At 65.4% G+C, this 56,710-nt stretch carries 50 protein-coding genes (2 of these 50 running past the window's edge); 27 read left to right on the plus strand and 23 right to left on the minus strand.

Going from position 1 to position 56,710, the window contains the following annotated elements; translation table 11 throughout:
* Nucleotides 1-2,024, plus strand: the 3' portion of a protein-coding gene (locus ACODS4_RS10560) for a vitamin B12-dependent ribonucleotide reductase (protein WP_488863349.1). 1,708 nt of this gene lie to the left of the window's left edge; the window shows 2,024 of its 3,732 coding nt (coding positions 1,709-3,732); its start codon lies off the left edge, out of view; the stop codon is at nt 2,022-2,024.
* A 196-nt stretch (nt 2,025-2,220) separates the two neighbouring features.
* On the plus strand, nt 2,221-4,521 hold the full coding sequence (locus ACODS4_RS10565; protein WP_488863350.1) for a putative bifunctional diguanylate cyclase/phosphodiesterase: 2,301 nt from the start codon (nt 2,221-2,223) through the stop codon (nt 4,519-4,521).
* A gap of 15 nt (nt 4,522-4,536) precedes the next feature.
* Here ACODS4_RS10565 and ACODS4_RS10570 read toward each other — a convergent pair whose 3' ends face one another.
* From ACODS4_RS10570 to ACODS4_RS10580, 3 genes are all read right to left on the minus strand, one after another.
* Nucleotides 4,537-4,716 (minus strand): hypothetical protein, encoded by a 180-nt coding sequence (locus ACODS4_RS10570; RefSeq protein WP_488863351.1) that lies wholly within the window; start codon nt 4,714-4,716, stop codon nt 4,537-4,539.
* Nucleotides 4,717-4,728: 12 nt separating this feature from the next.
* On the minus strand, nt 4,729-5,667 hold the full coding sequence (locus tag ACODS4_RS10575) for a bifunctional riboflavin kinase/FAD synthetase (protein ID WP_488863352.1): 939 nt from the start codon (nt 5,665-5,667) through the stop codon (nt 4,729-4,731).
* 215 nt (nt 5,668-5,882) lie between these two features.
* Nucleotides 5,883-6,332, minus strand: a complete 450-nt coding sequence (locus ACODS4_RS10580; protein WP_119832207.1) for a MaoC family dehydratase — start codon at nt 6,330-6,332, stop codon at nt 5,883-5,885.
* Between the two features lie 651 nt (nt 6,333-6,983).
* Here ACODS4_RS10580 and ACODS4_RS10585 point away from each other — a divergent pair.
* From ACODS4_RS10585 to ACODS4_RS10595, 3 genes are all read left to right on the plus strand, one after another.
* Entirely contained in the window at nt 6,984-7,937 is a 954-nt protein-coding gene (locus tag ACODS4_RS10585; protein WP_488863354.1) for an alpha/beta fold hydrolase, read from the plus strand.
* 33 nt (nt 7,938-7,970) lie between these two features.
* Nucleotides 7,971-8,984 carry a DUF6352 family protein gene (locus ACODS4_RS10590; RefSeq protein WP_488863356.1) on the plus strand — a complete coding sequence of 338 codons (1,014 nt, stop codon included), beginning with the start codon at nt 7,971-7,973 and terminating at the stop codon, nt 8,982-8,984.
* A 98-nt stretch (nt 8,985-9,082) separates the two neighbouring features.
* A complete protein-coding gene (locus ACODS4_RS10595) occupies nt 9,083-9,586 on the plus strand; it encodes a CreA family protein (RefSeq protein ID WP_119832211.1) in 504 nt (167 codons plus the stop codon).
* Nucleotides 9,587-9,726: 140 nt separating this feature from the next.
* On the opposite strand, the gene ACODS4_RS10600 is transcribed toward ACODS4_RS10595, so the two are convergent.
* On the minus strand, nt 9,727-10,680 hold the full coding sequence (locus ACODS4_RS10600) for a M14 family metallopeptidase (protein WP_488863358.1): 954 nt from the start codon (nt 10,678-10,680) through the stop codon (nt 9,727-9,729).
* A 236-nt stretch (nt 10,681-10,916) separates the two neighbouring features.
* Here ACODS4_RS10600 and ACODS4_RS10605 point away from each other — a divergent pair, with 236 nt between their 5' ends.
* Nucleotides 10,917-11,807, plus strand: coding sequence for an N-formylglutamate amidohydrolase (locus ACODS4_RS10605; RefSeq protein ID WP_488863360.1), 891 nt, complete (start codon nt 10,917-10,919; stop codon nt 11,805-11,807).
* Nucleotides 11,808-11,843: 36 nt separating this feature from the next.
* On the opposite strand, the gene ACODS4_RS10610 is transcribed toward ACODS4_RS10605, so the two are convergent.
* From ACODS4_RS10610 to ACODS4_RS10635, 6 genes are all read right to left on the minus strand, one after another.
* Nucleotides 11,844-12,668, minus strand: a complete 825-nt coding sequence (locus tag ACODS4_RS10610) for an NAD kinase (RefSeq protein WP_488863362.1) — start codon at nt 12,666-12,668, stop codon at nt 11,844-11,846.
* A 144-nt stretch (nt 12,669-12,812) separates the two neighbouring features.
* Nucleotides 12,813-15,131, minus strand: coding sequence for an ATP-dependent Clp protease ATP-binding subunit ClpA (gene clpA / locus ACODS4_RS10615; RefSeq protein ID WP_488863364.1), 2,319 nt, complete (start codon nt 15,129-15,131; stop codon nt 12,813-12,815).
* An 8-nt stretch (nt 15,132-15,139) separates the two neighbouring features.
* A complete protein-coding gene (gene clpS / locus ACODS4_RS10620) occupies nt 15,140-15,466 on the minus strand; it encodes an ATP-dependent Clp protease adapter ClpS (protein ID WP_488863366.1) in 327 nt (108 codons plus the stop codon).
* 290 nt (nt 15,467-15,756) lie between these two features.
* The gene (locus ACODS4_RS10625; protein WP_488863368.1) at nt 15,757-15,969 is read right to left on the minus strand and encodes a hypothetical protein; all 213 of its coding nucleotides are present in this window, start codon (nt 15,967-15,969) and stop codon (nt 15,757-15,759) included.
* Nucleotides 15,970-16,168: 199 nt separating this feature from the next.
* Nucleotides 16,169-16,786, minus strand: a complete 618-nt coding sequence (phaR, locus tag ACODS4_RS10630) for a polyhydroxyalkanoate synthesis repressor PhaR (protein ID WP_488863370.1) — start codon at nt 16,784-16,786, stop codon at nt 16,169-16,171.
* Between the two features lie 310 nt (nt 16,787-17,096).
* Nucleotides 17,097-17,276, minus strand: coding sequence for a hypothetical protein (locus ACODS4_RS10635; protein WP_298366634.1), 180 nt, complete (start codon nt 17,274-17,276; stop codon nt 17,097-17,099).
* Between the two features lie 62 nt (nt 17,277-17,338).
* On the opposite strand from ACODS4_RS10635, the gene ACODS4_RS10640 reads away from it, so the two are divergent.
* The 4 genes from ACODS4_RS10640 to ACODS4_RS10655 all read left to right on the plus strand — a co-directional run bounded on the left by ACODS4_RS10640 (nt 17,339) and on the right by ACODS4_RS10655 (nt 23,582).
* On the plus strand, nt 17,339-18,583 hold the full coding sequence (locus ACODS4_RS10640) for an alpha/beta fold hydrolase (RefSeq protein WP_488863372.1): 1,245 nt from the start codon (nt 17,339-17,341) through the stop codon (nt 18,581-18,583).
* Nucleotides 18,584-18,695: 112 nt separating this feature from the next.
* On the plus strand, nt 18,696-19,871 hold the full coding sequence (locus ACODS4_RS10645) for an acetyl-CoA C-acetyltransferase (RefSeq protein WP_488863374.1): 1,176 nt from the start codon (nt 18,696-18,698) through the stop codon (nt 19,869-19,871).
* A gap of 147 nt (nt 19,872-20,018) precedes the next feature.
* Nucleotides 20,019-20,741: an acetoacetyl-CoA reductase gene (gene phbB, locus ACODS4_RS10650; RefSeq protein WP_488863376.1), complete on the plus strand. Its 723-nt coding sequence runs from the start codon at nt 20,019-20,021 to the stop codon at nt 20,739-20,741.
* 438 nt (nt 20,742-21,179) lie between these two features.
* Nucleotides 21,180-23,582 (plus strand): protein kinase domain-containing protein, encoded by a 2,403-nt coding sequence (locus ACODS4_RS10655; protein ID WP_488863378.1) that lies wholly within the window; start codon nt 21,180-21,182, stop codon nt 23,580-23,582.
* 18 nt (nt 23,583-23,600) lie between these two features.
* Here ACODS4_RS10655 and ACODS4_RS10660 read toward each other — a convergent pair whose 3' ends face one another.
* From ACODS4_RS10660 to ACODS4_RS10670, 3 genes are all read right to left on the minus strand, one after another.
* Nucleotides 23,601-24,008, minus strand: a complete 408-nt coding sequence (locus ACODS4_RS10660; RefSeq protein WP_488863380.1) for a hypothetical protein — start codon at nt 24,006-24,008, stop codon at nt 23,601-23,603.
* A 9-nt stretch (nt 24,009-24,017) separates the two neighbouring features.
* Nucleotides 24,018-25,274, minus strand: coding sequence for an MFS transporter (locus ACODS4_RS10665; RefSeq protein WP_488863382.1), 1,257 nt, complete (start codon nt 25,272-25,274; stop codon nt 24,018-24,020).
* A gap of 103 nt (nt 25,275-25,377) precedes the next feature.
* Entirely contained in the window at nt 25,378-26,325 is a 948-nt protein-coding gene (locus ACODS4_RS10670) for a LysR family transcriptional regulator (protein WP_488863383.1), read from the minus strand.
* Between the two features lie 173 nt (nt 26,326-26,498).
* Here ACODS4_RS10670 and ACODS4_RS10675 point away from each other — a divergent pair, with 173 nt between their 5' ends.
* The 3 genes from ACODS4_RS10675 to ychF all read left to right on the plus strand — a co-directional run bounded on the left by ACODS4_RS10675 (nt 26,499) and on the right by ychF (nt 28,964).
* Entirely contained in the window at nt 26,499-27,095 is a 597-nt protein-coding gene (locus tag ACODS4_RS10675; RefSeq protein WP_488863385.1) for a 50S ribosomal protein L25/general stress protein Ctc, read from the plus strand.
* 92 nt (nt 27,096-27,187) lie between these two features.
* Complete coding sequence (pth, locus tag ACODS4_RS10680; RefSeq protein WP_488863387.1) at nt 27,188-27,760, plus strand: aminoacyl-tRNA hydrolase; 573 nt, start codon at nt 27,188-27,190, stop codon at nt 27,758-27,760.
* A gap of 103 nt (nt 27,761-27,863) precedes the next feature.
* On the plus strand, nt 27,864-28,964 hold the full coding sequence (gene ychF, locus ACODS4_RS10685; protein ID WP_488863389.1) for a redox-regulated ATPase YchF: 1,101 nt from the start codon (nt 27,864-27,866) through the stop codon (nt 28,962-28,964).
* Between the two features lie 294 nt (nt 28,965-29,258).
* On the opposite strand, the gene ACODS4_RS10690 is transcribed toward ychF, so the two are convergent.
* The 6 genes from ACODS4_RS10690 to ACODS4_RS10715 all read right to left on the minus strand — a co-directional run bounded on the left by ACODS4_RS10690 (nt 29,259) and on the right by ACODS4_RS10715 (nt 35,190).
* Nucleotides 29,259-29,711: an NUDIX hydrolase gene (locus ACODS4_RS10690; RefSeq protein WP_488863391.1), complete on the minus strand. Its 453-nt coding sequence runs from the start codon at nt 29,709-29,711 to the stop codon at nt 29,259-29,261.
* 55 nt (nt 29,712-29,766) lie between these two features.
* Nucleotides 29,767-30,495 carry an N-acetylmuramoyl-L-alanine amidase gene (locus tag ACODS4_RS10695; protein WP_488863393.1) on the minus strand — a complete coding sequence of 243 codons (729 nt, stop codon included), beginning with the start codon at nt 30,493-30,495 and terminating at the stop codon, nt 29,767-29,769.
* On the minus strand, nt 30,492-31,370 hold the full coding sequence (locus ACODS4_RS10700) for a DMT family transporter (RefSeq protein ID WP_488863395.1): 879 nt from the start codon (nt 31,368-31,370) through the stop codon (nt 30,492-30,494). Before ACODS4_RS10700 ends, ACODS4_RS10695 begins: the two co-directional genes overlap by 4 nt.
* Nucleotides 31,367-33,193 carry an ATP-binding cassette domain-containing protein gene (locus tag ACODS4_RS10705; protein ID WP_488863397.1) on the minus strand — a complete coding sequence of 609 codons (1,827 nt, stop codon included), beginning with the start codon at nt 33,191-33,193 and terminating at the stop codon, nt 31,367-31,369. Before ACODS4_RS10705 ends, ACODS4_RS10700 begins: the two co-directional genes overlap by 4 nt.
* Before the next feature lie 99 nt (nt 33,194-33,292).
* Nucleotides 33,293-34,117, minus strand: coding sequence for a hypothetical protein (locus tag ACODS4_RS10710; RefSeq protein WP_488863399.1), 825 nt, complete (start codon nt 34,115-34,117; stop codon nt 33,293-33,295).
* 302 nt (nt 34,118-34,419) lie between these two features.
* Nucleotides 34,420-35,190 carry a TerB family tellurite resistance protein gene (locus ACODS4_RS10715; protein ID WP_488863612.1) on the minus strand — a complete coding sequence of 257 codons (771 nt, stop codon included), beginning with the start codon at nt 35,188-35,190 and terminating at the stop codon, nt 34,420-34,422.
* A 289-nt stretch (nt 35,191-35,479) separates the two neighbouring features.
* Between ACODS4_RS10715 and ACODS4_RS10720 the strand changes: the two genes are divergently transcribed.
* From ACODS4_RS10720 to ACODS4_RS10735, 4 genes are all read left to right on the plus strand, one after another.
* Nucleotides 35,480-36,043: a GNAT family N-acetyltransferase gene (locus ACODS4_RS10720; protein WP_488863401.1), complete on the plus strand. Its 564-nt coding sequence runs from the start codon at nt 35,480-35,482 to the stop codon at nt 36,041-36,043.
* 117 nt (nt 36,044-36,160) lie between these two features.
* A complete protein-coding gene (locus ACODS4_RS10725; protein ID WP_488863402.1) occupies nt 36,161-39,829 on the plus strand; it encodes a hydantoinase B/oxoprolinase family protein in 3,669 nt (1,222 codons plus the stop codon).
* A gap of 140 nt (nt 39,830-39,969) precedes the next feature.
* Nucleotides 39,970-41,373 (plus strand): FAD-binding oxidoreductase, encoded by a 1,404-nt coding sequence (locus ACODS4_RS10730; protein WP_488863404.1) that lies wholly within the window; start codon nt 39,970-39,972, stop codon nt 41,371-41,373.
* A 184-nt stretch (nt 41,374-41,557) separates the two neighbouring features.
* Nucleotides 41,558-41,818: a hypothetical protein gene (locus tag ACODS4_RS10735; protein ID WP_488863406.1), complete on the plus strand. Its 261-nt coding sequence runs from the start codon at nt 41,558-41,560 to the stop codon at nt 41,816-41,818.
* Nucleotides 41,819-41,902: 84 nt separating this feature from the next.
* Here the strand turns inward: ACODS4_RS10735 and ACODS4_RS10740 are convergent, their stop codons facing one another.
* Nucleotides 41,903-42,370, minus strand: coding sequence for a YaiI/YqxD family protein (locus ACODS4_RS10740; protein WP_488863408.1), 468 nt, complete (start codon nt 42,368-42,370; stop codon nt 41,903-41,905).
* Nucleotides 42,371-42,508: 138 nt separating this feature from the next.
* Between ACODS4_RS10740 and ettA the strand changes: the two genes are divergently transcribed.
* The 3 genes from ettA to ACODS4_RS10755 all read left to right on the plus strand — a co-directional run bounded on the left by ettA (nt 42,509) and on the right by ACODS4_RS10755 (nt 45,944).
* The gene (gene ettA, locus ACODS4_RS10745) at nt 42,509-44,185 is read left to right on the plus strand and encodes an energy-dependent translational throttle protein EttA (protein ID WP_488863410.1); all 1,677 of its coding nucleotides are present in this window, start codon (nt 42,509-42,511) and stop codon (nt 44,183-44,185) included.
* Nucleotides 44,186-44,266: 81 nt separating this feature from the next.
* On the plus strand, nt 44,267-45,097 hold the full coding sequence (locus ACODS4_RS10750) for an AraC family transcriptional regulator (RefSeq protein WP_488863412.1): 831 nt from the start codon (nt 44,267-44,269) through the stop codon (nt 45,095-45,097).
* Nucleotides 45,098-45,188: 91 nt separating this feature from the next.
* Nucleotides 45,189-45,944, plus strand: a complete 756-nt coding sequence (locus ACODS4_RS10755) for an SDR family NAD(P)-dependent oxidoreductase (RefSeq protein ID WP_488863414.1) — start codon at nt 45,189-45,191, stop codon at nt 45,942-45,944.
* A gap of 4 nt (nt 45,945-45,948) precedes the next feature.
* Here ACODS4_RS10755 and ACODS4_RS10760 read toward each other — a convergent pair whose 3' ends face one another.
* From ACODS4_RS10760 to ACODS4_RS10770, 3 genes are all read right to left on the minus strand, one after another.
* Nucleotides 45,949-47,430 (minus strand): pentapeptide repeat-containing protein, encoded by a 1,482-nt coding sequence (locus ACODS4_RS10760; RefSeq protein ID WP_488863416.1) that lies wholly within the window; start codon nt 47,428-47,430, stop codon nt 45,949-45,951.
* Between the two features lie 176 nt (nt 47,431-47,606).
* A complete protein-coding gene (locus ACODS4_RS10765) occupies nt 47,607-48,281 on the minus strand; it encodes an MlaC/ttg2D family ABC transporter substrate-binding protein (RefSeq protein WP_488863418.1) in 675 nt (224 codons plus the stop codon).
* 84 nt (nt 48,282-48,365) lie between these two features.
* On the minus strand, nt 48,366-49,148 hold the full coding sequence (locus ACODS4_RS10770; protein ID WP_488863420.1) for an MlaA family lipoprotein: 783 nt from the start codon (nt 49,146-49,148) through the stop codon (nt 48,366-48,368).
* A gap of 393 nt (nt 49,149-49,541) precedes the next feature.
* Here ACODS4_RS10770 and ACODS4_RS10775 point away from each other — a divergent pair, with 393 nt between their 5' ends.
* The 7 genes from ACODS4_RS10775 to ACODS4_RS10805 all read left to right on the plus strand — a co-directional run.
* A complete protein-coding gene (locus tag ACODS4_RS10775) occupies nt 49,542-50,528 on the plus strand; it encodes an ArsR/SmtB family transcription factor (RefSeq protein WP_488863422.1) in 987 nt (328 codons plus the stop codon).
* Nucleotides 50,525-51,424: a methylenetetrahydrofolate reductase [NAD(P)H] gene (gene metF, locus ACODS4_RS10780; protein ID WP_488863424.1), complete on the plus strand. Its 900-nt coding sequence runs from the start codon at nt 50,525-50,527 to the stop codon at nt 51,422-51,424. Before ACODS4_RS10775 ends, metF begins: the two co-directional genes overlap by 4 nt.
* Before the next feature lie 65 nt (nt 51,425-51,489).
* Nucleotides 51,490-51,963 (plus strand): DUF29 domain-containing protein, encoded by a 474-nt coding sequence (locus ACODS4_RS10785; RefSeq protein WP_488863426.1) that lies wholly within the window; start codon nt 51,490-51,492, stop codon nt 51,961-51,963.
* 38 nt (nt 51,964-52,001) lie between these two features.
* Nucleotides 52,002-55,493: a methionine synthase gene (gene metH / locus ACODS4_RS10790; protein ID WP_488863428.1), complete on the plus strand. Its 3,492-nt coding sequence runs from the start codon at nt 52,002-52,004 to the stop codon at nt 55,491-55,493.
* Between the two features lie 70 nt (nt 55,494-55,563).
* Entirely contained in the window at nt 55,564-55,905 is a 342-nt protein-coding gene (locus ACODS4_RS10795; protein WP_488863430.1) for a nucleotidyltransferase domain-containing protein, read from the plus strand.
* Nucleotides 55,906-55,944: 39 nt separating this feature from the next.
* Nucleotides 55,945-56,445 (plus strand): thioesterase family protein, encoded by a 501-nt coding sequence (locus tag ACODS4_RS10800; RefSeq protein ID WP_488863432.1) that lies wholly within the window; start codon nt 55,945-55,947, stop codon nt 56,443-56,445.
* 5 nt (nt 56,446-56,450) lie between these two features.
* Nucleotides 56,451-56,710 carry the 5' portion of a pentapeptide repeat-containing protein gene (locus ACODS4_RS10805; protein ID WP_488863434.1) on the plus strand. 247 nt of this gene lie beyond the right edge of the window, so the window shows 260 of its 507 coding nt (coding positions 1-260); its start codon is at nt 56,451-56,453; its stop codon lies off the right edge, out of view.

A 56,710-nucleotide genomic window follows, 5' to 3' on the forward strand; every position in this document is an offset into this window, starting at 1 on the left:
TGATGACCGGCGTCGCCTACGCCACCTCGGCGGAAATGGCGCAGGAGCTGGGGGCCTTCCCCGGTTTCGCGGCCAACCGCGACCACATGCTGCGGGTCATCCGCAACCACCGCCGCGCCGCGAATGGCGCGATGGACGGTTATGAAGGGCTGGCGGTCGCGCCGGTTCCTTTCGTCGCCGACCTCTGCCCGGATCAAGAGTTGGCCGCCGCCGCCTTGCGGGTGTGGGACGAGGCGCTGGAACTGGGCGAGGCCCACGGCTTCCGCAACGCCCAAGCCACGGTGGTCGCCCCGACCGGCACCATCGGCCTGGTGATGGATTGCGACACCACCGGCATCGAACCCGATTTCGCGCTGGTGAAGTTCAAGAAGCTGGCGGGCGGCGGCTATTTCAAGATCGTCAACCGTCTGGTGCCGGAAGCCTTGAAGACGCTGGGCTACACGCCCGAGCAGATCGGCGAGATGGAGCGTTACGCCGTCGGCCACGGCACGCTGAAGACTGCGCCCGGCATCGACCACGCCGCGTTGAAGGCCAAGGGCTTCACCGACGCGATGCTGGAGAAGCTGGAAGGCAACCTCGCCACCGCCTTCGACATCAAGTTCGTGTTCAACCGCTGGACCATCGGCGCCGAGTTCTGCGTCGAGACTCTGGGCGTGCCGTTCGAGGTTCTGGACGCGCCGGGCTTCGACCTGCTGACCCATCTGGGCTTCAGCAAGACCGAGATCGAGACGGCCAACACCTATTGCTGCGGCGCCATGACCCTGGAGGGCGCGCCCTTCCTGAAGGACGAGCATCTGTCGGTGTTCGATTGCGCCAACCCCTGCGGCCGCATCGGCAAGCGTTTCCTGTCTTGGCAATCGCACATCACGATGATGGCGGCGTCGCAGCCCTTCATCTCGGGCGCCATCTCCAAGACCATCAACATGCCCAATTCGGCGACGGTGGAGGAGTGCAAGGACGCCTATCTGCTGTCCTGGCGTCTGGGTCTGAAGGCCAACGCGCTGTACCGCGACGGCTCCAAGCTGAGCCAGCCGCTCCAGGCCGCCGTGCTGGACGACGAGGAGGATGGCGAGACCGTCGACGCGGTGGTGGAGGGCGCCAACGCCACCCGCACGCAGATCGTCTCCGAACGCATCGTCGAAAAGGTGATCGAGAAGATCGTCGAGCGGAAGATCTCCGCCCGCGAGCGCCTGCCGCACCGCCGCAAGGGCTACACCCAGAAGGCCAACGTCGGCGGCCACAAGATCTACCTGCGCACCGGCGAGTATGAAGACGGGCGCATCGGCGAGATCTTCATCGACATGCACAAGGAGGGCGCCGCCTTCCGGTCCTTGATGAACAACTTCGCCATCGCGGTGTCGATCGGCCTGCAATATGGCGTGCCGTTGGAGGAGTTCGTCGAGGCCTTCACCTTCACCCGCTTCGAGCCGTCGGGCATGGTGACGGGCAACGACACCATCAAGATGGCGACCTCGGTCATCGACTACATCTTCCGCGAGGTGGCGATCTCCTATCTGGGCCGCACCGATCTGGCCCACGCCACGCCGGAGGATCTGCTGCCCTTCACCGTCGGCAGCGGCGACAAGCAGGGCGACCTGCCGGAAAACCCGCAGCCGTCGGACTTCGTCCGCCGCGTCGCTTCGACCGGCTATGTCCGCAACAACCTGCGCGTTTTGCATGGCGGGCAGGGCGCTGGCCAAGCCCAGCGGACCAGCGCGGCGGCGGCCCTGGCGGCGGCGGGCGTGGACGCCGTGCAGGCGACCGCCACAGCGGCGCAAAGCGCGGTGGCGGGCAGCCCGGCGGTTGGATCCGTGGTGGCGGCGCAGGGGCATGTGGCGGCGGGCGCGGCGACGGGAACCGCCTATGGCGGCAGCGTCAGCGAGCAGCGTTTCGACCGCATCCGCGAGGCGCGCGCCCGTGGGTATGAGGGCGATCCCTGCGGCGAATGCGGCAACATGACCTTGGTCCGCAACGGCACCTGCCTGAAATGCGATAGCTGTGGTTCGACGACGGGGTGCAGCTAAACCATAGAGTTGTTGCAGCACAGCATAAAGAAGACCAAACAAAAGGGGGGAGCGGGCGACCGCTCTCCCCTTTCCCTTTGTCTCAGGATCGCTTTTCCACAGTCCGCGTGGGGCTTGACCAGCCAGCCTGTATCCATGGTAGCATTTTTGTTAAGAGTGAGGCCGGGCCACACAGGCGTCCGGGGAGAAGCGCGCCATGGAGTTAGTCGACGGAACGCTCGACGCGGCTGTGATGTCCGATCCACTGATCCGGGCGACCGTTGAGCAGTGCGGCACAGGGCTGGTGTGGGTTGGGGCGGATGGTGTGGTCGTCAGCGCCAACCCGTGCTTTGTCCGTTGGGCCGGGCGTCCGGCGCGTGGTTCGGCGGGGCATGGGGCCGGGTCTGGGATTGGGCCTGGGATTGGGCCTGGGATTGGGTTGATCGGTCGCCCGTTGCTTTCCGTGCTGGATCTGGGCGGCTGGGAATGGTCGGCGGTGTGGGACAGCCTGCATGATGAGGGCGCTTTGCCCGGCTCCGGGACCATCCGCGCGCCCCGAGCCGAGCCGGTGCCGGTGGATCTGCATTGGCAACTGCTGACCGGATTTCCTGAACCCATCGCCTTCTGCCAGATGCAGGGCTTTGAAGAGCGCGAGCGGGCCAACGCCATCGCCCGGCTGCAACAGGATGTTCTGGAACTGGTCGCCGCCGGGCGCTCGTTGAAGCTGGTGTTGGACTTTCTTTGCCGTCAGGTGGAAACCTGCGCGCCGGAGGTGATCTGTTCGGTCCTGTTGCTGGAGGACGGGCGCAGTTTGCGGCACGCGGCGGCGCCGTCGCTGCCCGCCGCTTTCAGCGCGGCCATCGATGGGGAAGAGATCGGCCCGGCGGTCGGCTCCTGCGGGACGGCGGCGTGGCGCGGCGCGCCGGTTGAGGTGTCGGACATCGCCACCGATCCGCTGTGGGCCAATTACCGCGATCTGGCGCTGTCCCATGGGCTGGCCGCTTGCTGGTCTCACCCGATCAAGGGGCGCGACGCCCGCGTTCTGGGCACCTTCGCGCTCTATTACCGGGAGGCGCACGGAGCGACGCCCTTCCACCGGCGCATGCTGGAAGCTTGCGTGCATTTGTGCGCGCTGGCGATCGAGCATGATCGGGCGCGGGCGGAGATCAACCGGCTGGCCTTCTACGACACCCTGACGGGTCTGCCAAACCGCCAGTTGCTGGGGGACCGCGCCACCGCCGCGCTGGCGTTGGCCGGGCGGACACGGCAGCCGGTGACGTTGATGTTTCTTGATCTTGACCGATTCAAGATCATCAATGATTCGCTGGGCCATGCGGCGGGCGACCGGCTGCTGGTGGAACTGGCGGCGCGGTTGACCTGTCTGTTCCCCGACGGCGACACGCTGGCGCGGCTGGGGGGGGACGAGTTTGTCGCCCTGCTTCCCGGCTGCGACGCCGCGCACGCTTCGCTGGTGGCCGAGCGGATTTTGGCGACCCTGTCGCAACCGATCACCATCGCCGATCTCACCGTGACCCCGACCGCCAGCGTCGGCATCGCCGTGCATCCCGATGACGGCCATGATTTCGACACGCTGCTGCGCCAAGCCGACGCGGCGATGTATCGGGCCAAGCAGGCCGGGCGCAACCGTTGCCATTTCTACCGCCGCGACATGAACGATCAGGCGGTGCGGCGGCTGGAGATGGAGGCCGCCCTGCGCGAGGCGCTGGATCGCGGCGAGTTCAACTTGAATTTCCAACCGCAAATTCGTCTGGAAACACGGCGGCTTTACCGGGTGGAGGCGTTGATTCGCTGGACTCACCCGCGTTGGGGCGCGGTGTCGCCGGTGGAGTTCATTCCGCTGGCCGAGGAATGCGGGATGATCGACCGCATCGACAGTTGGGTGTTGGAGAGCGGCGTCGCGCAACTGGCGCGCTGGCGGGCCGCTGGCGTCATGGTTCCGGGCATGGCCGTCAACATGTCGCCGGTTCGTTTCGCCCATGGCGATCTGGTCGAGCAGGTGCGGCAGGTTCTGGCGGCGGCGCAGGTGCCGCCCGGCGATCTGACGCTGGAAATCACCGAACGGCTGATGATGACCGAGGAGATCGGCGTCCACGACGCGCTCGACGCGCTGAACGAACTGGGCGTGATGCTGTCCATCGATGATTTCGGCACCGGCTATTCCAGCCTCAGCTACCTCAAGCGTTTCCCGGTCGGCGAGTTGAAGATCGACCGCAGCTTCGTCAAGGAACTGGACATCGACGCGGCCAACCGCCCGTTGGTGCGGGCGATGATCCAGATCGGCCAAAGCCTGGGCCTGACCGTGGTGGCCGAGGGGGTGGAGCGCGAAATGCAAAGCCGGATGCTGAAGGCCGACGGCTGTTGCATGGGGCAGGGCTATCACTACGCCCGACCGATGGACGCCAACGCCTTCGTGGACTGGCTGCGCGTGTGGGAGGCGCAGGTCGCCGAGGAGGAGAAGCAGAACTGCGGGTCGTCGGATTGCGGCTTCGGCCTCTGATCCGCCGGGCGCCGGTTATTTGGCGGACGGAAGAGTCATCCGCACGCAGCGGGCCAAGACGGTGTTGCCGGTCATTTCGCGGTAATTCTGGACGATGATCGGCTCGGCGACCTTGCATTGCTCCAGCGTCGCGAAATCCAGCGTCGTCGGTCCGCCTTGGTTGAGCATGAACAGCAGCATCAGCACGCGTTCCATCAAACGGTCTCCTCAATCGGCCAGCGCGGCGCGGGCGGCGGCGGCGTCGCGCTGGATTTGCTCCTTCAGCGCGTCAAAGCTGGCGAATTTTTGCTCCGGGCGCAGGAACTCAATCAACTGCACCCGCAGATGCTGGCCGTAAAGATCGGCGTTCATGTCGAACAGATGGGCTTCCAGCCGTTCGACCGCGCCGCCGACGGTCGGTCGGGCGCCCAGATTGGCCACGCCCTTATGCCACGCCGTGTTCAGACCGTGATCGACGCCCGCGCGGATGGCGTAGACGCCGAAGGCCGGTCGCAGATACTCGTCCAGCTCAATGTTGGCGGTGGGAAAGCCGATGGTCCGGCCCCGTTTGTCGCCGTGGGCCACCCGCCCCTCGATCTCCCACGGGCTGCCCAGCACATGGGCGGCCTCTTGCGGGCGACCGGCGACCAGCGCGTCGCGCACGCGGGTGGAGGAATAGACGCCGCCCTCGGGATCGGCCACCGGGCCGATTTCGGTCACGCCAAAGCCATGGGCCTGTCCGGCCCGTTGCAGAAAGGCCGGATCGCCGCCCCGCTTGTGGCCGAACAGAAAATCATAGCCGCACACGACGTGCCGCACGCCAAGATCGCCGATCAGAATCTCGTCGACGAAGGCCTGGGCGGTTTTGGTCAACAGACGCTCGTCGAAATGGCCGACGATCAGTTGATCGACGCCCAAGGCTTCGATGTGGCGGGATTTGACGCGGAAGGGTGTCAGGCGAAACGGCGGATCATCCGGGCGGAAGACCGAGCGCGGGTGCGGCTCGAAGGTCAGAACGGCGGACGGCGCGTCAAGGTCGCGGGCCAAGCGCTGGGCGGTTCCGATCACGGTCTGGTGGCCGCGATGCACGCCGTCGAAATTGCCGAGCGCCACCACGGCGCCGCGTTCCCTGGCGGGCAGGTCGGCGGTGTGTCTGTACAGTCGCATGCGCGCCCCGATCTGGAGAAACCTGTTAAGCAGGTTTTCCAAACTCCGCTCACACAGGAGCGGGCTTGGAAAACCTGCAAAACATAGAGTCCGCAGGTTTTTTCAGGCCGGGCCATGTCTGGCCCGATCTGGAAAACCTGCTAGGGCGTCTATATAGAACGCCGTCGGCGCGCGGTAAACGCGCCGACGGCGGGAAGCGGACCCTTTTGCGGCGATCAGCCGCGCGAGGGGACCATCAGCATCGCCTCGCCCTCGACCACCACCGTCTCGCCGACGGTGCAGACGGTGCGCATGACGACGCGGCGCTTTTCCGGGATCATCTCGGTCACGGTGGCGCGGGCGGTGACGGTGTCGCCGGCGCGGACCGGGGCCTTGAACTTCAGATTCTGCGACATGTAGATCGCCCCCGGGCCGGGCAGCTTGGTGCCCAGAACGGCGGAGATGAAGCCGACGGTCAGCATGCCATGGGCGATTCGGCCCTGGAACATGGTGCCAGCGGCGTATTCCTGGTTCAGGTGGACGGGGTTGGTGTCACCCGAAATGCCGGCAAACAGGACGATGTCCGCTTCCGTCACGGTCTTGGCGAATGACGCCGTCATGCCGACGGCGAGGTCTTCAATGCAGTAGCCCTCGATGTCCTTACGGACCTGACGCACATCGTCCATCACGCACTTTCCTTTTTTCGGCGCCGTTTTCCGGCGCGATGCACACTGTATCGCAACGCATCATGTGCAGTGCAATGACGCGAATGGCACCATGTGTCCGGCAAAAAAGCAAAAAAATCTCTAACGGTTTCGCCAAGGTTCCACCCGATTGACGGCCCCTGCGTCTTCGTCGCCACAAAGTTATGGACGTAAGGAAAGCGTCATCGTGGCGACTTGATTACTTCATAAGACCGAGGCGGTCATAGAACATCATATTGTCCAACCACTTAGCGTGAAACGCTCTGGTCGCGCCGTTGGGTGCGCCGCGCAAGGGGCGGATGGTCCGTTCCGCGCAATATCTGGTCCAACAATGACCGGTCTGTTGCAACAAAAAGGCTGTCTCGGGACTGTTTGTTCGTTGGCGCAACAAAATATGCGTTGCGCTGCCGCAAAGACAAGCGACTCGGAGGGTGATCTTCGTCTGAGCCGACGGTTACTTGAGAAGACGCGTGGCTGCGACACCATGCCGCTGCCGGAACTTGGCGGCAAGGCGGAAAACAGCGGCGCCGTTTGGCGGTGGACGGGCGGGCGGCGGGCTGTTTCAATTCCGCTCCGCAGCGATCACGGCAGAGATCGCGCCAGAGGGTGGATCCGGGCAAGGGGGGATTGAGAATGGGGGCGCCGACCTTTGACGCGCTGCGGCTGCGCGACGGAACGCGGCTGCGCTGGGCGCGCTGGCGGACGGCGGACGCGCCGCGCGCCACCATTCTGGTGCTGACCGGGCGGGCCGAGTTCATCGAGAAATACGCGGAAACCGCCGAGGGGTTGGTGGCGCGCGGCTTCCAGGTCGTCACCTTCGATTGGCGCAACCAGGGCCTGTCCGACCGCCCGCTGGCCAACCGGCAAATCCACCATCTGACCGACTTCACCACGCTGGTCGATGATCTGGACGAGATGGTGGAGCGGGTGGCGCGCCCCTGCGCCGGGGACGGGCCGTTGCTGTTGCTGGCCCATTCGATGGGCGGGCTGGTCGCCACCCTGGCGCTCGCCCGTCACGCGGAGGACGCGGAGGCCTATTGCGCCGCCGCCATTCTGTCGGCCCCGATGCACGCCATCCATTTCGGCCCGTTGCCGCGCCTTCTGGCGCGCGGGTTGGCGGCGTTGGGCGTCGCCTGCGGCTGGGGCGAACGCTACGCCCTTGGTCAGCGGGATTACCACCCGGCGGATGGCCGGTTCCGGCCCGACAATTCCATCACCTCCGACCCCCGGCGCTACGCCGCCTTTCATGGCCCCTACGCGGCGCAACCCGCCTTGCGGGTCGGCGGGGTCAGCTATGGCTGGATCGCGGCGGCCTTGGCGGCGGAGGACGCGGTGAAAACGACTCTGCCGTTGGAGCGGGTGCGGGTTCCGGTGCTGCTGCTGAGCGCCCTTCAGGATCGCGTGGTGCGCGCCGACGCCCATCGGTTGGTCGCCGCCCGGCTCGCCAACGCCACGCGCATCGACTATCCCGACGCCAAGCATGAATTGTTGATGGAGCGCGACGCGATCCGGGATCGGGTGTGGGCTGACATCGACGCCTTTCTCGACAAGACGCTTGCGTCCGCCGCCGCTCCTGTCGTCCGATAGCGCCGGATCGGGCGGCGAACGCGGGTGGGGCGGATGAATGATTTCTGGAGAGCGTCGGGCCATCATTTGCTGCGCCGCGACGCGGCGGGGCATTGGGCGGTGACGCCGGATTTCCTGCGCGCCTACCTGCTGCGGCCCGAAATGCGCCCGCCCGAGGACGCCTGCGACGCCGAACACACGCTGCACGCCGGGCTGCTCGACGACCCGGCGCGCCCGGTTCCGGCCCCTTTGCTCGACGCGCTGGCGGATGACGACGCGCGCGACAATTGGCGGGTCTGGCTGGGTTTCCGCGACCGGCTGCTGGCGGCGGGCACGCTGGAGGGCTGTTACCTCGGCCTGTTCCGCGAGGGCGCGCGCGGCGTGCCGGGGCTGTTCATCGACCAGCTCGTTCACGTCATCCTGCGCGGCGCGCTCGACGAAACCACCTCCGGCTTGCGGGCGCGGGCGGGGGAGCTGTTCTTCCGGGAGCAAATGGTTTCGGTCGCCGATGGCCGGGTTCGTCTGGCCGACGCCGAAACGGTGGAAAACCTGTCGGCCTCCGGCGGCTTCGGCAGCCTGGGGCGGCTGGCGGTGGAGGCGGGGACCGCTCTGCGCTCCGTCGATCTCGACATTCTCGACGAGACCAACCATTCCGCCTATTGGGGCCGCGACGAGCGGCACGACACCGTGATCGACGTCACCTTCGCGGCGGCGGGGCTGGACGCGCTGGCTCGCGTGCTGGAGATGTGGGTCGCGCGTTTCCTGGGCGTCACGGTGTCGGTGCAGCCGGTGCAATCCATCCAGGATGACCGCTGGGTCTGGCATGTCGGCCTGGACGGCGCGGCGACGGGGATTCTGAACGACCTCTACAACGGCGTTCCGGTGGCGCAGGATCGGCTGGCCCGCATCCTGGCCCTGTTCCGTTTGGAGTTCGCCGACCCGGCGGCGATGCGGCCCGATCTGGCCGGGCGTCCGGTCTATCTCGGCATGGCGATGAACGAACAGAACCGCCTGCGCCTGAAGCCGCAAAATCTCCTGGTCAACCTGCCGCTGGCCGTCGCGGGGTGAGGGCGGGTTTCGCGCGGGGCGCCGCTTGACGGCGGCGGCGGGTCTCCCGATCTACAGCGTGGTCTTTTCCCCTTTCGCCCGTTGGAGCGTTTCCCGTCATGCGCAGCCTGTCGTCCTTTGCCCTGCTGGCCGCGCTGGCGGTGGCGAGCCTCGCCCGTCCCGCCGCCGCCGATTCCGTGGTCGGGCGCTTTTCCAACGACTGGACCGGCAACGGGTTGGAAATCCAGGCCGTCGAGGATCCGAAGGTGAAGGGCGTCACCTGCCATCTGGTCGATTTCGACCGCAGCCTGATCGACCGGCTGTCCAAGGGCAATTGGTTCGAGGATCCGTCCAACGCCTCCATCGCCTGCCGCCAGACCGGGGCGGTGACGGTCGGCGACATCGAACTGTCGCCCAAGGGTGAAGAGGTGTTTTCCGAACGCAAAAGCCTGATCTTCAAATCGGTGGCGATCCGGCGCATCTACGACCGCGTCAACGACACGCTGGTTTACGTCGTCTACAGCCGTCAGGTGACGAACGCCTCGGCCAAAATGTCGATCTCCACCGTGCCGCTGTTCAGCGCCAACGCCCAATGGACCAAGGGCAAACCGGCGGCGAAGTGAGCGGCGCCCCTCTCAGCGTTTCGCCCCCTCCCTAACCCTCCCCCGCTGCGCGGGAGAGGGAACTCCGCCGCTGCTCGACAAGGCTCAAGCTTCCCTCCCCCGCAACGCGGGGGAGGGCTGGGGAGGGGGCATGCGGATTTTCAGAGCGTCACGATTCGCCCCAACCGCACGGCGGTCTGTCCGGCCTTGACCCGGCGCGCGGGCATGATGAGGACGCAATCGTCGTAGGGGGTGCGGATCGCCCGGTCGCCGTCCCAGCCGATGGTGGTTCCAGCCCGCCCGATCACCTCCAGCCCGACGAAGGGGGCGGTGAAGCGGAACAGGTCGCTGCCCGCCGTGACGACGTCGGTGACGTCGACCAGCCGTTGCGGATCGGCGCGCGGCAGCAGGCGCGGCCCCACCGACTCGTCGATCATCTCCAACCCGCGCAGCAGGCGCAGGCAGCTTTCCAACGCGACGGTGGCGGTGGATTCCCGCCAATGCTGGCCGCACTCCACCAAAATCGCCGTGCGCGCGCCCTCCGGTTCGGCGAAGGCGCCGAAATCGATCAACCGCCGCCCCCCGGCGTGGCCGTCGTCGGCGACCACCCAGGACGGATGAACCAACCCCAAGGCCAGATCGCGCCCGCGCGTGGTCCGCCCGCACAGGGTCAGCGGCGCGGTGTCGGCGGTCATCGAATGCAGGTCGAGCAGCAGGTCGGCGGATTGATAGACCGGGCGCAACTGCCGGGCGCGGCGCAGTTCGGCGCTGTCGCGCCGCCCATCGAGATGTTCGGGCGACCAGATCCGGTTGAAATCCTCGTCGATGAAGCGCGAGGCGTAGGGGTTTTGCCGGTCGAACAGCCGATAGGCGTCGGTGTTGGCGAACACGAAGGTGAGCCGTCCGCGCCGGGGCTTCAGCCGCAGGCGCAGCAGGGAATCGAGCGCGATGGCCCCGGAAATCTCGTTGCCATGAACCAGCGCGTTGAGCACGACATGCGGTCCCGGCTCGTCCGAGGTCAGGCTGGTGACGTGCTCGATCCCGGTGTTGCCACGCCGGTGGGGCGCGATGTCGGGCGGCGTCAGCTCGATGGGGGCGAACAGAGGGTCGGTCACGCGGTCGGCTCGGCGCGGTTGCCTGGAGTCGCCAGTATGGCGAAGCGAAGGCCGCCGCGCCAGTGGGGCGAGCCGGGCCGTCTTGGCGTCGCGATGGTTTCGACTCTGTTGCGGTTTGGCGGCGTCCGTGTGACGATTTCGCATCGACGACGGGTTGACGCTTGGGTTATAGGGGCGGTCGATGTGTTGCGGCGCAGCGCCGCAGGTCGGGCGGGGACGCGGACGGGAAGGCTGTCATGAGTTTGGTGATCGAGGACGTCCTGGTCCGCAACGATCCGCTGGGGCGGCGTTTGCCCATCCTGTTCGATTCGCCGCACAGCGGACGGGTTTACCCGCCCGACATCCGTTTCGCCTGTCCGCTGGGCCTGTTGCGCCACGCCGAGGACAGCCATGTCGAGGAGCTGTTCGCCAGCGCCCCCGATCATGGCGCGACGCTGTTGTGCGCGCTGTTTCCCCGCGTCTGCATCGACGTCAACCGGGCGGTGGACGACATCGACCCGGCGTTGCTCGACGACGCCTGGCCCGCTCCGCTGAACCCCACCGGGCGCAGCGCGGTGGGGGCCGGGCTGATCCGCAGCCTGTTGCGCCCCGGCTTGCCGCTTTACGACGGCAAGCTGTCGGTCGCCGATGTGGAGGAGCGAATCGGGCGCTATTACCGCCCCTACCACAGCCAGATGGGCCAGATTCTCGATGGGCTGGCTGGACGCTTCGGCGTGGTCTGGCACGTCAACTGCCACTCCATGCCGTCTGTTCTGGGGACGTCCAGCCCTGGGCTGGTCGGATCAAGCGCCGCCGAGCCGGCGCTGGCCGATTTCGTCATCGGCGACCGCGACGGCGCGACCAGCGAGCCGGGCTTTGTCCAGTTGGTGGCGGACACCTTGCGCGGCTACGGCTATCGGGTGGCGCTGAACAACCCCTACAAGGGGGTGGAACTGGTGGCGCGCTACGGCGATCCGTCGCGGGGCCGCCATTCGATCCAGTTGGAGATCAACCGGCGGCTCTACATGAACGAAGAGACGCTGGAGCGGCACGACGGTTTCCTTGCGCTGAAGGCGGCGATCGACGGACTGATCGGGCGCATCGCCGCTTACGCCGCCGACCGACGGCTGAGTCAGGCGGCGGAGTAGGGCGGGCGTCCGCGTCGGCGGGCCGCCGTTGGTCCATCAGGGGGCGAACTGTTCCTTGAGGATGCGCTCCTCGAAATTCAGCTCCTGGTCGAACAGCAGGGTCAGGGCGACGTCGCGGCATTCCTGCACCTCGACCCGCAAAACCTCGCGCACCTCGGTGAAGTCGGCCACGGCGCTGACCGGGCGTTTGCCTTCGTCCAGAATGTCGAAGGTGATTTTGGCGGTGTGCGGCAGCAGCGCGCCGCGCCAGCGTCGGGGGCGGAAGGCGCTGATCGGCGTCAGAGCGAGAACCCCGGCGCCCAACGGCACGATGGGGCCATGGGCCGACAGATTGTAGGCGGTGCTTCCAGCGGGGGTGGCGACCAACGCGCCGTCGCAGATCAGTTCGGGCAGCCGCACCACCTTGTCCACGGTGATGGTCAGCTTGGCGGCTTGGCGAGTCTCGCGCAGCAACGACACCTCGTTGATGCCCAACGCCTCGACCCGCTCGCCATTGACCCGCGTGGCGATCATGCGCAACGGGTTGAGTTGGACATGTTGGGAGGCGGAGACCCGCTCGGCGATCTCGTCCTCGCGATAGGCGTTCAGCAGGAAGCCGACCGAACCGCGATTCATTCCATAGACCGGCAAGGGGCGCTCTCGGTTCAGCGCCAGCGCCCGGTGCAGGGTTTCCAGCAGAAAGCCGTCGCCGCCCAGAGCGACGATGACGTCCGCTTCGGTCAAGGGGGCGTTGCCATAGCGATGAGCCAACCGCGTCCGCGCCGCGCGCGCCTCTTCGGTGTCCGCGCAGACGAAGGCCATGCGCAGGGCGTCCGGACTGGGCAGGGCGGGGAAGGCGATGTGCGGGGCGGGTTCGATCATGGCCCCGACCATAGCGCAGGTCCGGGCGGCGGGGAAACGCCGCTCATCGGTTGTGCGGCGCGAAAGGCGTGGTGAAACGCCGCTGACAAACAAAAAGGGGGCCGCAAGGCCCCCTTTCGTCGTATCTGCGGTATGGATGCCCGATCACTCGGCCATTTCGCTGACCAAACCCTCTTCATCATCGTCGCTGGAATTGCGCTTGGCGCGGTTGCCCTCGGCGTATTCAAAGAAGGGCTTGCCGTCCTTCACCGTCACCTTGACCAGCCCGCCCTTGGTCAGCTTGCCGAACAGCAGTTCCTCGGCCAGCGGCTTTTTGATGTATTCCTGAATCACCCGACCCAGCGGACGGGCGCCATAGAGCGGATCGTAGCCCTTCTTGCCTAGCCACTCGCGGGCTTCATCGTTCAACTCGATGGAGACGCCCCGGTCTTCCAACTGGGCTTCCATCTGCATGATGAACTTGTCCACCACGCGGCTGATGACCTCCTGGCTCAGCGGAGCGAAGGGGATGATCGAGTCCAGCCGGTTGCGGAATTCCGGCGTGAACAGCTTCTCCACCGCTTCCATATCCTCGCCAACCCGACGATCCCGCTCGAAGCCGATCACCGGCTTGGCCATGTCGGCGGCCCCGGCGTTCGACGTCATGACGAGGATGACGTTGCGGAAATCGACGATCTTGCCGTTGTGATCGGTCAGTTTGCCGTGATCCATGATCTGCAACAGGATGTTGAACAGATCGGGGTGGGCCTTTTCGATCTCGTCGAGCAGCAGGACGCAATGCGGGTGCTGGTCGATGGCGTCGGTCAGCATGCCGCCCTGGTCGAAGCCGACATAGCCCGGCGGGGCGCCGATCAGGCGCGACACGGTGTGCCGCTCCATATATTCGGACATGTCGAAGCGGGTCAGCTCGATGCCCAAGGTCAGGGCGAGCTGGCGAGCCACCTCGGTCTTGCCGACGCCGGTCGGGCCGATGAACAGGTAGTTGCCGATGGGCTTTTCCGGTTCGCGCAAACCGGCCCGCGCCAGCTTGATCGCCGACACCAGGGCGTCGATGGCCTTGGTCTGGCCGAACACCATGGTCTTCAGGTCGCGTTCCAGATTGAGGAGCGTTTCCTTGTCGTCGCGGCTGACCGATTTCGGCGGGATGCGGGCGATCTTGGCGACCACCGCCTCCACGTCCTTCACGCCGATCTTCTTCTTGCGCTTGTTCTCCGGCAGCAGCATCTGCGCCGCCCCGACCTCGTCGATGATGTCGATGGCCTTGTCGGGCAGCTTGCGGTCGCCGATGTATTTCGCCGACAGCTCCACGGCGGAGCGGATGGCGTCGGCGGTGTAGCTGACCTTGTGATGCTTCTCGTAATAGGGCTTCAGGCCCTGGAGAATCTTGATCGCGTCCTCGATCGACGGCTCGTTGACGTCGATCTTCTGGAAGCGGCGGACCAGCGCCCGGTCCTTCTCAAAATAGGTGCGGTATTCCTTGTAGGTGGTCGAGCCGATGCAGCGCAGCGCGCCCGACGCCAAGGCCGGTTTCAGCAGGTTGGAGGCGTCCATCGCCCCGCCGGAGGTCGCCCCGGCGCCGATCACCGTGTGGATCTCGTCAATGAACAGAACCGCGCCCTCGGTCGCCTCCAACTCCGAGACGACGGCCTTCAGCCGCTCCTCGAAATCGCCGCGATAGCGCGTGCCGGCCAGCAGCGCGCCCATGTCGAGCGCGAAGATGGTGGCGTTGCGCAGAACCTCCGGCACCTCGTTCTGAACGATGCGGCGGGCCAGCCCTTCGGCGATGGCGGTCTTGCCGACGCCGGGATCGCCGACATAGAGCGGGTTGTTTTTCGAGCGCCGACACAGGATCTGGATGGTCCGTTCGACCTCCTGCTCCCGTCCGATCAGCGGGTCGATCTTCCCACCGGCGGCCTTCTTGTTCAGATTGACGCAATAAGCGTCGAGCGCTTCGCTGCCTTTTTTCACGACCTTCTCCGCCGCCGCCTCGTCGTCGGCGCCCGAGACCCGCTTGGTTTCCGTGCGGCCTGGAGCCTTCGCGATTCCGTGAGAGATGTAGTTCACCGCGTCGAACCGGGTCATTTCCTGCTCTTGCAGGAAGTAAACCGCGTGGCTCTCGCGTTCCGAGAACAGAGCGACGAGCACGTTGGCGCCCGTCACCTCCTCACGCCCCGAGGACTGGACGTGGATGGCCGCACGTTGCAGCACCCGCTGGAAGCCAGCCGTCGGCTTGGCGTCGTCGGGCCTGCTCGTGATAAGGTTCGCAAGCTCGTTGTCGATGTATTCGGTCAGTTCGGCGCGCAGGCGGTCCAAATCGATTCCGCAAGCGCGCAAGACGGCGGTGGCATCGGTGTCTTCTGTCAACGCGAGAAGCAGATGTTCGAGCGTCGCGTATTCGTGCCTGCGCTCGTTCGCGTGGGCCAGTGCCCGATGCAGCGTCTGTTCCAGGTTACGCGACAGCATGGATGGGTCTAGTCCTTCTCTAACGTGCATTGCAGCGGATGCTGGTGCTGGCGCGCAAAGTCCATGACCTGCGTGACTTTCGTCTCCGCCACCTCATAGGTGAACACGCCGCACAACCCCACGCCCCGCCGGTGCACATGCAGCATGATCCGGGTCGCTTCCTCGCGCGACTTCGCGAAGAAACGTTCGAGAACAAGAACGACGAACTCCATCGGAGTGTAATCGTCGTTCAGCATCAACACCTTGTACATCGACGGCTTTTTCGTTTTCGGCTTGGCCTTGATGACCACGCCGCTGTTGGGGCCGTCGTTGTCGTGCTTGTCCTGATCGCCCATGGTCTCAATCAAATGTCGTCACGGCGCAGTCTGATAAATCGCTGCGCTCTCATATAGGGATGATATGGGCAATCCGGGCGCTGAGGGAAGGGGCCGCGTGGCGGAAGAGGTGATTTGCCTGCTCTCTTTGGTCGATCCTCTGATCTGCGTTCCATCAGGATACAGGAGGCGCCGATTCCGACGTCCGCGCAATTGATGGAATCCCTGTGCGGAGTTCCCCTGATTGAACGGATCGTTCCAAACGGTTTTGGGAATGGGTTGGTCGCCGCGCCGCTCGCCGCGCCCCAGCTTTACGGAGCGAAGGGATTGCACAGTCCGGTGCTGAGCGTGGTCTTTTGCGACGGATGCCAGACATGGCCGTCCTGGAGACCCGGTTCGGTCAGCGTCATCCCGGCGACGGTCGGCTGGCGCAGCAACCAGTCCTGAAGCGTCGCCTCGAACTGGGCGACGTCGGCGTGGTCGCTGGCGTTGAGCGTGATGGTGACGGTCAGTTCGGTGGTCATCGTCGATTCCTTCATGGTCGGCGCCGCTTTGGCGCTGTGGAAGAAAACGCTGCCCCTCAATGCTCCTTGATCCCCTGGAACGGTGCGCTTGCCGGGTCGGGCGCGCAACAAAAAAGGGCGGGGTGCTGGCCCCGCCCTTGTTCCTGCTTTTGCGCGCGTCTGGACCGTTCCGCCGTCCGCCGCCGTCGCTTGCCGCCCGTCACTTGCCGTCAGGTTTGCCCGGAATGGCGATGCTGGCGATCTGCTTTTGCAAGGCGTCGATTTGCTTTTGCAACTCGTCAAAGGTCGGCCCCGGCTGCGGCGGGGCGGCGGGGCGGGCGGTGGGGGCCGGAGGCTCGTCCCCCGCGCCGGTCGGGCCGAAGGGCGTGAACATGCGCATGGCGCGCTCGAACATCGCCAAATTCTGCTTGCTCACCTCGTCCAGGCGACCGAAGGGGAAGATGCCGCCGATGGTGTTCTGGAAATAATCGCGCACCTGATCCTGATTGCGCGAGAAGGACTGCATCGAATATTCCAGATAGCGCGGCACCACCCATTGCATGTTGTCGCCGTAGAAGCCGATCAACTGGCGCAGGAAGCTGATGGGCAGCAAATTCTGCCCCTTGCTTTCCTCCTCCACGATGATTTGCGTCAGGACGGAACGGGTGATGTCCTCGCCGGTCTTGGCGTCATAGACCACGAAATCCAACCCGTCCTTAACCATCTGACAGAGGTGATCGAGCGTCACATAGCTGCTGGTGGCCGTGTTGTAGAGCCGCCGGTTGGCGTACTTCTTGATCGTGATCGGAGCGGACTTCTGGTCTTCCTTGTCGGCCATCGCGTAATCTTTCAAGAAGGGACGTTCGGCGGAAATCGATCCGTCCCTAGGACTACTCGAAGGGATAGCAATTTGTCCAGCCTTGCGCCGCGTCATGCGGTCGCGGGGCCGGGTCGCGGGATCGGGTTGATCGCGGGCGCGCGGCGGCGTTTCGCCCGTTGCGCGTCGATGACGTTTTCAGGACCGCAGCATCCGGCGCTGGTCAAGCGGTCGCCGGATTGCCTATAGTGCGGCTCATGGCCGACCCGTCCGACTCCGACATTCCGTCTTTGGAAACGCTGGCGCGCCGCTATCTGGACCTGTGGCAGGATCAATGGGCGGCGACCGCCGCCGATCCCGAAGCGGCCGACATGATGGCCCGGCTTTTCCAGATGATGGGGCAGGGAGCGGCGGCGATGGCGCCCTTCGCCTTCGGACCGGCGGGTTTCGCTTTTTCCGGGTCGCCCGGAACCGGCTGGGATCCGCGCCCGCCCGTCACCCCGCAGCCCATGAACCCGGCGCCTTATTCCGCATGGCCGCAGCCCGCCCCCCGCTCCGCAAGGGAGTCCACCGATGACGGCGCGCCGGGCGGATGGCGCGCCGCCGCGCCGGGGGCCGCGCCCGCTCAGCCTGCACCTGAACACGGTGTTGGCGATGTTGCTCAGCTCCTCGGGCGGATTGCCGCTCTTGAAGAGCGGCTTGCTGCCATGGAAGCCGCCGCTGCGCCAGCGGGCGGAGGAGCTGCGCCAACAGCTCGCCCACGCCGAAAGCCAGCCCCAGGGCGCTGAGGCGCTGCGCGCGGCGGTGGACCGCGAGATGCGGCGGCGGATCGATTCGGTGCTGACCGGGATCGAGCGTTACCGCCAGCACCCCTACCACCGCGATCTGCCCGACCCGCCGGTGGTTTGGCGCGAGGGGGCGACGCGCCTGCTGGATTACGGGCCGCCGGGCGGGCGTCCGGCCCTGTTCGTGCCGTCGTTGGTCAACCGTCATTACATCTTGGATCTGTCGCCGGGCAAAAGCCTGATGCGCTGGCTGGCCGGGCATGGCGTCCGCCCGCTGCTGATCGATTGGGGAACGCCGGGGCCGCTGGAGCGCCGCTTCACCCTGACCGACTACATCGCCGGGCGGCTGGAGCGGGCGCTCGACGCCATCGTCGAGGAAACCGGGCGCCCGGTTCCCATCGTCGGCTATTGCATGGGCGGGTTGTTGACCACGGCGCTGGCGCTGCGCCGTCCAAAGGCGGTGGCCGGGCTGGGGTTGCTGGCGACGCCCTGGGATTTCCACGCGGAGGACGCGGCGACGGCCAAGCGCGCCGCCGCCCTGTTCCAACCCTTTGGCCCGGCCCTGGACAGTTGGGGGGAATTGCCGACCGACGCGCTTCAGGCGCTGTTCACCCAGTTGGATCCGATGCTGGCGCTGAAGAAGTTCGGCCAGTTCGCGCGCATGGATCCAGCCAGCCGCGCCGCCGTCGCCTTCGTCGCGCTGGAGGATTGGCTCAACGACGGCGTGCCGCTGGTCGCGGCGGTGGCGCGCGACGCGCTGGCCGGTTGGTATGGCCGCAACGACACGGTGACGGGTAACTGGCTGGTCGGCGGCCTGCCGGTCGATCCGACGCAAATCCGCGTGCCGACCCTGGCCCTGATTCCCGAGCGTGACCGCATCGTGCCGCCCGCTTCGGCGATGGCTCTGCCAAAAGTGATACCCGGCGCCGAAATGATCGTGCCGCCTTTGGGTCATATTGGCATGGTGGTGAGCGCCGGTGCGGAGACCGGAGTGTGGCGACCATTGGCCGATTGGCTTGCTGCGACAGGATAGCCGGTGCTGTTGTGACATCTTGCATTGGGCCGCATTCGCACTTTAAGGTGTCTTCACTGCAAGCGTTCCACCAGCGCCATAATAAAACCGTCCCATATCGAGGAGCGTTACCATGACCGTGGTTGTCATCGCCGGTGCCGCGCGCACGCCCATCGGCAGCTTCAATGGCGCTCTCAGCAGCCTGTCCGCCCACGCGCTGGGCGAGATTGCGATCCGTGAGGCGCTGGCCCGCGCCAAAACCGACGCGGCGGAAGTGAACGAGGTCATTCTGGGGCAGATTCTGACCGCCGGTCAGGGCCAGAACCCGGCCCGTCAGGCCGCCGTCAATGCGGGCATCCCGGTCGAAGCGACCGCGTTCGGCATCAACCAGCTCTGCGGTTCGGGTCTGCGCGCCGTCGCGCTCGGCTTCCAGGCCATCCGGAACGGCGACGCCGACGTCATCGTCGCCGGTGGTCAGGAGAGCATGAGCCAGGCGCAGCACACGATGCACCTGCGCAACGGCACCAAGATGGGCACGGCGTCGCTGGTCGACACCATGCTGGTCGATGGCCTGACCGACGCCTTCAAGGGCTACCACATGGGGACGACGGCGGAAAACATCGCCACCCAGTGGCAGTTGACCCGCGAAGAGCAGGACGCCTTCTCCGCCGCCTCGCAGCAGAAGGCCGAAGCCGCCCAGAAGGCCGGTCGTTTCAAGGACGAAATCGTCCCGGTGACGATCAAGGGCCGCAAGGGCGACGTCGTCGTGTCGGACGATGAGTATCCCAAGCACGGCACCACGCCGGAATCGCTGGCCAAGCTGCGCCCGGCCTTCTCCAAGGACGGCACCGTCACCGCTGGCAACGCCTCGGGCATCAACGACGGCGCCGCCGCCCTGGTGCTGATGAGCGCCGAGAACGCCGCCAAGCGCGGCGTCACCCCGCTGGCCCGCATCGTGTCGTGGGCGACCGCTGGCGTCGATCCGTCGGTCATGGGCACGGGTCCGATCCCGGCGTCGCGTTTGGCGCTGAAGAAGGCCGGTTGGACCGTGGACGACCTCGACCTGATCGAAGCGAACGAGGCGTTCGCCGCTCAGGCGCTGTCGGTCAACAAGGACCTGGGTTGGGACACCAGCAAGGTCAACGTCAACGGCGGCGCCATCGCGCTCGGCCACCCGGTCGGCGCCTCGGGCGCGCGCGTTCTGACGACGCTGCTGTTTGAAATGCAGAAGCGCGACGCCAAGAAGGGCCTCGCCACGCTGTGCATCGGCGGCGGCATGGGCATCGCGCTTTGCGTTGAGCGCGACTGAGCAAGACGCCGGGCCGTCGCCTCAAGCGGGGCGACGGTTCGCCCCGCATCCGTCGCGCGCGTGGTTCTGACGACGCTGGATGCGGAAGTTCCAAGAACAAAAACAAACCGACCAACCAAAACCAAACAGAAACTGGGGAGAAATACCATGGCTCGTGTTGCAGTCGTTACGGGTGGCACGCGCGGCATCGGCGAAGCCGTCGCCGTCGGCCTGAAAGAGGCCGGTTACAGCGTCGCCGCCACCTACGCCGGAAACGACGAAGCGGCGAAGGAATTCACCGCCCGCACCGGCATCCCGGCCTACAAGTTCGACGTGTCGAGCTTCGACGCCTGCAAGGAGGGCATCGCCAAAATCGTGGCCGATCTCGGCCCGGTCGAGGTTCTCGTCAACAACGCGGGCATCACCCGCGACGGCGTCATGCACCGCATGACCTATGAGCAGTGGGAAGCGGTGATCCACACCAACCTGTCCTCCTGCTTCAACATGTGCCGCAACGTCATCGACGGCATGCGCGAGCGCAATTTTGGCCGCATCGTCAACATCGGCTCGGTGAACGGCCAAGCCGGTCAGTATGGTCAGGTCAACTACGCCGCCGCCAAGTCGGGCATCCACGGCTTCACCAAGGCCCTGGCGCAGGAAAGCGCCGCCAAGGGCATCACCGTGAACGCCATCGCGCCCGGCTACATCGACACCGACATGGTGCGCGCGGTTCCCCCCAACGTGCTGGAAAAGATCGTCGCCCGCATCCCGGTCGGCCGTCTGGGCCGCGCGTCGGAAATCGCCAAGGCCGTGCTGTATCTCGTCGCCGACGACAACGGCTTCATGACCGGCTCGACCCTGTCGGTCAACGGCGGCCAGCACATGTATTGATCGCGGTCGGCGTTTGCGCCGGTCGGGATTGAGAGAAACGGAACCCCTTCCCCGTGGTCACGCGGGGGAGGGGTTTTGTTTTTTGTCCACAGATGAACACAGATAGACACAGATGGATGGGGATGGGTGTTGGCGGTTTGGGTGAGCGAAGAGCAGGCTTGAGTCGTGGGTGAATGTTGGGTGGTAATGGAAAAATAAGTCAGATAATTTTTTCACCATATTTGATAATTTTTCAGCGCTTATCGGTAAAAATATATCGTTGAGATGCTTGAGGAATAAATTTCTTTTCCACTAATTGTTAGATTGTTTAGCGTTCAGATGTCTATTTTAGAAATTTATTACGTTGTAACGAAAGAAAATTAAATAAAAAAAGGCTTGTTTTGAGATGTAGTACTATCTAAGATTTTTCTATCTAGTTCTCTTTTCTTGGAAATCAACATGCCATTCAATAATTCTCAACCTTCTTATCAGCGTCTTCGTAAGATTTATGCCGAACGGAGAAAGGACCTTGCTTTCTGGACGGGAGCGGGGTTGAGTCAGCCTGCTGGGTTGCCAACTTGGCTGCAACTCAAAAAAAACATGGAAAATCAGGCTTTAGAAAGCCTAGTGACCCTTCGAGAGGAGGATGCCAAGAAAAAAGAAAATGAACTCGAGCGAATTCACGATACAGATAATCTTTGGGAAGCTTTCCAAATTTTGCACGGGGTGATGGGTGAGCCTTCCTACAAGGCGGCGATCAGAGAAATATTTGAGGATGCCGAGAATATGGATCCTCCAGAAATATATAAAGAAATTTGGAGGCTTGATGGCGTGTCCAGCTTCCTTACCCTCAATATTGATAAATTCGCTTATAAGGCACACAGAAAAGTGCGACCTTACGAAGATGTGGCAAATTTTAACGGGAAAGAAGCTGGGGATTATCTCCATTTAGTGAAGAGGAGAAAGCCATTTATCGCAAATTTGCACGGCGTTCATGAAGCTGCGAAAAGCTGGGTTTTCACAAAGGATGATTTTACGCGAATTTCAAGCGATCCACAGTATGTGAATTTCATTAATTTTGTTATGCAGGATTTCATTATCGTCTTCATGGGAATATCTGCTGATGATGTTGCTGTTGGTGGTTTCTTGGAGAGACTTATAGCTAATAAAATAGACCTTGATCAGCATTTTTGGATTACGGATCGTCGAGATATAGAAACAGAGAGGTGGGCTACTAAAGCAGGTATTCAGGTGATCAGATATGAGCCTGGAATTGATGCTGATGGAAAGCCGGACCATACTTCTGTTCTTAAGAATATATTTTTAGACTTGAAAGAATTTATTTCAAAAGATGAATTGGCTCCAGCAGTGGTTGGTCTTGTAAGCTCACGAAATAGTATTCCAAGCGAGAGGGAGCTTCGTCATCTTGACGATGACGATGAGTTGCGGCTTACGTTGGCGAGCTATGCTAAAGGAATAATCGAACGTAACGATGGTAAGACTCAATGTGATGAGTATAAAAATTTTTTGGAAAACTACTCTGGGGCAATTCATCAGTCATGGCATCTGACATCGACAAAAGGGTATAATAAATTTCATGGTTATAATGTTATTGAGAAAATTACTGGAGGGCCATTCTCTGCTGTCTGGAAATTGACTGATAAAGAAGGAAACTATTATGCCCTTAAAATTATCCATATGGATAATTTGTTAAGAGGAGATAAAATCGATAGTTTTCGCCGTGGGGTGCAATGCCTAAAGTATCTGACTAAAGCAGAAGTGCCGGGAACGGCAAAGCTTATTAATGCCTTTGAGATTCCAACCTGTGTGATTATGGAATATATTGAAGGCGACAATCTTTGGAGTGTTATCAAATCAGGACACTTCAAGTTTTGGGAGGACGGTATTGTAATATTACGGAATGTGTGCCGCCATGTTGAATTTAGCCATAACCTCCCACAAGGTGTGTTACATCGTGATATTCGTCCTTCCAATGTAATGGTGCCGTGGTTCCATTGGGCCGACAGTGCCTTGGATTCCATGCAGGTTAATCGGAATGATGTGGCGCTTCTGAATTTTGATATGTCATGGCACTCCAAGGCGCAAGGGCGGACTGTAAGTGGAAGCATTGAAGAAGCAGGTTACTATGCTCCCGAACAACTAGAAGATATTGATGGTATGCAGGCGCGCTCGACTAAAGTTGATTCTTATGGGATTGGAATGACAATTTTTTCAGCCTATACAGGTTTATTGCCACCAACTGGAGGCAGTAAATCCACGGAATGGAGTGAAAGACTAAAATCATTTAAGCATGACCATTCTTTAAAATGGAGGTCTGCTACAAAAAGACTTTCTAGACTAATTAAAAACTCCACTTCTTCGGAAGTTTCGAGTAGGGCCAGTGTCCGTTTTATTCGTATTGAATTGGATCAGATCCAAGATGCCGTTGATGGAAGGTGGGATGATCTCAGTCCAGAGTTTTGGGCCGAGGAGTTGTTTGTGCGAGTACTTAATGTGGATTACATCTCGAATGCTGCGGGTGATGAGTTTTCTAAAGAGCTAAAAGCTGGTCGGATGGTTTCAATCCGAGGCAACCTGCAAACACGATCAGTTTCTGTACAATTTAAGAATGTAGCGACAGGCGTAACGGATTGGACAAACGTTGATAAACGGTGGTCGGTAAAACTTCAAACGGCGAAGGATATTCTCAAAGGAAGTGGATGGGAAATTTTAGAAACCACTAGATATAGTCAACGAGAAATCCATCTTGAAGTTTTGATACCTACGAAAACTCTAAAAGGAAATTTGGAACGATTGGCAAATGCTCTAGAGCGTGGTTTGAACCAGGTCCGCCTCGACTAGTTTGCCGCCCCCTCTCCCTCACTGCAACTTTGTCGCCGCGATTTTCGCTACGTCCACCGGCATCGCGGCGCAGCCGCCCAGGGTCGGGCCGACCGGGAGTTCGCCGAAGGCGGCGAGCGCGCCCTCGGCCTTCAGGCGACCGACGAAGCCGGGTTCCCGCCCGCGCGCCACATAGGCGAAGCCGAGCCAGGTGGCGCGCACCGGCTCGCCGCCCGCCGCGACCATGGCGCGGAAGGCGTCGTCTTCGCTGGCGCCGGGGTGGAAGACCGCCAGCATCAGGCCGTCGGTGTCGTCGGGCAGGGCGGCTTGCCGCAGCGACGCGGCCATCACCGCCGCCCACACCGCCAGCACGACGACGAAAAAGGCGATGGCGAGGCCATGGCCGGAGCCGAGCGTGGCGGGGGCGTTGGGGGCGGGGGCGGTCATGATGACAGGTTACGCCTTCGCTTCCGACGCCGCCAGCGACGGGGCGGGGCGCTCGATGATCGGCAGGTTGATGAGGGTGGCGAACATCGCCAACGCCACGCCCAGCCACCACACCACGTCGTAGGATCCGGTGCGCTCATACAGCACGCCGCCCAGCCAGACGCCGAGGAAGCCGCCGACCTGATGGCTGAAAAAGGCGAAGCCGTACAGCGTCCCCATGTAACGGGTGCCGAACATCACGGCGACCAGACCGGAGGTCGGCGGCACGGTGGACAGCCACAACAGCCCCATCACGGCGGCGTAGGCGATGACCGTCACCGGCGAAATCGGCAGCAGCACGAAGGCCGCCGTCGCCACGCCGCGCGAACAGTAATTGGCGCACAACAGATAACGCTTGCTGATCTTGCCCGCCAACACGCCGGAACTGTAGGAGCCGACGACGTTGAACAGCCCGATCAAGGCCAGCGCCCAGGCGGCCAGCGACGGGCTGATTCCAGCGGCGGTCAGATAGGGCGGCAGATGGGTGGTGATGAAGGCCAACTGAAAGCCGCACACGAAGAACCCGGCGACCAGCAGCACATAGCTGCGGTGCTGGAAGGCTTGGCGCACCGCCGCGACATAGCCGATGTTGGCCCCGGTGACGGCGGGCGCGCCGGACGACGCCATGCCGCGCGGTCCGGGAAACACCCCGGCCAACAGCGGCACCAGCAGCATGGAGCCGCCCAACAGCAACAGCGCCGTCTGCCAGCCGAACCCGGCGATGAAGGCTTGCCCCATCGGCGCGAACAGGAATTGCCCCATCGACCCGGCGGCGGTGGCGATTCCGATGGACCAGGTGCGCTTTTCAGCGGGCAACAGCCGGGTGAACCCGGCGATGACGATGCCGAAGGACGCCCCCGACAGGCCCAGCCCGATCAACACCCCGGCGGTCAGATACAGCTCCGTGCTGGTTTGCGCGTAGGGCATCAGCGCCAACCCGGCGGCGTAGAGCAGCCCGCCGCCCGCCAGCACCGGGGCCGGGCCGTAACGGTCGGTCAAGGCGCCCGCGAAGGGGCCGCCCGCCCCCCACAGAATGTTTTGAAAGGCCATGGCCAGCGCGAAGACGTCGCGGCCCCAGCCATGCGCCTCCGACAGGGGGCCGATGAACAGCCCCATGCTCGACCTTGGCCCAAAGGCCAGCATCGAAATCAAACAGCCGCAAACGACGACAAGGGCGGGCGTCCGCCAGGACGGCGCCGGTTCCCGCGCGGGGGTGGTGGTGGTCAACGGGGTCTCTCCCTTGGGCGCGGGCGTCAGGGCGCCGCGTTTGGTGATGGGCTGACGATAGGCCCGCCCCGCAATTCCGACAAATTCATAATGGGTGGGTGAATCATTCCGCTGCGGAATAGAGCGCCGCGTCCAGGGGCGGGGCGTTGTGCGTCAGTTGCCGGTTCAGGCTGTCCTCCAGCCGGTCGAACACCGCGCCCAACCGCCCGATCACCCGCGATTTGACCAGCCAGACCGTGACGGTCGGCTTCAGGTCCGGCGCCTCCACCGGGCGCACGCGGTCGGCGACGCTGTTGGATCCCAACACTTGCAAGGGGGCCAGCCCGAACCCGACTCCGCGCGCCACCAGCGACAGCAGCAGCGATTGGTCGAACGCCTCGACCGTCACGTTGGGCCGCTGCCCCAGCGGGGCCAAGGCGACGCCCAGCGCGTTGCGGTAACGGCAGCCGTCCGGTTGCAGCACCCAGCCGACCCGGTTCATCGCGTCCAGGCTCCAGGGACCGGCGGCGGCGCGCTCGACGGAGGCGATGACGCTGACCGGCTCGCGGCCCAGACAGCGACAGGGCAAATCCTCCGGCGGGGTCTGCCCCTCGCACAGCAGGACCACCGCGCCGTCCAGCGCGCCGTTGCGCACCTGCTCCATCAACGGGTTGCTCCAATCGGAATGCAGGCGGACGGTCAGGCCGGGGAACCCGGCGCGCAGCTCGTCCAACGGCGGCCCGGCGGCCAGCGTGGCCAACACATGGGCCACCCCCAGCCGCAACAGCCCCTTCGGCTCGACCGATCCGGCGAAGGCGTCGGAAAAATCGGCGGCGGCGTTCAGGATGCGGCGGGCGTGCGACAAAGCGACCTCGCCGTCGCGGGTCAGCGACAGCGGCTTGGTCTGGCGGTCGAACAGGGTGACGCCCAACTCCGCCTCCAACCGCTGAATCAGCCGCGACACCGCCGATTGGGTCAACCCCAGCCGCCGCCCGGCGTCCTGCACCGATTGCGCCTCCGCCACCACGACAAAGGTGTGGATCTCGTTGAGCTTCATCGCCGACCGTTGCATGGGGGGAGCCTCGCCGTTGGTCAGGACATGGTGAACCGCTGGCGGAACGGGTCAAGAGGGTTGGCGCGCGGGTCAGACGCCCTCTTGACGGTGGGGCCGGGATGGCTTAAGCACCGCGCCCATGCGTCGGCACCCCTGGAGGCCGGCGCCATTTTCGTTTTTGGAGCATCGTCATGACCAAGATCATTCCGCTCGGCGCCGAAGGGCGCGAACGGGCCGGCAAGGGGACCGCCCGCCAAACCCGTCGTGATGGCCGCATTCCGGCCGTCATCTACGGTGGCAAGCAGGCTCCCGTCACCATCTCGCTCGAGAAGTTCGAGTTCACCCGCGTGCTGCATCAGCCGGGCTTCTTCACGCACCTGTACGACGTCACCGTTGACGGCGTCGCGCACCGCGTGCTGCCGCGCGACGTGCAGTTCCACCCGGTGACGGATTTCCCGCTGCATGTGGATTTCCTGCGCGTCACCAGCGACACCCGCATCGTCGTGCATGTCCCGGTTGAGTTCGTCAACCAGGAGAAGTCGCCCGGTCTGAAGCGCGGCGGCGTCCTGAACGTCGTTCACCACTCGCTCGACCTGGAATGCCCGGCGGACAACATCCCCGAGCACATCACGGTCTCGTGCGAGGGCTTTGAGGTCGGCGCGTCGATCCACATCTCGGCGATCACGCTGCCGGAAGGCATCGTCTCGGTCTCGCACGAGCAGGATATGACCATCGCGACGATCATCGCCCCGTCGGGCCTGAAGTCCGAGGGTGGCGACGCCGCCTGATCGGCGACGCGTCCGCAGTGATGACAAGGTGGGGGGCTTCGGCCCCCCGCTTTTGTTTGTGGGCTGGTTTTCCTCAAGGAACGGCAAGGGCCATGCTTCTACTGGTCGGATTGGGCAACCCCGGCGCGGAATACGCGCGCAACCGCCACAACATCGGCTATATGGCCGCCGAAACCATCGCCCGCCGCTACCATTTCGGCCCGTGGAAGAAGCGTTTCCAGGGCGTGACCGCCGAGGGCAACGTCGGCGGCGACAAGGTTCTGGCGCTGGAGCCGGGAACCTACATGAATCTGTCCGGCCAATCGGTGGTCGCGGCGCTGCAATTCTTCAAGCTGAAGCCGGAAAACGTCGTGGTGATCCATGACGAGCTTGATTTGCCCCCCGGCAAGATCCGGGTGAAGAAGGGCGGCGGCCATGGCGGCCACAACGGTTTGCGCTCCATCGACAGCCACATCGGCAAAGAGTATTGGCGCGTCCGGCTGGGCATCGGCCATCCCGGCGACAAGAATCTGGTCAGCGGCTATGTCCTGCACGACTTCGCCAAGGCCGATCAAAGCTGGATCGACCCGCTGCTCGACGCGGTGGCCGACGCGCTGCCGCTGATGGTCGAGGGCCAGCCTGAGAATTTCATGAACAAGGTGACGCTGGCGACGGCGGGGCGTTGACCGCTCCCCGCAGGACCTTTTCCCACTTGGGGTTTGCGCTTTCCCTCCCAACGTAGGATAAAGCGCGTCAATCCACGGTATTTTGACGGCGAGCACCCACCCCATGGGCTTCAATTGCGGCATCGTCGGCCTGCCCAACGTCGGCAAGTCGACTCTCTTCAACGCGTTGACCGCCACCCAGGCGGCCGAAGCGGCGAATTTTCCCTTCTGCACCAAGGAGCCGAACGTCGGGCGCGTCAGCGTTCCCGATCCCCGGCTGGACACGCTGGTGGTGATCGCCAAGTCGCAGAAGACGATTCCGACCCAGTTGGAGTTTGTGGACATCGCCGGTCTGATCCGGGGCGCGTCGAAGGGCGAAGGGCTGGGCAACCAGTTCCTGGCCAACATCCGCGAGGTGGACGCCATCGTCCATGTGCTGCGCTGCTTCATCGACGACGACATCACCCATGTCGAGGGCGGCGTTGACCCGCTGCGCGACGCCGAGGTGGTCGAGACCGAGCTGATGCTGGCCGACATGGAAAGCCTGGAACGCCAGATCAACAACCTTCAGAAGAAGGCCAAGGGCGGCGACAAGGACAGCAAGGTCAAGGCCGACCTGATGGAGCGGGCGCTCAAGGTTCTGCAAGAGGGCAAGCCCGCCCGCGTCGTCGAACTCGACGCCGACGAAAAGCCGGTGTTCCGCCAGTTCATGCTGCTGACCGACAAGCCGGTCCTCTATGTCTGCAACGTCGAGGAGGCGTCCGCCGCCACCGGCAACGCCTTCACCGCCAAGGTGGCGGAAAAGGCCAAGGCCGAGGGCGCCGAAATGGTGGTGATCTCCGCCGCCATCGAATCCGAGGTGGCGCAGCTCGCCGACCCGGCGGAAAAGGCGGAATTCCTGGAATCGATGGGGCTGGAGGAAACCGGCCTGAACAAGCTGATCCGCGCCGGGTTCAAGCTGCTCGACCTCATCACCTTCTTCACCGTCGGCCCGAAGGAGGCGCGCGCTTGGACCGTGCGCCGCCACGCCAAGGCCCCGGAAGCCGCTGGCGTCATCCACACCGATTTTGAACGCGGCTTCATCCGCGCCGAAACCATCGATTACGAAAGCTTCGTGACGCTGGGCGGCGAACAAGGGGCGAAGGACGCGGGCAAGATGCGCCAGGAAGGCAAGGAATACGTCGTCCAGGACGGCGACATTTTCCACTTCCGCTTCAACGTCTGATTTTTCTCTGCCCCCTCCCCTGCGTCAGCTACGGTATTCACACATCTTTTCCTTACTGCAACCAATTGAAATGAAAACGGATTTTCCGTCATCCCCGCGCAGGCGGGGATCCAGAGTTTGCCAGACGAACCCTATGGATAAGTCTGGATTCCCGCCTTCGCGGGAATGACGGAGAAAAGTTCTTTTTCTTGCAATGAGTTGCCTAAACCGAAGATGTGTGAATGCCGTAGCCTGCGTCAGCGGGGGAGGGCCGGGGTGGGGGCCAGTCGTACCCCCCCGGCGAAAAGCGCCTGCTCAGCCTTGTTCCCGCTGGGCCGCCGACAGGGCGATCACCCGGCGGGTCTCGTCCCACGGGACCAAGCGTCCAGCCTCCTCGACGTCCACCCAGCGGGCTTCGAGCGCGTCGTCGGCGCAAACCGGATCGCCGTCCAGGCATTCGGCGGACACCTCGACCAACGTGTAGTGATAGTGGACGCGCCCCGCCTCGTCGGGGGTGATGGCGTCCACCACGGTGATGATTCCGGTTGGCGTCACCGTCAGGCCGGTTTCCTCCCGCATCTCCCGCGCCGCCGTTTCAAAAACGGTTTCCCCGACCGATTGCGCGCCGCCGGGCAGGCTCCATTGCCCAAGCCGGGGGGCTTTGCCGCGCCGGATCAACAGCAGTTGATCGCCGCGCCACGTCACCACGCCAACGCCAACCCATGGGCGATCCGGGTATTCACGGCTGGAACGGTCATCGTCGGTCATGGCGGCGCCTGTGCGGGAGGGGGCGTGTCAGCGGCGGTCAGTCAGCGCCCGGTTGTCAGCGTCCGGTCTGGCGCAGCAAGGCGCGCAGGCGGCGGATGGTTTCGGCGTCGGGGCGTCCCGATCCCGCGTGGTCGGTGAGGGCGGCGGGGTGGAAATGGCGCTGGAAGCTCAACAGCGCTCGCGGTTCGGCGGCGTTGTAGCCATAGCGGGCGAGCAGAGCGGCGACGGCGTCGGTCGATAGGGCGTCGTCGCCGGGTTGGACGTCGGCGTCGGTCGGGTCCGGCCACAGGCCGATTCCTTGGGCGGCGAGGCCGGGCCAGTCGAACAGCTCGCCCGGATCCTCCTTGCGCGCCGGGGCGACGTCGCTGTGGCCCAGCACGTCGGCGGCGGCGATGGCGTGGCGGTCGATGATCTCGCGGCACAGCGCCGTCACCGCCGCCATCTGCGCGGCGGGAAAGGGGCGATAGCCGAACTCGTGGCCGGGGTTGACGATCTCGACGCCGATGGAGCGGCTGTTGACGTCGCCCAGCCCCCGCCACTGCGACAGACCGGCGTGCCAAGCCCGGCGATCCTCCGGGACATGGGCGTAGACGGTTCCGTCCTCGTCCACCGTGTAATGGGCGCTGACCTGCGCCGCCGGGTCGCACAGGCGGTCCAGCGCGTGGGCGGCGGTCGGCATGCCGGTGTAATGCAGAATCAGCAATTCGGCCCGCGCGCCCGGCGCCCGTAGGCCGTGGTTGGGGGAGGGGCGCGCGACCGGCGCATTGATCCGCGCGCCGGTCATGTCGGGTTCGTCACCGTTTCGCTGACCGTGCGGGGGCGGCGTTTGACGATTACCGCGACGCCGCCGATGGTCAGAAGACCGCCGATGGCGAGGTTGATCGTCACCGGATCGCCCATCAACAGCACCCCCGCCGCCACGCCGAACACCGGCACGGTCAGCAGATAGGGCATGGTCTGGTTGACGTCGTAGCGGGCGAGCAGCGGATACCAGAAGCCATAAGCCAGGATGGTGACGGCCACCGCCATGTAAAGCAGCGAGGCCCAACCGACCCAACTGGCGTTCATCACCGCGTCGATCTGGTTGTTCTCGAACAGCAGCGACAGAATAAGAAGCTGAGGCATCGCCATGAAAGCCATCCAGCCATTGACGGCGAAGCCGTTGACCGCGCCGATCAGCTTCATCTGAATGCTGGCGACGGCGAAGGCGAGGCTGGCCGCCAACAGCATGGCCAGCGAGGGCAGGGCGTCGCCCAAACGCGGCTCTCCGGCGATCACCAGCACCCCGGCGAAGGCGGCCAGCATGCCGACGCCGCGCCGCCAACCCAGCGCGTCCTTGAAAATCACGGCGGCCAGCAGCGAGGAAAAGGGAACCTGCGCCTGCACGGCGAGCGAGGCTGTGGCGGCGTCGATGCCGTTGAGGCCGGTGAACATCAGCGGAAAATGGACGCTGCCCAGCGTCACCGACAGGGCGGCGACCTTCAGGATCTTGTCGCGCGGGATGCGGAAGAAGGGAACGATCAGCGCCGCCACCAGGGCGAAGCGGACGCACATCAGGAACAGCGGCGGAAATTCGTGCAGCGCCCATTTGGACACGACGAAGTTCAACCCCCACAAGGCCATGACCAGCAGCGCTTGCAGGGCGTGGACGAAGGTCATGGCTTGCCGCCCTCCAACTCCTCGCGCAGAGCCTCCAACTCCAGCCAGCGCTCTTCGGCGGCGGCCAGATCGGATTGCTTGGCGTGGAGCTGTTCGCTGGTCTTCTGGAATTTGGCCGGGTTGCGGGTGAACAGGTCGGGATCGGCCAGCGCGCTTTCCAGCTTGACGATCTCGGCGGACAGCGCGTCCATCCGGGTCGGCAACTCGTCCAACTCGCGCTGGTCCTTGTAGCTCAGCTTGCCGCGCGGCTTGGCCGGGGCGGCGCTGGGCGCGGCGGCCTTCGGCTTCGCGGCGGGGGCGGTCGGGGGTTTGGCCGGGCGCTGGTTCAGGTAATCGGAATAGCCGCCCGCATATTCGGTGGCCGTGCCGTCGCCCTCCAGCGCGATGGTGCTCGTCACCAGCCGGTCGAGGAAATCACGGTCGTGGCTGACCAGCAAAAGCGTGCCCTGGTAATCGCCCAGCACGTCTTCCAGCAGGTCGAGCGTGTCCATGTCGAGGTCGTTGGTCGGCTCGTCGAGGATCATCATGTTGCTGGGCTTGGCGAACAGCCGGGCCAGCAGCAGCCGGTTGCGCTCCCCGCCCGACAGCGCCTTGACCGGGCTGTCCAACTGGCGGGTGTCGAACAGGAAATCCTTGATGTAGCCGACGACGTGGCGCGACTGGCCGTTGACCATCACCGCGTCGCCGCCAAACGGGCAGAGCACCTTGCGGATGGTGTCCTCGGGATCCAGCCCCTCGCGCCGCTGGTCGAAATAGGCGGTGTCCAGGTTGGTGCCGAGCTTGACGACGCCTTCGTCCGGTTCCAACTGGCCGGTCAGCATCTTCAGCAGGGTGGATTTCCCCGCCCCGTTCGGGCCGATCAGGCCAAGCCGGTCGCCGCGCAAGATGCGGGTGGAAAAGCCCTGGACGATGGTCTTCGGCCCGGCGTCGGACTGGAAACTCTTTGAGATTCCGGTCGCTTCGATGACCAGTCGCCCGCCGCGTTCGGCCTCGGCCACCGCCAGTTTGGCCTGTTGGCCGCCCCGGATGCGGTCGGCCCGGTCGCCGCGCAGGGCTTGCAGGTTGCGGACGCGGCCCATGTTGCGGGTGCGCCGGGCGGAAATGCCCTCGCGCATCCATTTGGTTTCGGCCTCGATCTTGCGGTCGAGCTTGTGGGCGGCGGCCTCTTCGGCTTCAAACACTTCGGCTTGCCACGCCTCGAATTCGGCAAAGCCGCGTTCGGTCGCCCGCACCGTGCCGCGATCCAGCCACAGCGTGCGCTTGGCCAGCCGGTTGAGGAAGCTGCGGTCGTGCGAAATCAGCAGCAGGCCGCCGCGATAGGCGAGCAACTCCTCTTCCAACCATTCGATGGTCGGCAAATCCAGATGGTTGGTCGGTTCGTCCAGCAGCATGACGTCGGGGTTGCCGACCAGCGTGCGGGCCAGCGCCGTGCGCCGCGATTCGCCGCCCGACAACGTGCGCGGGTCGCGGTCGCCCGCCACCTGCAAACGGTCGAGCACGGCGTCCACCCGGTGCGCCTCGTCCCGCTCGTCGGCGGGCAGGCCCTGGACGACGTAATCCTGGACGGTGGCGCAGCCGGTGAAGTCGGGTTCCTGCGGCAGATAGGCGACGCGCGCGCCGGGCTGCACGAACAGGGCGCCAGCGTCGGGCAGGATTTGCCCGGCCAGCACCTTCAGCAGCGTCGATTTGCCCGAGCCGTTGCGCCCGACCAGACAGACGCGGTCGCCGCGCCCGATGGACACGTCGATGCTCTCGAACAGCGGACGACCGCCAAAGGTGACGGAAACGCCCTGAAGGGCCGTGATGGGAGCGGGAGGAGCCATGGACCGTTCGTGCGCCGGACTGCGGAAGGGAAGACCGGCGTTATAGCGCGGTCTTCCCCAATCCGGCGACGGTCAATTGCGCCGGGGCCGGGTTGCGCGTCAGGTCGCGGCGGGATCGGCGGCGGGCGTCACCTGCTTTTCCTGCATCTTGAAACCGAAATAGGTGCCGTTGCTGATGCCGGTCAGGGCCAGCAGGTTGGTGGACAGCTCCGGCATCGTGTGATCGTGGACGACCTCGTACAGGAAGGACACGCCCAGAACGATGGTCCACATCAACAACTGGAAGCGGGCGATGTTGTAGCCGTGGAGGTCGGTCAGCAGATCAGGCAGCACGCCTTGCGAGGCCGGGTAAAGCTCGTTCAGGCTGAGCGCCATCGCCGCCGTGTCGGGCGGCGTGGCGGCGGCGGCGGCCAGATAATTGGCGCGGTGCTTGTCCCGGTCGGCGGCGTCGTCCTTTGGTCCGGCGCTTGGGCGGTTGTCCTGGGTGGCCGACAGGACCGAGGTGCCGCCGACGATCCCCATCAGGGCCATCGCCCCGGTCGAGATGGTGTCCATCGAGCCGGTGATCGGCAGCAGCCACGTGTAAGAGGCGGTGACGACCCCGCTCCACCACAAAAGCTGAAAGCGCGACAGGCTGTACGGGGCGACGTATCCCTTGGGCTGCGGCACGTCGGGATAGACCGTCACCGGATCGCGCCCGAACCGCCGGAAAAACGCCAAGACGAACACCCCGCCGACCAGCGCGGCCAGGATGACGGGCAGCTTGAGGTCGGCGTTCACAACCGCCGTGACGGTCGAGGGCGCCGTGACGGTCGAGGATGGCGCGGCGGCGGGGACGGCGCTTTGCGCCCACGCCCCGGACGGATGCCCAACCAACAGCCCCAGCAGCAGGGCAAGCCCAACATCGGCAACGCGGCGCGCCATCCCGTTCTCTCCCACAAAGGCGACGGGCGCGACGGGCGGCCCGCTGGTTGGGGAATCCTACGTCAGATAACGGGAGGCCGGGCAATGAGAATCAAAAAATGGACGCTATCGGCGCGCCGATGCGCGCGACAGTAAGCGGAATTGTGAGTGTCGGGTCGCGTTTTTCCCCCTCCCTAACCCTCCCCCGCCTTTGGCGGGAGAGGGAACTCCGCCGCGCGTCGACAAGGGGCGCAAGCCCCCTCTCCCGCAACGCGGGGGAGGGTCGGGGAGGGGGGCAAGCGACGCGGACCGGGCAAGGCCGCTCACGCCAGGGCGGGCGCGTTTTCCCGCAGCTTTTTGATGCGGTCATAGGCGGCGTTGATGATGGCGAGCTTGTGGGTGGCCTGATCGACGAACTCCTGCGGCATGCCCTGGGCCACCAGCAGATCGGGGTGATGCTCGCGCGCCAGCCGCCGGTGCGCCGCCTTGATCGTCGCGTCGTCGGCGTCGCGGGCGACGCCCAGAATTTGATAGGGGTCGGCGTCGGCGGGTTGGCCCGCCCGGTGATGACCGGCGACGATCCGCTCAAAATCAACCTCGGCGAAGCCGAAGATTTGGGCGACGCGGTAAAGATAGGCGACCTCCGTCTCGTGCAGCTCGTCGTCGGCCTCGGCGATCATCAGCAGGCTGTCGAGCAGTTCCTCCAACACCGCGTGGCGGTCCTCGAACAGAGCGGCGATCTGCTGGGCGTACTCTTCAAAGCCGTGGGTGTCGCGGCGGGCGAGGTCGAAGATGCGCCCGACATTCTCCAACTCCTCCGGCGGCACCCGGAACAGCCGCTTGAAGGTGTCGATCTCCACCCGCTTCACCACCCCGTCGGCCCGCGCCATTTTGGCCGACAGGGCGATGACGCCGATGGTGAAGGCGATGGATTGGGTGGGGGCCGTTCCGTCGTCGGGAGCCTCCGGCGTGTCGGCGCAGCCGTCGTTCAGCCGGTCCACCGCGTGACCGGCCAGCGTGCCGAGCAGCGCGCCCAGCGGCCCGCCGATGGCGAAGCCCGCCGCCCCGCCCAGAATTTTGCCCCAGATGCTCATCGCCATCGTCCGCGCCGTGAAGGTGGCGCCCAGCATAAAGGCTTGACGACGCTGGGCCAACTGTTGCGATGCGGCAACAGGGCTGACGTGTTCGCTTTGCAAATTTCCAATGAGCGCTTGCGAAATTCAGCGAAAGCGCCATGTTGCAGTGCACAAGAGCGGCGCGCGATCAATGCGCCGCCATCGGTTCCCGCATCAGGCCAAAACACAATGGCTGTGGAACCAACGATTCAGGGACGAACGTTCTGCGCAATGCGTTTTCGTAATTCGAGAACCGTGAGCGAGAGCCATGCCTGTCATCCGCAAGATCCTGCCGACCGAATTGCCCCTCTACCGGGCGCATCTTCTTCGCCTTGATCGCGCCGACCGCTACGCCCGCTTCACCGGAACGGTGTCGGACGAGTCGCTGGCGCGGCATTGCGCGGGCATCGACTGGAGCCGCACGATTCTGATCGGCGCCTTCCTGGACGGTGAATTGCGCGCCGCGATCGAGCTGTGCAGCGACCGAATCCTGTGGCCGAACGAGGCCGAATTCGGCGTCAGCGTCGAAAAAGAGCTGCAAGGGCGGGGCGTCGGCAGCACCCTGATTCGCCGCGCTCTGACGGTGGCGCGCAACCGTTCCGTCGGGCGGGTCCACATCCAGTGTCTGGCCGAGAATGTGCGGATGCGGGCGCTGGCCCGTCGATTCGGCGGTCGGTCCAGCATCGAGTGCGGTGAAATCGCCGCCAGCTTTGACTTGCCGCCGCCCAACCAGTTCTCCTTCGCCCTGGAAGCGCTGGAAGACGGGGCTGGGGCCTTCAACTCCATGCTCGCCAGCTTCGCCAGCGGGCCGCAACAGCGCGCCGCCGCTTGACCCGTCGGCGAAATCCTTCGCTTCGCCGCATCAAGCCGTTGACGTTGGCCGCCGGATGGCGAAACTCCGGCGGCGAGCGTGGCGCGTCTGCCGCGCGGCGACAGCGTGGGTGCGAGCATGGACGGGATCAAGCGTGACGGTGTGGAACAGAACGGCGCGGGTCCGAACGGACAGGCGCGCTGGCAATTCTGGATCGACCGTGGCGGCACCTTCACCGACATCGTCGCCCGCCGTCCCGATGGAACGGTGGTCACGCACAAGCTGCTGTCGGACAACCCCGAACGCTACGCCGACGCCGCCGTCCAGGGCGTTCGCGATCTGCTGGGGCTGAAGCCCGGCGATCCGCTGCCGGTCGAGGCGGTGGCCGCCGTCAAGATGGGCACCACCGTCGCCACCAACGCCCTGTTGGAGCGCAAGGGCGAGCCGACGGTCCTGGTCATCACCGAAGGCTTCGGCGACCAGCTCCGCATTGGTCATCAGGCCCGGCCCAAGATTTTCGCCCGCCGCATCCAACTGCCCGAACAGCTTTACGCCCGCGTGGTCGAGGCGCCGGAACGGGTGATGGCCGATGGCCGGGTGTTGAAGCCCATCGACCTGCACAGCGTCCGCCGGGGGCTGGAGGAGGCGTTCCGCGCGGGCTACCGCGCCGCCGCCGTCGTGCTGATGCACGGCTACCGCTACCCCGAGCATGAACGGCAGGTCGCCTCGCTGGCGCGCGCCGTCGGCTTCACCCAGGTGTCGGTCAGCCATCTGGTCAGCCCGCTGATGAAGCTGGTCGGGCGTGGCGACACCACGGTGGCCGACGCCTATCTGTCGCCCATCCTGCGCCGCTATGTGGACCGGCTGGCCGGGGATCTCAGCGGCGAGGCGGGAACCATCCCGCTGATGTTCATGCAGTCGAACGGCGGCCTGACCGACGCCAACCGTTTCCAGGGCAAGGACGCCATCCTGTCCGGCCCGGCGGGCGGCGTCGTCGGCGCGGTGCGCACCGCGCGGATGGCCGGATTCGACAAGGTCATCGGCTTCGACATGGGCGGCACATCGACCGACGTGTCGCATTACGCCGGGGAGTATGAGCGCGCCTTCGACACCATGGTCGCCGGGGTGCGTGTGCGCGCGCCGATGATGAACATCCACACGGTGGCGGCGGGCGGCGGTTCGCTCTGCGTCTTCGACGGCACGCGCTTCCGCGTCGGGCCGGACAGCGCCGGGGCCAACCCCGGCCCGGCCTGCTACCGGCGCGGCGGCCCGTTGACCGTCACCGACTGCAACGTGATGGTCGGCAAGCTGCAACCGCGCTTCTTCCCCCATGTCTTCGGCCCGACCGGCGACCAGCCGCTCGACGCCGAGGTGGTGAAGGCGCGCTTCACCGAATTGGCCGAAACGGTCAACGCCAAGCTGGGCACGGCGATGACGGCCAAGCAGGTCGCCGAAGGCTTCCTGCGCGTGGCGGTGGACAACATGGCCAACGCCATCAAGAAAATCTCGGTGGAGCGCGGGCACGACGTCACCGGCTACACGCTGAACGGTTTTGGCGGGGCGGCGGGGCAGCATGTTTGCGCCGTGGCCGATTCGCTGGGCATGACGCGCGTGTTCCTGCACCCGCAGGCGGGCGTGTTGTCGGCCTACGGCATCGGGCTGGCCGACATCGTCGCCATCCGCGAGCGCGCCATCGAAGGGCCGTTGAGCGACGCCGTGGTGGACCGGCTGACCCTGCTCTTCACCGATCTGGAAAGCGAGGGGCGGGCGGAGTTGACCCGTCAGGGCGTCGCGCCGGAGCGGCAGGTCGTCCACCGCCGCGTCCATGTCAAGGCGGCGGGGTCGGACACCGCGCTGGCGGTGCCCTTCGGCTCCCGCGTCGTCATGGCGGCGGCGTTCGAGACGGCGCACCGCCAGCGTTACGGCTTCCTCACCCCCGGTTCGGCGCTGGAGGTCGAATCGGTGACGCTGGAGGCCATCGGGCTGACCGACGCCCCCGACGATCCCGACGTGACCGGCTCCACCGGCGCCTTGCCGCGCCGTCTGGCCACGGTGACTCTCCACACCGGCGGCAAGGACCGCGAGGCGCCGCTGTACGACCGCGCCCAGTTGCAGCCCGGCAACCGCATCGTCGGTCCGGCGGTGTTGGCCGAGGCGGTCGCCACCACGGTGATCGAACCGGGCTGGATCGCCGAGGTGACGCGCAAGAACCATCTGGTGTTGACCCGTCTGGAGCCGGTCAACCAGCGGCTGGCCGCTGGAACCAAGGTCGATCCGGTGACGCTGGAGGTCTTCAACAACCTGTTCATGTCCATCGCCGAGCGCATGGGCGTGACGCTGGAAAAGACCGCCCGTTCCGTGAACATCAAGGAGCGGCTGGATTTCTCCTGCGCCCTGTTCGACCGCGACGGCGGCTTGATCGCCAACGCCCCGCACATGCCGGTGCATCTGGGATCCATGGGCGAAAGCGTGCGCGCGGTGAAGGAGCGGCGCGAGGGCGTCTTCGCCCCCGGCGAGGTCTTCGCGCTGAACGACCCGTACCATGGCGGCACCCATCTGCCCGACATCACCGTCGTCTCGCCGGTGTTCGACGAGGCCGGGCGCGAGCTGCTGTTCTTCGTCGCTTCGCGCGGGCATCACGCCGACGTCGGCGGCGTCACCCCCGGCTCGATGCCGCCCGACAGCCTGACCATCGCCGACGAGGGCGTGCTGTTGGATTGCGTGCCGCTGGTTGAAAACGGCCAGTTCCGCGAAGAGGCGCTGCTGGCGCTGCTGGGGGCCGGTCCCTACCCGGCGCGCAACCCGGCGCAGAACATCGGCGACCTGAAGGCGCAGATCGCGGCGAACGAGCAGGGCGCGCGTGATCTGCACCGCATCGTCCGCCTGCACGGCCTGCCGACGGTCAACGCCTACATGCGCCATGTCCAGGACAACGCCGAGGAGCAGGTGCGCCGGGTCATCGGCGTGCTGCGTGACGGGGCGTTCTCGCTGTCGCTCGACAATGGCGCCACGATCAAGCTGACCGTCTCCATCGACCGGACCAAGCGGTCGGCCAAGGTCGATTTCACCGGGACAAGCGCCCAACTGCCCAACAATTTCAACGCGCCGTCATCGGTCTGCCGGGCGGCGGTGCTCTATGTCTTCCGCACGCTGGTGGACGACGACATCCCGATGAACGAGGGCTGTTTGCGCCCCATCGAGATCGTCATCCCCGAAGGCTCGATGCTGGCCCCCCAATCCCCCGCCGCCGTGGTGGCGGGCAACGTCGAAACCAGCCAATGCATCGTCGACGCCCTGTTCGGCGCGTTGCGGGTGATGGCCTCGGCGCAGGGCACGATGAACAATCTGACCTTCGGCAACCAGTGGCACCAGTATTACGAGACGATTTGCGGCGGGTCGGGGGCCGGCAACGGCTTTGACGGAACCGACGCGGTGCAGACCCACATGACCAACTCTCGCCTGACCGACCCGGAGGTGCTGGAATGGCGCTTCCCGGTGCTGGTCGAAAGCTTCCGCATCCGGCGCGGGTCGGGCGGCGGCGGGCGCTGGCGCGGCGGCGACGGCGTGGCGCGCCGTCTGCGCTTCCTGGAGCCGATGACCGCCGCCATCCTCGCCAACCGCCGCCGGGTCGCGCCCTTTGGCTTGAGCGGCGGCATGGACGGCGCGGTGGGCCGGACCTGGCTGCTGCGGGTGGACGGCACGGTGCAGGAGTTGGCCCCGCAGGACCGGGTTGCGGTCATTCCCGGCGACGCCCTGGTGGTGGAAACGCCGGGCGGCGGGGGGTATGGCGACGTGATGGCCTCCTGACGGCGCGGACGGGCGCGGGTGGGGGAGGGCGCGCCCCCGCATCCCACCCCTGCGCGTTGCCCGTCTTGTCAGCGGCTTGCCCGCCGTCTTAGCCTCCCTTGGTCATACCAACGAACCCAGGACCGGGGAGGACATCGCCCATGACCGCCATCGCCACCACCCAGCCGCGCGCGGCGCTGACCGACGAGGCGCGGGCCGAGTTGACGGCGCTGCTGGGCGAGCGGTTCAGCACCTCCGGCCCGGTGCGCGAGCATCACGGCAAGGACGAATCCTACCACACGCCCTTTCCGCCCGACGGGGTGGCCTTCGCGCTTTCGACCGAAGAGGTCAGCGCCATCGTCAAGATTTGCGCCAAGCACAAGCTGCCGATCATCCCGTTCGGCACCGGCACCTCGCTGGAGGGCGGCATCGCGGCGTTGCGCGGCGGCGTGACCATCGACGTGTCGGGCATGAACAGCATCCTGCGCGTCAGCCCGGACGATCTGGACGTCACCGTTCAGGCGGGCGTGACCCGCAAGCGCCTGAACGAGCATCTGCGCGACACCGGCCTGTTTTTCCCCATCGACCCCGGCGCCGACGCCTCGCTGGGCGGCATGGCGGCGACGCGGGCCAGCGGCACCAACGCCGTGCGCTACGGCACCATGCGCGAAAACGTGTTGGGTTTGACGGTGGTTCTGGCCGATGGCCGGATCATCAAGACCGGCGGGCGGGCGCGCAAATCGGCGGCGGGCTATGACCTGACCCGGCTGTTCGTCGGCTCCGAAGGGACGCTGGGAATCATCACCGAGGTGACGCTGAAGCTTTACGGCATCCCGGAGGCGATTTCCTCGGCGGTGTGCGCCTTTTCGGACATTCGCGGCGCGGTCAACACGGTGATCCAGACCATCCAGGTCGGCGTCCCGGTTGCCCGCATCGAGCTGTTGGACGAGGTCCAGATGGACGCCGTCAACAAATACTCCAAGCTGACCTATCCGGTCGCCCCGACCCTGTTTTTCGAGTTCCACGGCACCGAGGCCGGGGTGAAGGAACAGGCGGAAATGGCCGCCGCCATCGCGCAGGAGCATGGCGGGATGGAATTCACCTGGGCGACCCGCCCGGAGGACCGCTCCCGTCTGTGGCAGGCGCGGCATGATGGCTATTACGCGGCGCTGGCGCTGCGTCCGGGGTCGAAGGGCTGGCCGACCGACGTCTGCGTGCCGATTTCGCGGCTGGCCGACTGCATCCTGGAAACCAAGAAGGATCTGGCCGAATCCAACATGCTGGCCCCGATGGTCGGCCATGTCGGCGACGGCAATTTCCATCTGGTCTACGTCATCGACCCCGACAAGCCGGAGGAGATGGCCGAGGCCCAGCGCCTGAATGACCGCATGGTGACGCGGGCGCTGGCGATGGGCGGCACCTGCACCGGCGAACACGGCGTCGGCTATGGCAAGATGGCCTTTCTGGAGCAGGAGGCCGGTGAGGCCTACGCCGTCATGGGCGAGCTGAAACGGTCGCTGGACCCGCACAACCTGATGAATCCCGGCAAGATCGTGCGGGTCTGACCGGCTGGGGCGGCGGTCGAGGCCGCCCCGCCTTTGTCACGCATACGAAACAATCATGCGCAAAGTGACGCATCAGAGATATTAAGCGATTGAAAAGCCCGAATTGCCAAGGCACCGTGATCGGGCCGCTCATCGGCGCGGCCAGCCATCCCGGCGCGCCGCCGAAATTTGGGGGAGACCCACCATGAAGTTTGTCGCCATGGCTTTTCTGTCGCTTGGTGTGTTGTGCGCGGGCGGACTTGCCCAGGCGGACGACAACGCGAAATGGGTCGCCCAGTGCATGAAGGACAACTCCGACGCCAAGGTGGCGGAGGCGGTCGTCACCAAATACTGCACCTGCATGAACAACAAAATGGACGACAACGAAACCCGCACCATCACCCAATGGGAAAAAGCCAACCCGCAGGCCCGCAAGGCTTGTGAAAAGGAAGCCGGTTGGATGTGATGTGAGGGGGCGGTCACGCCCGTCCGCGCCGATTGAGGCCCGATCCTGACCGTAGGATCGGGCCTTTTCCATGCGCTGCTGGGATCACCGGAATTTCGGACGCCGCCCGGCCTTCAGCGCCTGCACCGCTTGATCCAGCGTTTGCAGGAATTTGGATTTGTCCTGCTGGCTCATCGGGGCGTTGCCGCCGCTGACCACGCCCATGTCGCGCAAATCCTGCATCAGGGCGCGGGTGGCGAGCGCCGAGCCGATGCTGTCCGGGGTGAAGGGCCGTCCGGTCGGGCCGATCACCACGGCGCCGCGCTTGACGCAGCGGTCGGCCAGTTGGATGTCGGCGGTGACGACGACGTCGGCGGCCCCGGCGTGTTCGGCGATCCAATCGTCGGCGGCGTCGAACCCGTCGCTGACCACGACCAGTTCGGACAGGCATTCGGTGGGCAGCCGCAGCGGGCTGTTGGCGACGATCCACACCTTGCAGCCGGTGCGCCCGGCCACCTTGTAGATTTCCGCCTTCACCGGGCAGGCGTCGGCGTCCACATAAATCTCGACCAACGGCGCTCCCCTTCGGTCTGGTTGGGTTTCAACATGGTTCCGTCAAGCGCCCTTATGCGCTAAAACCGGAGCCGAGCGAAGCGGCGCCGCGTGGCGACGCTTTTTTCTCTTCCCCGGTGCACAAGGTCGGAGCGGCGCATGGCGTCCTATCAGTATGTTTACGTCATGAAAGACCTGACCAAGGTCTATCCAGGCGGCAAGAAGACGCTTGACGGCGTGTGGCTCTCCTTCCTGCCGGGCGTGAAGATCGGCGTGCTGGGCGTCAACGGCGCCGGCAAATCGACCCTGCTGAAGATCATGGCGGGCCTGGACAAGGATTATTCGGGCGAGGCCTGGGCCGCCGAAGGGGCCAAGGTCGGCTATCTGGCGCAGGAGCCGCAGCTCGACCCGACCAAGACCGTTCAGGAAAACGTGCTTGAGGCGCTGGCCGACACCAAGGCGCTGCTCGACCGCTTCAACACCGTCTCGGAAATGATGGCGGATCCCGACGCCGATTTCGACGCGCTGCTGACCGAACAGGCCGAGTTGCAGGAAAAGATCGACCACGCCGACGCCTGGGATCTCGACCGTACGGTGGAAATCGCCATGGACGCGCTGCGCTGCCCGCCCGGCGATTCCAGCGTTGAAAAGCTGTCGGGCGGTGAAAAGCGCCGCGTCGCGCTGTGCCGCCTGCTGTTGGAAAAGCCCGACCTGCTGCTGCTCGACGAACCGACCAACCATCTTGACGCCGAATCGGTGGCGTGGCTGCAAAAGCATCTTGAGGATTACAAGGGCACCGTCGTCCTCGTCACCCACGACCGCTATTTCCTCGACAATGTGACCGGCTGGATTCTGGAGCTGGATCGCGGCGCGGGCATCCCCTATGAGGGCAATTACTCCTCCTGGCTGGAGCAGAAGCAAAAGCGTCTGGAGCAGGAAGGCCGTCAGGAGGAATCGCGCCAGAAGCAGTTGGCCAGCGAACTGGAATGGATTCGCCAGTCGCCGCGCGCCCGTCAGGCCAAGAGCAAGGCCCGCATCTCGGCTTACGAGACCTTGTTGGCGGACAGCGCCAAGGAGACCGGCGGCGAGACCAAGATCGTCATCCCGACCCCGCCGCGCCTGGGCAATCTGGTCATCGAGGCGGAGAGCATCGGCAAGGGCTTTGGCGACCGTCTGCTGATCGACGGCCTGTCCTTCCGTCTGCCGCCCGGCGGCATCGTCGGCGTCATCGGCCCGAACGGTGCCGGCAAGACCACGCTGTTCCGCATGATTACCGGATCGGAGGGGCCGGACAGCGGCAGCTTCCGCGTCGGCGACACGGTGAAGCTCGGCTATGTCGATCAAAGCCGCGACTCGTTGAACCCGAAAAAGACGGTGTGGGAGGAAATCTCCGACGGTCTCGACGTGGTTGAGTTGGGCAAGAAGACCATGCCGAGCCGCGCCTATGTCTCCAGCTTCAACTTCCGGGGGCCGGACCAGCAGAAGAAGGTCGGGCAACTGTCGGGCGGCGAGCGCAACCGCGTTCATCTGGCCAAGATGCTGAAGTCCGGCGCGAACGTCCTGCTGCTCGACGAACCGACCAACGATCTGGACGTCGACACGCTGCGCGCCCTGGAAGAGGCGTTGGAAGGCTTCGCGGGCTGCGCCGTGGTCATCAGCCACGACCGCTGGTTTCTTGACCGCATCGCCACCCACATCCTGGCCTTCGAGGGCGACAGCCACGTCGAATGGTTCGAGGGCAACTTCCAGGATTACGAAGCCGACAAGAAGCGCCGTTTGGGCGCCGACGCCGACCAGCCCCACCGCATCAAGTACAAGCCGCTGGTTCGCGGCTGAACGTGGTGACGGTTTAACGCAAAACGCCCCTTCCTCTGACCGCAGGGGAAGGGGCGTTTTCGTTTTTCAGCGGGGGCACGGATGGCGCGGGGCGATGAGTTGAACCGGGTGCGCTACTGGCAGGATCGCCGGGTTCCCGGCCTGCGGCTGCTCCACGCGGATTTCAAACGCCACGACTACACCCCGCATTTTCACGAGGCGCTGGTCGTCGCCGTCACCGAGATCGGCGGCGCGGAGTTCCGCAGCCGGGGCGTGACGGGAGAGGCGAAGGAACAGGCGCTGATGGTCTTCAACCCCGTCGAGCCGCATTCCGGTCGGATGGGGCGCAGCGAGCGTTGGCGCTACCGCTCCTTTTACCTGCGGCAACCGGCCATCGACGCGGTGACGGCGCTGGTTGGCGGGCCGGGAACGCCCTATTTCACCGACAATCTGGTGCCGGACGCCGATCTGGTCGCGTCGTTCCTGCGCCTGCACCGGGCGCTTGAGACGGACGGCGATCCGCTGCTGGCGGATGAGCTTCTGACCCTCAGCTTCGGCGGCTTGATCGCCCGGCATGGCGGCGACCGCCCCCGCCTGTCCGCCGTTGGTCGGGACCGGGCGGCCATCGCCCAGGCCGTCGCCTTGATCCATGACGAGCACGCCAACCGCCTGACTCTGGAGGATTTGGCGCGGGCGTCCGGCTTGACCGCCTTTCAGATGATCCGGCTGTTCAAGCGGGCGACCGGGCTGACGCCGCACGGCTACCTCACGCAAACCCGGCTGGTCGCGGCGGCCTTGCGGTTGGAGCAGGGAACGCCGTTGGCCGACGCCGCGCTGGCGGTTGGTTTCTACGACCAGAGCGCCTTCACCCGGCATTTCAAGCGCGCCTATGGCATCACCCCGTCCTGTTACGCCCGCGCCATGCGGGGGTGACGAGCGGCTCCGGTCAATTTTCGCCAAGACCGGCCCTGTTGGGCGGCGTCATTCTTTGCCGATCACAGAGTGTTCGGAAAGGAACGGACCCATGGCGGGCTTCACGGGAAAGATCGTGCTGGTGACGGGCGCGACCTCCGGCATTGGCGAGGCGACGGCGCGAGCCTTCGCCCGGTCGGGGGCGACGGTCGTCGCGGTCGGGCGCAACCGGGACAAAGGCGCGGCGGTGGCGGCGGAGTGCGCGGCGGCGGGCGGCGTCGGATCGCTGTTCCTCGCCGCCGACGTCACCGAGCCGGAGGCGATGAGCGGCGTGGTCGGGCAGGTGGTGGAGCGGTTCGGGCGGCTTGACGTCGCCTTCAACAACGCGGGCTGGCAAGAGCCGCGCGCGCCGCTGGACGAACAGCCGGACGCGGTGTTCGATCAGGTGTTCGACACCAACGTCCGGGCCTTGTTTCTGGCGATGAAGGCGGAGATCGCCGTGATGCGCGGGCAGGGCGGCGGGGTCGTCATCAACAACGCCTCGGTCAGCGGGGTGCGGAACCCCAATCCCGGTTTGTCCCTCTACGCGGCGTCCAAGGCGGCGGCGCTGGCCCTGACCCGGTCGGCGGCGATGGAGTGCGCGCCGCAGGGGATCCGCGTCAACGCGGTGTCGCCGGGCCGCATCATGACGCCGATGATGCTGGGGTCAAAGATCGCCGACATGAGCGTGGTCGCCGCCGGGCTGCCCGCCCGCCGCCTGGGTCAACCGGACGAGGTGGCCGAGGCCGTGTTGTGGCTGGCGTCGGACGCGGCGTCCTTCGTGATCGGCCATAATTTTTGCGTGGATGGCGGGTTTCTGGCGGCCTGAGGGATCAACCCGCCAGCTTTTGATGCTCCAGAAAGGCGGTCTTCAGCAGGGCTTTCAGATCGTCGCCATATTGGTGGAAGCGGACGGAGAGTTGGCCGCGTTCGTCGTCGCGGTGCAAAACCACCAGATTGGCGACCGCCGCCACGTCCTGCCGGTCGGCCATCACCACGCGGGCCTGGAAGGTTTGGCCTCGGCGGTAGGGCTGGTTGACCGCCAGCAGGCACAGACCGCCGACCGACCAGTTGCGGGCGGGGAAGACGCCATGTTCGGTGTGGACCACCAGACCGGGGCGGACGAAGCGCTTTTGCCGACGGCGCTCTTCGGGTGGCGGCGGCGCGATGGCCCCGGTGTTGGCGACGTCGATGCCGCTGCCATCGGTCAGCGTGTTGGTGAAAATGGCGCCGCGCAGGATGGCGTCGCCCATGCGGGCGTCGCGCAGATCGGCGTCGGAGAAATCGGCCCCGTCGAAATTGGCGGGCCAGGCTCGGCCTCCGGCCAACTGCGTTGGGCTGGCGTCGGCGCGGTTGAACAGGGTGTGGGCCAGATAGGCGCGGCGCAGCGTGACCCCGCGCAGGCTGGCGTCGCTGAGATCGGATTCGTCGAGGTCGATGTAGGACAATTCGGCCATGTCCAGGCTGGCCTTGGTCAACCGCGCGCCGGGCAGGCGGCAGCGGCGCAGCCGCGCGGCGGCCAGCGTGCGCCCGTGCAGATCGGCCCCGGCGACCGAGACCAGATCCAGATCCAGCCGCGCCCCCTCGCCCCCGCCGCTGTCCACCCACCGCTCGTGGCTGGCGACCAACTCCAGAAAATCGGCCACCGGCATGGCGGTGTAATTGGGCTGGACGATGGCGTCGGGCGGCAGGGTGAAGGGGATGTAGGTGCGCGTCAGCGTCGCCTGATCCATCACCGTGTTGCCAAACACCGCGCCGTCCAGCGTCGCTCCGCAGAAATCCGTGCCCATCAGCACCGCCGAGGTCAATTCCGCCCCGGTGAGGTCGGCGTCGTTCAGGTCGGCGCCGGTCAGGTCGCAGCCGGAAAAATTGGCCCCGGCCAGGATCGACCGCTCCATCTTCGCTTCGGTCAGGCGGGTGACGCCACCGGCGCGGGTCGTCTTTTGAGTGTCGTCCAGCAATTCCCCGGCGCGGAAATCGGCGCCGCGTAGATTGGCGTCGGTCAGTTGCGCCCGGTGCAGGTTGGCCCCGCGCAGATCGGCCCCGGTCAGCATGGCGCCGGACAGGTTGATGGCCTCCATGTCGGCGCCGAACAGATCGGCCTGGGTCAGATCGGCCCGGACCATCCGGGTGTTGGTCAGATTGCACCCGGCCAGTTTGGCCCCGGACAGCGCCACCCGTTCCAGATTCAGCCGTGACAGATCGCGAAAGCTGAGGTCGGCGCGCTTGCCGCTGCTGGGTCGTTTCAGCCACGCCTGATGGGACAGGATGATCTTGCGGATCTCCTCGACCTCGGTCGGATCACGGTCGGCCATGGCGGTGCGGGTCCCGGTTGTGCCTGTGGGGTGCAAGGCAAGTCATTGATGCAGGATAGCCGCTTCGCGCCGTCGCGTCACGGATTCCGCGCGCCAACGCAAATGGGGCCGCCTTCCAATGGAAGACGGCCCCGCCTTGTCATAGAAAACCAATTGCGGCGCGGAGCGCGCGGTGGTCAACCGGCTTTGCCGACCTTCTGGCGCAAAGCCTGAATCAGCCCGTCGACCTTGCCGCCATTCTGCTGCACGACCGAGGAGAATTCCTGCCGCTGGGTCACGCCCATGCTGACATTCTCGACCACCACGTCGATGATCTTGTAATCGGCGTCCTTCTTGCGGATGCGCCAATTGACGTTCACCGGCGGGCCGCTGGGCCGGATGATCTGAGTCGTGACCATGGTGTCGGTCTCGCCCTCGGGCAGCGCGCCGACGATTTTGAAGGTTTCGCCCGAATATTCGATGAAGCGCTCGGCGTAGGTGCCGACGATCAACTGCTCGAACAGCTTCTGATACTCGGCCTGCTGCGCTTCGCTCGCCTGATTCCAGTAGCGGCCCAGCACCCAACGCCCGATGTAGGGAACGTCGAACCCCTTGTGCAGCAGCGTGCGGAAATGCTGCAACGCTTGCTCTTTGGGGGTGCTTTTGTTGGAGAATGTGCCGATGGCGTCATTCCCCAGCTTTTGCATGAAGGCGCTTGCGCCCGGATCCGCGCTCTGCGCGAATGCCGAGGAAACGAGAGGGTGGCCGACCCCACTGCTCACCGCGAGCAGGGCCGCGCACGCGACAAACAGGCGACGTGTCAGCATCATGGGTGCAGAAGTGGCGGCTTGGTTGTCGTTGTCAACGGTCATGTGACCCATGGGGCAAAGAAACATCGAAAGCGAAGCGTTCGGTCGCGGCGGCCCTGCGCGTGGCCGCCGCGACCAGGCAATGCCTTATTGCTTGGGCGCGGAGGTGAAGTCCGGGAAATCCGGGCCGCTGACCGGCTTGTTGGCGATGTCCGCCCGGCGCTGTTGTTGGTGCAGGCTGCGCACGGTGGCGTAGAAGTCCAACGAGTTGCGGCGCAGATCATCCACTTCCTTCAACACGCGCGACCGGCGGTCAACGGCGTTGGTCACGGCGCGGGCGGTCAACGCGCCCTTGTGGTCGGTGGCGTAACCCCAGACGCGAACCGGATCGGCGACGGTGTCCACGCCATAGCCGACGGTGTCGCGCAGGTTCGACGGGCCGAGCAGCGGCAGCACCAGATACGGCCCGTCATCCACGCCCCACACCGCCAGAGTCTGGCCGAAATCTTCGGGACGGTTGGGGATCCCCGCCTGAGTCGCGACGTCGGCGATGCCGCCCACGCCCAGAACCGTGTTGGTCAGAAAACGTCCGGTGGCGAATTGCGCGCCCTCGAAATCGCCCTGCAACAGGTTGTTGGCGATGTAGAGCGGGGCCATCAGATTGTCGATGAAGTTGTGGATGGCGTCGCGAATCGGGGTCGGCACGGCGGCCACATAGACCTCGGCGGCGGGACGCAGAACCAGTTGGTCGGCGGCCTCGTTGGCGGCGAAGACGAAGCGGTTCGGCACCTCCAACGGGTCGTTGGCCTCGTAGGCGGCCTCCTTGGAGCCTGAATCGACCGGCTTGTTCGCGCAAGCCGTCGCGGTCAGGGCAAGGGCGGCGACGAGAGCCGAGCGGAGGGTGGAGCGTGTGAGACTGGCCAGCTTCATGGTGCGACGGCTCTTTTCTGGAGGCTCAACTCGGGTCGGATCGCCGGTCTTCCCCATCGGATCCAAAGACTCCTGTGGAAGGAGCGTGGAGTCCGGCAGAGGCGGCGGCGCGTTCATGAGGAAGATTGTGCGAGAAATCGTCCAATTTCCACCTTTTCGTCGAGTAACACAGGTGTGGCTGTTTGACCAGCCTCGTGGCGGGTTCGACACAGTCCCGGCGGAGCCTGTGACGCCATTGCCGCAGTTCGGGCCTTTGTCGATGACGCGCGCGATCCTTAGGGTTCGATTCCGTTCGTGTCGAATTCAGTTTACGAGGCATAAAGATATCTTTATATCTGTATCCAGAGTGACGGGGCGCGCCGCCCCGCGCGGCGCTGTTTCGAGTGTGGGGCGATGGACGATCTGCTTGCGACCCTGAAGGCGGCGGCGGAAACCACGCGGCTTCGGCTGCTGGCGCTGTGCGCCCATGGCGAGCTGACGGTGACGGAGCTGACCCAGATCCTGGGGCAGAGCCAGCCGCGCGTGTCGCGCCACCTGAAGCTGTTGTGCGACGCCGGGCTGCTCGACCGTTTCCGCGAGGGCACCTTCGCCTTTTACCGTCTGGCCGAGAAAGGCTCGTCGGCGGAGCTGGCGCGGGTGCTGGTGGACGCCATCCCCGATTCCGATCCGACCCTGACGCTGGATCTGGAGCGGTTGGAGGCGACCAAGCGGGGCCGGTCGGAAACCGCCGCCGCCTATTTCCGCGAGAACGCCGCGCGCTGGCACGAAATCCGCTCCCTGCACGTCGCCGAGGGCGAGGTGGAGGCGGCGTTGCTGCGGCTGTTCCCGGCGGCGGGCGTCGAGGAGCTGCTGGACATCGGCACCGGCACCGGACGGATGCTGGAGGTGCTGGGGCCGCGCGTGCAGCGCGCGGTCGGCGTCGACCAGTCGCGCGAGATGCTGGCCGTCGCCCGCACCAAGCTGGAGGAGGCGGGCTTGCGCCATTGCCATGTCCGGCAGGCCGACATGTACCAACTGCCCTTTCCCAGCGGATCCTTCGACGCCGCCATCATCCATCAGGTGCTGCATTTCACCGAGTCGCCGGCCGAAGTGGTGGCGGAGGCCGCCCGCGTGCTGCGCCCCGGCGCGCCGCTGCTGATCGTCGATTTCGCCCCCCACACGCTGGAGGCGCTGCGCGAAGAACACGCGCACCGCCGACTCGGCTTTTCCGATCAGGAGGTCGCGGGTTGGTGCCGCCAATCGGGGCTGTCCTGCGGCCCGGCGGCGCATCTGCCGGGCGATCCGCTCACCGTGTCCATCTGGCCCGCCACCCGCCTTGCGGCGGCTGCGGCGGCTCCCTCGTCCTCCCCCGCCCTTACGCTCAGCGGAGTTTCGTCATGACCGCGCCCCTGTCTCCGCTGCCGTCCGTCAGCTTTGAATTCTTTCCGCCGAAGACGGAGAAGATGGAGCAAAGCCTGTGGCAGGCCATCCATCGGCTGGCCCCGCTGGCGCCCAGCTTCGTGTCCGTCACCTACGGGGCGGGCGGCTCGACCCGCGAACGCACCCACGCCACGGTCTGCCGCATCCAGGCGGAAACCGGCATTCCGGCGGCGGCGCATTTCACCTGCGTCGGCGCCACGCGCGAGGAAATCGACGCCATCGCGCGCACCTATTGGGACGCAGGCATCCGCCATCTGGTGGCCCTGCGCGGCGACCCGCCCGACGCCGTCGGCGGGGTGGGCGGCGCCTATGAGCCGTTCCCCGGCGGTTACGCCTACGCCGCCGATCTGGTGGCGGGGATGAAGCGCGTCGCCGATTTCGAGATCTCCGTCGCCGCCTACCCGGAAAGCCACCCCGACGCGCCCAGCGCCCAGTTCGACCTGGACAATCTGAAGCGCAAGGTTGACGCCGGGGCGACCCGCGCCATCACCCAATTCTTCTTCGACAACGACGTCTATTACCGCTTCCTCGACCGTTGCGCGGCGGCGGGAATCCATGTGCCCATCGTGCCGGGCATCCTGCCGATCACCAACTTCGCCCGCGCGGTGGAGTTCGCCGGGAAATGCGGCGCGTCGATGCCCGCCGCCCTGGCCGACACCTTCGAGGGGCTGGACGCCGACCCGGAAACCCGCCAACTGGTCGCCGCCACGGTGGCGGCGGAGCAGTGCCAAGCCTTGCAGGCCCAAGGCGTCACGGATTTCCATTTCTACACCCTGAACCGCGCCGACCTGACCATGGCGATCTGCCGGATGCTGGGCGTGAAGGCGCAAAGCCCCGCCGCCCCCGTGGCGGGCTGAGACGGGCGTTAAGACGGGGGCGGGGGCTTGTGCTAAGCTGCGACCGACGCTGCGGAGGGTGAGCCATGGACAGCCGGATCGGGTATGACGCGGATTTCCTCGCCTGGACGCAAGAACAGGCACGCCTGCTGCGCGCCGCCGCGCAGGATCGCCCCAACACGCCCATCGATTGGGAGAACGTCGCCGAGGAGATCGAAAGCATGGGCCGATCCGAAGCCAACGCGCTGGCAAGCGCGCTGACCCGTGTGATCGAACATCTGCTGAAGCTGGAATTCTCCCCGGTCGCCGAACCGCGTGGCGGCTGGCGGCGCTCCGTTCGCGAACACCGGAACCAAGCCAACGACGCGCTGGGGGCCAGCCCGAGCCTGCGCGGCAAGCTCGACCTTGAGAAAAGCTATCGGCGGGGCCGGATTTACGCGGTTGAAGGCTTGGAACAGGATCGCGTCGCCGCCGCCGATCTGCCCGCCGAATGCCCCTACGCGCTGGACCAAATTCTTGACGATGACTGGTGGCCCGCCAACCGTCACGATCTCGCCTGACCCCTGAACACGCCCAAGCCACGGATAAGAACTCTCCCATGCCCCACATCCTCGACACCCTGCGTGACCGCGTTTTGCTTTGCGACGGCGGGTTCGGCAGCCGCATTCAGGCGCTCGACCTTGACGTCGAGGCGGATTACTGGGGGCATGAGAACTGCACCGACATCCTGCCGCTGTCGCGTCCCGACATCGTCCGCGAGATTCATCGCGGCTATTTCGAGGCCGGGGCCGACATGGTCGAAACCGACACCTTCGGCGCCTCGCCGGTGACGTTGGGCGAGTTCGGCATTGGCGACAAAGCCTTTGAAATCAACCAGCGCGCCGTCGAGCTGGCGCGCGAGGCGGCGGCGACCTTCACCGACGGGCAGCCGCGCTTCGTCATCGGCTCCATCGGGCCGGGGACCAAGCTGCCCAGCCTGGGCCACATCGCCTATCAGGCCGCCGAGGACAGCTTTTACGTCCAGGCCGCCGGGCTGATCGCGGGCGGGGCCGACGCCATTCTGGTGGAGACCTGCCAGGATCCCTTGCAGATCAAGGCGGCGGTCAACGGCATCAAGCGCGCGCGGGCAGAGGCCACATCCGACACGCCGGTCTTCGTTCAGGTGACGGTGGAGACCACCGGCACGCTGCTGGTCGGCACCGACATCGCGGCGGCGGCCACCATCATCCAGGCGCTCGACGTGCCGTTGATGGGGCTGAACTGCGCCACCGGCCCGCTGGAGATGAGCGAGCATGTCCGTTGGCTGGCGCAGAATTGGCCGGGGATGATCTCGGTCCAGCCCAACGCCGGGCTGCCCGAATTGGTGGACGGCAAGACCCATTACCCGCTGCGCGCCGACGATTTCGCCCATTGGCTGGAGCGTTTCGTCGTTGAGGACGGGGTGAATCTGGTCGGCGGCTGCTGCGGCACCAACGTGCCGCACATCGGCGCGGCCAACGCCATGTTGCGCAAGCTGGCCCCCGCCGGGTCGCACCGGCCCAACCCGAAGGGCCGCACGGTCCATTGGGTTCCGGCGGTCGCCTCGCTGTATTCGCAGGTGACGCTGCGCCAGGAAAACGCCTTTTTCGCCATCGGCGAACGCTGCAACGCCAACGGCTCCAAGAAGTGGCGCGAGTTGCAGGAGCGCAACGATTGGGACGGCTGCGTCGAGATGGCGCGCGAGCAGGTCAAGGAAGGCTCGCACGCGCTGGACGTCTGCACCGCCTTCGTCGGGCGCGACGAGGTGGCGGAGATGAACGCGGTCATGGAGCGTTTCGTCGGCTCCGTCACGGCCCCGCTGGTCATCGATTCCACCGAATACGGCGTTCTGGAACAGGCGTTGGCGCTCTATGGCGGCAAGGCGATCCTGAACTCGATCAATTTCGAGGATGGCGAGGAACCGGCGCGCCAGCGTCTGGCGCTGGCCAAGAAATTCGGCGCGGCGGTCATCGCGCTGACCATCGACGAAGAGGGCATGGCCAAAACGCCGGACCGCAAGCTGGCCATCGCCAAGCGGCTCTATGATCTGGCGGTCAACGAATACGGCCTCTCCCCCGCCGATCTGCTGTTCGACCCGCTGACCTTCACCATCGCCACCGGCAACGAGGACGACCGCAAGCTCGCCATCTGGACGCTGGAAGGCATCGAGGCGATCGCCCGCGAGATGCCCGGCTGCCAGATCATTTTGGGCCTGTCGAACGTCTCCTTCGGTCTGAACGCGGCGGCGCGCCATGTGCTGAACTCGGTCTTCCTCGACCACGCGGTCAAGAAGGGGATGAGCGGGGCCATCGTCCATGTCTCCAAGATCCTGCCGCTGCACCAGATCCCGGACAACGAGGTCAAAACCGCCGAGGATCTCATCTTCGACCGCCGGGCGGACGGTTACGACCCGCTGCACGCCTTCATCGCGCTGTTCGAGGGCCGTAAGGCGGCGGACGCCAAGAAGAAGGCGCGGGCCGAAACCGTCGAGGAGCGCTTGAAGGAGCGCATCGTCGACGGCGACCGCACCGGGCTGGACGAGGATCTGGCCGAGGCGATGACGGCGCACCCGCCGTTGGAGATCATCAACACCTATCTGCTCGACGGCATGAAGGTGGTGGGCGAACTGTTCGGCGCGGGCAAGATGCAGTTGCCCTTCGTCCTGCAATCGGCGGAAACCATGAAGGCCGCCGTCGCCTATCTTGAACCCCACATGGAAAAGGCGGACGGCCAGCAAAAGGGCACCATGGTTCTGGCGACGGTGAAGGGCGACGTCCACGACATCGGCAAGAATCTGGTGGACATCATCCTGACCAACAACGGTTACAAGGTGGTCAATCTCGGCATCAAGCAGCCGGTGACGGCGATCATCCAGGCGGCGAAGGAGCACAAGGCCGACGCCGTCGGCATGTCCGGCCTGCTGGTGAAATCCACCGTGGTGATGCGCGAAAATCTGGCCGAAATGACCCGCGAGGGGTTGGACGTGCCGGTGCTGCTGGGCGGCGCCGCGCTGACCCGCGCCTATGTCGAGGGCGATTGCGTCGACTCCTACGGCTCGGGCCGGGTGGCCTACGCGGGCGACGCCTTTGACGGCTTGACCCTGATGGACAAGGTGGTGGACGGCAGCTTCGACCAGCAACTGTCCATCATCCAGGCCAAGCGGGCGGGCAAGGCGGTCAACCGCCGCCGCGTGCTGGGGCAGGCGACCAGCGCGGCGACCGGGCCGGTTGACAAGGACGCCGTGCGCGCCCGCCGCCGCCGCTTGGCCGAGGGCGTGCCGGTGCCGACCCCGCCCTTCTGGGGGCCGAAGCTCATCGACCATGTGCCGCTGAAGACGCTGGTCACGTATCTGAACGAGCGGATGCTCTACCAACTGCAATGGGGCTACCGGAAGGACGGCAAGTCGTTCGAGGAGTTCAAGGAGTGGGCGAAGAAGGAGCTTCGCCCGGTGCTCGACCGCATTCTGAAGATCGCCCACAGCGAAAACATCCTGCGCCCGACCGCCGTCTACGGCTATTGGAAGGCGGCGGCGGACGGCAACGACGTCATTCTGTTCGAGGAAGACGGCACGACGGAGGCCGCGCGCTTCAGCCTGCCGCGCCAGGGCAAGGAGGATGGCGAGTGCATCGCCGACTTCCTGCGCGACGTGACCGACCCGGAACGCGACGTGCTCGGCCTTCAGGTCGTCACCATGGGCCAGCATTGCGCCGAGGTGGCGCGGGAATGGTTCGCCGAGAACCGCTATCAGGATTACCTCTACCTGCATGGCCTGTCGGTGGAGATGACCGAGGCGATGGCGGAGTATGTCCACGCCCGCATCCGCGCCGAGTTGGGCTATGGCGCGGAAGACAGCCGCGACAAGGAAAAGCTGTTGCAGCAATCCTATCGCGGCAGCCGCTACAGCTTCGGCTATCCGGCCTGCCCGAATCTGAAGGACCAGGAACAGTTGTTGAAGCTGCTCGGGGCCGAGCGCATTGGCGTTGAAATGTCGGACGAAGACCAGTTGCACCCGGAACAGAGCACCTCGGCCATCGTCCTGCACCACCCGCGCGCCAAATATTTCTCGGTGTAAGGGCGACCGCCGCCGTCGCCCATCCTGTGTTAGGATGGGCGCGGCGGCGGCGACCCGGATGGCGGCGGACATGGCGGCAGCTATGGCGGTTGAGGATGAAAAGCTGCGGATCCTGCTGGACCGGATCATTCCGGCCCTGAATCCGGAAGCCGTCTATCTGTTCGGCAGCCGGGCGCGCGGCGATTTCCACGAGGACAGCGATTACGATCTGCTGGTGATCGTTCCCGACGACACGCCCAAGGAACGGCGGACCCCGCGCTACGCCTACGCGTCCAAGATTGGCACCGGCATTCCGGCGGACATCATTCCCTGCACCCGGATGAATTACGAAGCGTCGAAGGATGTCGTCGGCACGCTCAGCTATGAAGTGAAGCGCCATGGGCAGCGGGTCTATGGACACTTGTGTCGCTGACGTTCTGTCCGACATCCTCCGTTTTCGGGGACTTTCCTCATGACCAACCCCGCGCCGCTCGCCCTGCACACCGCCTCTGTGTTGCCGGAGTGGATCGACTACAACGGCCACATGAACGTGGCTTATTACCTGCTGGCCTTCGATCAGGCGACCGACGCCGTGCTCGACCATTTCGGGGTGGGCAAGGCCTATGTCGCGGCGGAACAGCGGTCGCTGTTTGTGGTGGACGCTCATCTGACCTACGCGCGGGAGGTGGTGGAGGGCGATCCGTTGCGTTTCGCCTCGCGGGTGCTGGGGGCGGACGGCAAGCGGCTGCATCTGTTCCATGAGATGTTCCACGCCACCGATGGGACGTTGGCGGCGACGGCGGAGTTCATGCTGCTGCACGTCGATCTGACCCAGCGCCGCGCTTGCCCGTTTGGCGAGGCTGTCGCCGCCGCGCTGGCGGCGCAGGCCGCCGCCCACGCCATTTTGCCGCGCCCGCCGCAGGCGGGGCGGGCGGTGGGCGGTCTTGCGCCGCGTCCCGCGCTCCCCATGTAAGCCGGATGATGCTGAAATCCGCCGCCCGCCGCGTCGCCGTCGCGCTGTTGCTCGCGCCGCTGTCCTGTCCGGTTTGGGCCGCGTGCAACGATCTGGCCCAGGCCAAGGTGGTCTGGCGGCGCTGTTCCTTTGAGGGGCAGGCGTTGCCGGGGGCGCAGCTTGGGGGCGCCATTCTGCGCGACACCACGTTTCAGCGCGCCGACCTGCGCGGGGCCGATCTGAGCGACGCCGACGGCTATCGCGCCAAATTCATCAGCGCCCTGGC

Source organism: Azospirillum sp. FG154 (genome assembly GCF_057809575.1).

Bases quoted from the DNA above. Each gene is read 5' to 3' on its own strand.
- ACODS4_RS10565 (WP_488863350.1), top strand. From the start codon at position 2,221: ATGGAGTTAGTCGACGGAACGCTCGACGCGGCTGTGATGTCCGATCCA.
- ACODS4_RS10570 (WP_488863351.1), bottom strand. From the start codon at position 4,716: ATGGAACGCGTGCTGATGCTGCTGTTCATGCTCAACCAAGGCGGACCG.
- ACODS4_RS10575 (WP_488863352.1), bottom strand. From the start codon at position 5,667: ATGCGACTGTACAGACACACCGCCGACCTGCCCGCCAGGGAACGCGGC.
- ACODS4_RS10580 (WP_119832207.1), bottom strand. From the start codon at position 6,332: ATGGACGATGTGCGTCAGGTCCGTAAGGACATCGAGGGCTACTGCATT.
- ACODS4_RS10585 (WP_488863354.1), top strand. From the start codon at position 6,984: ATGGGGGCGCCGACCTTTGACGCGCTGCGGCTGCGCGACGGAACGCGG.
- ACODS4_RS10590 (WP_488863356.1), top strand. From the start codon at position 7,971: ATGAATGATTTCTGGAGAGCGTCGGGCCATCATTTGCTGCGCCGCGAC.
- ACODS4_RS10595 (WP_119832211.1), top strand. From the start codon at position 9,083: ATGCGCAGCCTGTCGTCCTTTGCCCTGCTGGCCGCGCTGGCGGTGGCG.
- ACODS4_RS10605 (WP_488863360.1), top strand. From the start codon at position 10,917: ATGAGTTTGGTGATCGAGGACGTCCTGGTCCGCAACGATCCGCTGGGG.
- ACODS4_RS10610 (WP_488863362.1), bottom strand. From the start codon at position 12,668: ATGATCGAACCCGCCCCGCACATCGCCTTCCCCGCCCTGCCCAGTCCG.
- clpA (WP_488863364.1), bottom strand. From the start codon at position 15,131: ATGCTGTCGCGTAACCTGGAACAGACGCTGCATCGGGCACTGGCCCAC.
- clpS (WP_488863366.1), bottom strand. From the start codon at position 15,466: ATGGGCGATCAGGACAAGCACGACAACGACGGCCCCAACAGCGGCGTG.
- ACODS4_RS10625 (WP_488863368.1), bottom strand. From the start codon at position 15,969: ATGACCACCGAACTGACCGTCACCATCACGCTCAACGCCAGCGACCAC.
- phaR (WP_488863370.1), bottom strand. From the start codon at position 16,786: ATGGCCGACAAGGAAGACCAGAAGTCCGCTCCGATCACGATCAAGAAG.
- ACODS4_RS10635 (WP_298366634.1), bottom strand. From the start codon at position 17,276: ATGGGCTGCGGGGTGACGGGCGGGCGCGGATCCCAGCCGGTTCCGGGC.
- ACODS4_RS10640 (WP_488863372.1), top strand. From the start codon at position 17,339: ATGACGGCGCGCCGGGCGGATGGCGCGCCGCCGCGCCGGGGGCCGCGC.
- ACODS4_RS10645 (WP_488863374.1), top strand. From the start codon at position 18,696: ATGACCGTGGTTGTCATCGCCGGTGCCGCGCGCACGCCCATCGGCAGC.
- phbB (WP_488863376.1), top strand. From the start codon at position 20,019: ATGGCTCGTGTTGCAGTCGTTACGGGTGGCACGCGCGGCATCGGCGAA.
- ACODS4_RS10655 (WP_488863378.1), top strand. From the start codon at position 21,180: ATGCCATTCAATAATTCTCAACCTTCTTATCAGCGTCTTCGTAAGATT.
- ACODS4_RS10660 (WP_488863380.1), bottom strand. From the start codon at position 24,008: ATGACCGCCCCCGCCCCCAACGCCCCCGCCACGCTCGGCTCCGGCCAT.
- ACODS4_RS10670 (WP_488863383.1), bottom strand. From the start codon at position 26,325: ATGCAACGGTCGGCGATGAAGCTCAACGAGATCCACACCTTTGTCGTG.
- ACODS4_RS10675 (WP_488863385.1), top strand. From the start codon at position 26,499: ATGACCAAGATCATTCCGCTCGGCGCCGAAGGGCGCGAACGGGCCGGC.
- pth (WP_488863387.1), top strand. From the start codon at position 27,188: ATGCTTCTACTGGTCGGATTGGGCAACCCCGGCGCGGAATACGCGCGC.
- ychF (WP_488863389.1), top strand. From the start codon at position 27,864: ATGGGCTTCAATTGCGGCATCGTCGGCCTGCCCAACGTCGGCAAGTCG.
- ACODS4_RS10690 (WP_488863391.1), bottom strand. From the start codon at position 29,711: ATGACCGACGATGACCGTTCCAGCCGTGAATACCCGGATCGCCCATGG.
- ACODS4_RS10695 (WP_488863393.1), bottom strand. From the start codon at position 30,495: ATGACCGGCGCGCGGATCAATGCGCCGGTCGCGCGCCCCTCCCCCAAC.
- ACODS4_RS10700 (WP_488863395.1), bottom strand. From the start codon at position 31,370: ATGACCTTCGTCCACGCCCTGCAAGCGCTGCTGGTCATGGCCTTGTGG.
- ACODS4_RS10705 (WP_488863397.1), bottom strand. From the start codon at position 33,193: ATGGCTCCTCCCGCTCCCATCACGGCCCTTCAGGGCGTTTCCGTCACC.
- ACODS4_RS10710 (WP_488863399.1), bottom strand. From the start codon at position 34,117: ATGGCGCGCCGCGTTGCCGATGTTGGGCTTGCCCTGCTGCTGGGGCTG.
- ACODS4_RS10715 (WP_488863612.1), bottom strand. From the start codon at position 35,190: ATGAGCATCTGGGGCAAAATTCTGGGCGGGGCGGCGGGCTTCGCCATC.
- ACODS4_RS10720 (WP_488863401.1), top strand. From the start codon at position 35,480: ATGCCTGTCATCCGCAAGATCCTGCCGACCGAATTGCCCCTCTACCGG.
- ACODS4_RS10725 (WP_488863402.1), top strand. From the start codon at position 36,161: ATGGACGGGATCAAGCGTGACGGTGTGGAACAGAACGGCGCGGGTCCG.
- ACODS4_RS10730 (WP_488863404.1), top strand. From the start codon at position 39,970: ATGACCGCCATCGCCACCACCCAGCCGCGCGCGGCGCTGACCGACGAG.
- ACODS4_RS10735 (WP_488863406.1), top strand. From the start codon at position 41,558: ATGAAGTTTGTCGCCATGGCTTTTCTGTCGCTTGGTGTGTTGTGCGCG.
- ettA (WP_488863410.1), top strand. From the start codon at position 42,509: ATGGCGTCCTATCAGTATGTTTACGTCATGAAAGACCTGACCAAGGTC.
- ACODS4_RS10750 (WP_488863412.1), top strand. From the start codon at position 44,267: ATGGCGCGGGGCGATGAGTTGAACCGGGTGCGCTACTGGCAGGATCGC.
- ACODS4_RS10755 (WP_488863414.1), top strand. From the start codon at position 45,189: ATGGCGGGCTTCACGGGAAAGATCGTGCTGGTGACGGGCGCGACCTCC.
- ACODS4_RS10760 (WP_488863416.1), bottom strand. From the start codon at position 47,430: ATGGCCGACCGTGATCCGACCGAGGTCGAGGAGATCCGCAAGATCATC.
- ACODS4_RS10765 (WP_488863418.1), bottom strand. From the start codon at position 48,281: ATGACCGTTGACAACGACAACCAAGCCGCCACTTCTGCACCCATGATG.
- ACODS4_RS10770 (WP_488863420.1), bottom strand. From the start codon at position 49,148: ATGAAGCTGGCCAGTCTCACACGCTCCACCCTCCGCTCGGCTCTCGTC.
- ACODS4_RS10775 (WP_488863422.1), top strand. From the start codon at position 49,542: ATGGACGATCTGCTTGCGACCCTGAAGGCGGCGGCGGAAACCACGCGG.
- metF (WP_488863424.1), top strand. From the start codon at position 50,525: ATGACCGCGCCCCTGTCTCCGCTGCCGTCCGTCAGCTTTGAATTCTTT.
- ACODS4_RS10785 (WP_488863426.1), top strand. From the start codon at position 51,490: ATGGACAGCCGGATCGGGTATGACGCGGATTTCCTCGCCTGGACGCAA.
- metH (WP_488863428.1), top strand. From the start codon at position 52,002: ATGCCCCACATCCTCGACACCCTGCGTGACCGCGTTTTGCTTTGCGAC.
- ACODS4_RS10795 (WP_488863430.1), top strand. From the start codon at position 55,564: ATGGCGGCAGCTATGGCGGTTGAGGATGAAAAGCTGCGGATCCTGCTG.
- ACODS4_RS10800 (WP_488863432.1), top strand. From the start codon at position 55,945: ATGACCAACCCCGCGCCGCTCGCCCTGCACACCGCCTCTGTGTTGCCG.